This window comes from Streptomyces sp. NPDC047014 (assembly GCF_040644195.1).
Classification (GTDB): domain Bacteria; phylum Actinomycetota; class Actinomycetes; order Streptomycetales; family Streptomycetaceae; genus Streptomyces.
The window spans coordinates 1-40,793 of sequence record NZ_JBEYVX010000053.1 but is presented as its reverse complement, the minus strand read 5'-3'; the positions used below and the strand labels follow the sequence as shown (position 1 = coordinate 40,793).

Here is a 40,793-nt window from a genome sequence, read left to right as displayed (position 1 = left end):
CGAGCCGTGTCGTACGGTCCCCCAGCGAGCGGCAGAGCCGGGTGACGGCGTGGGGTCCGCCCAGCTCGCGCAGGAGCAGCCCGCGCGCCCGCGCGGGAAGCCGGGGCCTGCCTCGGGGCTAGTTCAGGGACGGTCGCGGTGCCGTCCGCGCGGATGCGAGTCGCCGGTCGCCAGCAGCACGAGGGCGAGCCCCAGAGGCAGGAGGAACAACAGCGTCAGTGTCATGGCTGCCGGATGCCCCGCTTCCGGCAGCCGACACGTATGCGGCGGCCACGGGGCACCGGGCCCGCCGAATTTTGTCCGCTGGTGACAGAACTGAACCGGCCTCGCACGGGCGCCCGTATGCACGCTGACGGGGGACAGCGTCCAGTGGATCGAGGAGTGCCGGTGTCCAGGAAACGAACGATGAGTGTGAAGAAGAAGCTCGTGCTGTCCGTCCTCTCGGGAGCCCTGGTGGCCGGCGGGGTCGTCGCCACCATGGCGACCGGCAACGCCGCCGCCCCCGACGTCGTGTGCCCGGGCTCGACGGTGACCCTGTCGGGCGAGGCGGGCCCGCCCGCGGCGACCAGCGGCACGTTCCCGGTGGGCACCCGGCTGAAAGTGACCAACCTGGACAACGGCCAGGCCACAACCGTCACGGTGAACGGCCCCTCGGGCAGTTGCGTCCTGCTCAACAACGCGGCCTTCGAGAAGGTCCGTGAGCCGGGCAAGAACCTGATCCGCCGGGCCCGCATCGAACGCGTGGGCGGTGCGGGTGCCGCCCAGGGCGCCGCGCCCGCACCGCCCACGGCCGTACAGGCGCCGCCCGCCACGGGGGAGGTGGTGTGCCCGGGCTCGACGGTGACCCTGTCGGGCGAGGCGGGCGCCCCGGCGGCGACCAGCGGCACGTTCCCGGTCGGGACCAAGCTCAAGGTGACGAACCTGGACAACGGCCAGGCGACGACGGTCACGGTGAACGGTCCCTCGGGCAGTTGCGTCCTGCTGAACAACGCGGCGTTCGAGAAGGTCCGTGAGCCGGGCAAGAACCTGATCCGCCGGGCCCGCATCGAACGCGTGAACTGACCCGAGCCGTCCGGCGCCACGGGCCGTTTGCCCCCGTGGCGCCGGACGGCCGCCCCCGCTACTCGTCGTCACCCTCACCGTCGTCGTCCTGGAGCCGCCGCCAGATCCCCGTGCGGTGCAGCACGTACAGCGCGACCGCCAGGAAGGCCACCTGGAGGCCGACGGCGAGCAGCCAGAAGACCGCCCCGCTCTCCAACTCATTGGTCAGATAGGCAAAGTTCATCCCGAAGAACCCGGTCAGGAAGGTCAGCGGCAGAAAGATCGTCGAGACGATGGCAAGCCGGTTGATCACACCGTTCTGGTCGCCGGACACCAGCGAGGAGTACGTGCCGAAGGCCCGCCGGGTCGCCTCCTGCAAGGACTCGATGTCCGCGAGCACCAGCCGCGCGGTGCGCTCGTACTCGCGCACCAGCCGCTGCCGCTCCTCCGGGAAGCTGCCGCTCATCATCCGCCGCGTCACCGTCTCCTCCGTCACCCGGTGGTACGGCAGGAGCGTGTGATGCAGCCGGGCCGCCGTACGGCGCAGCCGGGCCAGGCGGTAGACCTGCTCGGGCTGCCTGCGGCGGAACATCTCGTCCTCCAGGTCCTCCACGTCCAGCAGCGCCTGCACGGCGGCCCCGCGATACGTCTCCAGCGCCTCGTCCAGCAGCAGGAACAGCATGGCCACGGAATCGGCCGGGCGTTCGCTCGGAAAGCGCTCGACGAGGCTCCGCACCAGCCGCGCCGCGCCCCGGTGCACGGTGACCAGGTAGGTCTCGGTCACGACCAGGTGCACGTGCACGACCTCCCCGCCGTCGATCGCGGGCACCACGAACGTGGCGCTGTCCCCGCGGAACTCGGCCCGTACGGACTCCCCCTCGCGGCCCAGCCACGCCAGATCGGCGGCCTCCAGACCCAGCTGGTGCGCGAGCGGCTGCCCGCCGGACCGGTCCGCCTCCCGCTCGGGGAGCCCGACGCCGAGCTGCCCGACGTCGGGCAGCTCGACGTCGACGAGGAGGAAGGAGGAGCTCGCGAGGCGTGCGCGCGCCTCGGAGACGGGCGTGCGGGTCAGGGCGCCGTCCGGCATGGACATCACCGATACGATCATTGACCCTCGCCCTGTGCGACCGGATGCCTGCCTGGCCTCCCAGCCTGTACGCCCGTGCGCGGGACGCAATCCGGGGAAGCCTTTGGCGTGGTGACGCACCCCGAACAGGTGAGGCCCCGCCCGCGCGGCGGTCAGTACGATGAACCGTCCCGGCACGGGCGGGGGAGTGACGGCGGGAGGCCGACGGGATGACGGACGGGCACAGAGGCGGTTCCGGGCAGCAGGACGCGCGCCGGCGCGGCCAGGGCGAGCTGGAGGCCGCCGTGCTGGGCGCGCTGGGCGAGGCCCCGGGCCCCGTCCCGGTGGCCTGGGTGCAGGAGCGCCTGGGCGGTGAGCTCGCCTACACCACGGTGATCACGATCCTGACCCGGCTGCACGCCAAGGGCGCCGTGGAGCGGGAGCGGGTCGGCCGCTCCTTCCAGTGGACGCCCGTGGCCGACGGCGCGGGCCTCGCGGCGCTGCGGATGCGCAAGGTGCTGGACGGCGAGGAGAACCGCCACGCGGTCCTCGCCAGCTTCGTCACGGCCCTGCCCCCGGGCGACGAGCGGATGCTGCGGGATCTGCTGGCCCAGGCGGCCGAGGAGGAGGAAGACTGACGCCATGGGGGTCTTCGTCTTCCTGCCGCTCGTCCTTCCGCTCACCGCCTGGCCGATCGCCCGCCTCGCCGAACAGCACTTGCATCCGCGTACCGCCACCCGTCTGCTGACGGTCATCGCGGCGGTCCTGGCCGCGTGCAGCACCCTGTGCCTCGCCCTCGTCATGGTCGTCGGCACCGCGCAGCTCCCCGGCAACCCGCTGCCGGACAGCTGGTCGGACCCGGAGGTCCGCGAGGCCGTCCCGTACGACGAGGTGGCCGGGCGGCTGGCCATCCCCGCGCTGATCACCGTACTGGCCTCCTGCTCGACCGCCGCCTGGCGGCACCGGCGGTTCCGCCGGGGGGTCGAGGACGCGGTGCGCACGGCCCGGCCCGGTCCGGTGGCGGTGCTGCCGGACGAGGCCCCGTACGCCTACGCCCTGCCGGGCCGGCGGCAGGACCGGGTGGTGGTCAGTACGGGCATGCTCGCCGCGCTCACCTCCCGCGAGCGGCGGGCCCTGTTCGCGCACGAGCGGGCTCACCTGCGCGGCGGCCACCACCGCTACCTGCTGACCGTACGGCTGGCAGCGCGGGCCAATCCCTTCCTGCGGCCGCTGTGCACGGCCGTGTCCTACACCTCGGAGCGCTGGGCCGACGAAGAGGCCGCCGCCCGGGTCGGCAGCCGGCGGACCGTGGCCCGGGCCATCGGCAAGGCCGCGCTGATCTCGCGGGGCGGACCGGCGGCCCTGGCCCACTTCGCGGTGGCCGGGCCGGTGCCGCGCCGGGTGGCCGCTCTGCTGGGGCCCGCGCCCGTGGGCCGGGCCTGGCCGCCGGTGTTCACCATGGTCGGGCTGGCCGTGTGGGCGGCGGCGGGCGGGGCCACCGTCTCCGCCCTGTCCTCCGCGAACGCGGCCGTCACCCTCTACTTCATCCTGCACGCGGCGACGTTCTCCGCGTGAGCGTCGGCCGGGCGTCGGCCGCCCGGCTGCCCGGCCGCCGCTCAGGACTCCTCGTCTGCGTCCTCGTCCTCGTCCTCGAAGAAGTCCCCGACCTCGTCCACGACTTCGGCGGCGACCATGCCGCCGACCACGCCGACGGCGACCCCGGCCGCACCCGCGGCGACGACCGTGCCCATGCCGGGGCCGGACCGGCCGTGCCCGCCGTGGGCGTGGACGTCGTGACCGTGGGCGTCGTGGGCGTCGTGCCCGTACGAGCCGTGCCCCTTGCGGGCGTCGTGCGCCTCGACCAGGGCCCGGATCCAGCCGTCCACCTCGGTGTTCCAGTCGGTGCGCTCCGCCTGGTCGTGCTCGATGACGTGCCGGGCCAGGACATCGCCCCCGCCGGTGAAGAGGCCGCCGCGCTTGTCGGCCTCCAGGACCACCTCCAGGCCCGCCGGGGAGGCCAGGAAGGTCAGCTCGACCTCCTGCACGCTCGCCGCGTAGCGCGGCGCGGGGCTCAGCTCGATCTCCTGGTAGAAGGGCAGCTGCTGGCCGGTGCCGCCGATCCGCCCGTACTCCAGGTCGGCGGAGCGGAAGCCGAAGCCCAGGTGGCCGAAGGCTTCGAGGACGGCCTCCTGCGCGGGGAGGGGGCGTACGGCGAAGGAGTCGAGGTCGCCCTTGTCCTTGGCGCCGGCCACGCCGAGCTCGGTGCGGACGCCGAGGACGATGCCCAGTGACTGCCCGTGCAGCTCGGTGACCGGGGTCTCCCACGGGAGGGTGACCGCGAAGGGCACGGTGCGCCGCTCGCCCTCGTGGAGGCGGAAGCCGCCGGCCACGGTGAACCGCTCGAAGACGACGGTTCCCTCGTGCTCGCCGTGCTCGGTCTCGGCCTCCACGCGGGCGACGAGTTCGAGCGTGACGTGCTCGATGTCGAAGTCGGCGCGCCCGCCGGTGAGCCGGACCTCGCCGGACAGGTTCCCGCCGGGTACGGCGCTCATGGGGTCGAGGACCGTGTCGACGGCGGGACCGCCGACGCCCATCGAACCGAGCAGTCTCTTGAACACCATCGTGGCGTTCTCTCCTTCCATCGCGATCAGGGAAGATCGGCGCTGGAAAAATCTACACGCATGTAGAAGCATAGGAGCGGGCCGTGACCGGCTTTACTTGCCCTTTGCCAACCGGTCGCGGATACTGTCCGTAACCGAACAGGCTTCCGGACCTCAAGCGGTCCGCCCGAGAAATGAACGGAGCAGCAGACCCGCAATGGGTGAACCTCCCAGTCCCTGCCGTGCCACGACCTGCCCGCGAAGCGACGAGCCCGGAGCGGGGGTGGCACGGTGACCGAGATCCTGCTGCTGCTCCTCGCCCTCGCGCTGACGCTGGCCTGCGCGGTGTTCGTCGCCGCCGAGTTCTCCCTGACCACCGTCGAGCGCGGCGAGCTCGAACGCGCCGCGGCCGCCGGTGAGCGCGGCGCCGAGAGCGCGCTCAAGGCCGCCAAGCGGCTCACGTTCCAGCTGTCCGGCGCCCAGCTGGGCATCACCGTGACCTCGCTGGTCATCGGCATGCTCGCGGAGCCCTCCGTATCGGCCCTGCTGCGCGGTCCGCTGACCGCCGCCGGCCTGCCCGAGGGCGCCGTCGCCACCACCGCCACCCTGCTCGGCGTGGTCCTGTCCACCATCGTCCTGATGGTGATCGGCGAGCTCGTCCCGAAGAACTGGGCGATCTCCCACCCCCTCGGCGTGGCCAAGGTCGTGGCCGGCCCGCAGCGTGCCTTCACCGCCGTGTTCGCCCCGCTGATCCGGCACCTGAACAACACCGCCAACCGCCTGGTACGCCGCTTCGGGCTGGAGCCCGCCGAGGAGCTGGCCTCCGCCCGCACCCCCGAGGAGCTGGTCGCGCTCGCCCGGCACTCCGCCCGCGAGGGCGCGATCGAGGCCGACGCCGCGGAGCTGTTCGTCCGCACCCTGCACCTCGGTGAGCTGACCGCGGAGAACGTGATGACCCCGCGCGTGGACGTCCAGGCCCTGGAGGCCCACACCACCGCGCAGGACGCCGCGAACCTGGCCCTGGCCACCGGCGTCTCCCGCTTCCCCGTCTACCGGGACAGCCTCGACGAGGTCATCGGCACCGTCCACGTGCGCGACGTACTCGCCGTGGAGGAGGACAAGCGGCACCTCACCCCGCTCACCGAGCTCATGACCGAGCCGCTGCTCGTCCCGCACTCCCTCCCCGTGGACACCCTGCTGGGCCGGCTCCGCAGGTCCCGCACCATGGCCGTGGTGATCGACGAGTACGGCGGCACCGCCGGCGTGGCCACCGTCGAGGACATCGTCGAAGAGGTCGTCGGCGAGGTCCGCGACGAGCACGACCCGCTGGAGGTCCCCGACCTCATCGAAGCCCCCGAGGACAACGGCCGCCGCGTCTGGGAGGCCGACGGAGGCATCCGCCTCGACGAGCTGGAGGAGATCGGCTTCGCCGCGCCCGAGGGCCCGTACGAGACCCTGGCCGGCCTGATCGCCACCCGCCTGGCCCGCATCCCCGTCGAGCGCGACACGCTCGACGTCGACGGCTGGGAACTGACCGTGCTCGACGTCGAGCACCACCGCGCCGACCGGGTGACCGTCACGGCGCCCGCCGCCGCGCTCGCGGACGGGACCGAGCGGGAGGACGCCCGATGACCACGATCCAGCTGCTGATCGGCGCCCTGACCCTGATCACGAACGCCTTCTTCGTCGGCGCCGAGTTCGCCATGATCTCCGTACGCCGCAGCCAGATCGAGCCGGCCGCCGTCAAGGGCAACCGGCGCGCCAGGACCACCCTGTGGGGCCTGGAGCACCTGTCCGCGATGATGGCCACCGCCCAGCTCGGCATCACCGTGTCCTCGCTGGTCCTGGGCGCCGTCGCGGAACCGGCGATCGCCCATCTGCTGGAACCGCCGTTCGCCGCGATCGGCGTGCCGGACGCGCTCATCCACCCGATCGCCTTCGTGATCGCCCTGACGCTGGCGACGTACCTGCACATGCTGATCGGCGAGATGGTCCCGAAGAACATCGCGCTGGCCGCCCCGGCGCCGACGGCGCTGCTGCTCGGCCCGCCGCTGGTCGCCCTGACCCGGGCGCTGCGGCCGCTGATCTTCGGTATCAACGCCTTCGCCAACGCCCTGCTGCGCCTGCTCAAGGTGGAGCCGAAGGACGAGGTCGGCGCGGTCTTCACCGACGACGAGCTGGCGCGGCTGGTCAAGGACTCCCAGGACGCGGGCCTGCTCGCCCCGGGGGACAGCGAACGCCTCCAGGACGCCCTGGAGCTCGGCACGCGCAAGGTCGGCGAGATCATGATCCCGCGGACGGAGTTCGTCACCGTCGACCAGGACATCACCCCGCGCGGCCTGGAGCGCACCGCTGCCCGGCACGGCTTCTCCCGGCTGGTGGTCACCGGCACGGACGGCGCGATCCTGGGCTTCCTGCACATCAAGGACGCCCTCGCCGCCGCCGACCGGGCCGCGCCCTTCCCCCGTACGGCCCTGCACACGGTCACCCGGGTGCCGGTCGAGACCCCGCTCGACGACACCATGACGGCCATGCGCTCGGCGGGCACGCACCTGGCCGCCGTCACGGACGCCGACGGCACGGTCGTGGGCTACGTGACCATGGAGGACGTCCTGGAGGAACTGGTCGGCGAGGCCGCGACCCCCGGCCCGCGCTAGCCGCTACCCGGCCGGACGGGGAGGGCGTACGCCCCACCCGTTCGGCCGGGGTGTGCCGGGCGGGCCCGCCCGGCCGCTCCTATCGTGGGGTGGTCACCTACCGGGACCGAGCTGCGGGCGGACTGTCATGGCGGAGGCGGGGATCGACTACGCGGCGGTGTTCCGGGCGATCCCCGGCATGGTCGCCGTGCTCACCCCCGAGCTGCGCTTCGTGGACGCCAGCGAGGAGTTCCTGCGCTCGTCGGGCCGTACGCGCGAAAGCCTCGTCGGCCGCCGGCTGTTCGAGGTGTTCCCCGACAACCCCGGCGACCCCGCCCCCACCGGCACCCGGAACCTCGGCGCGTCCCTGGAACGGGTCCTGGCCACGGGGGAGCGCGACACCATGGCCCTCCAGCGCTACGACGTGGAGTCGGCGGAGCGGCCGGGGGAGTGGGAGGAGCGCTACTGGAGCCCCGTCAACGCGCCCGTGCTCGGCCCGGACGGGCAGGTCGTGCTGCTGCTCCACCGGGTCGAGGAGGTCACCGCCCTGATCAAGGCCCGCTCGGGCCCCCAGGACAGCCACGCCCGGGTACTGGAGGCCGAGCTGTACACCCGCGCCCGGGAACTCCAGCAGGTCAACGAGCGGCTGCGCGAGGCCCACGCCCGCGAACGCGAGGTCGCGCTCGCCCTCCAGGACGTGATGCTCCCGGCCCCCGGACCGGTGGGCCACCACCGGGCCGCCGTCCGCTACCGGCCCGCCGTCGGCTCGCTCAACGTCTGCGGCGACTGGTACGACCTCGTGGATCTGCCGGGCGACCGGATCGGGGTCGCCGTCGGGGACGTCGTCGGTCACGGGCTGCACGCCGCCGGGGTCATGGGCCTGCTGCGCAGCGCCCTCAGCGCCGCCTCCCGCGTCGCCGACGGCCCCGCGCAGGCCCTGGAGGTCCTCGGGCTGTACGCCCGCTCCGTCGAGGGCGCGGAGAACACCACCGCCGTACAGACCTGCGTCGACTGGGACACCCACACCCTCACCTACAGCAGCGCGGGCCACCTCCCGCCCGCCCTGCTGCACGCCGACGGCACCGTGGAGTTCCTGGACCGGGCCACCGACCCGCCGCTCGGCGCCCGCCCCGAGCACGTGGCCCGGCCCCAGGCCACCACCGCCTTTGGCGAGGGGGACACCCTGGTCCTCTACACCGACGGCCTCATCGAACGCCGCCGGGAGGACATCGACGCCGGTCTCGCCCGCCTCGCCGCCTCCCTCGGCCGCCACCGCACGGCCGACCCCGAGGACCTGGCCGACGCCCTCCTCCTCGAACTCCTCCCGGCCGGGGGCACCAGCGACGACACGGCGCTGGTCATCGTCCGCCTCTGAGCCCTCACTCTCCTCCGCTGCCCGGCGCGCACGGACCAGCGGCGCACGCCCCCCGGGGATTCGAGCGCCCCTCCGACGCACCTGTCCGCTCCCCCCGGGCGCGTGGCAACGTCGGGCGCCCCGGTGGGAGCCGGGAGGAACAAGGGGAGGAAACACATGAACCGCAGGCTCCGGACGCGCGCGCTCCTGTCGGCCACCGCACTGGCCGCCACGGCGCTCCTGCCGCTGACCGCGACACCCGCCCAGGCATGGCCGAACAGCGGAAGCGTCCTGCTGAACGGCAAGATCGGCTGCAACTACGCGAGCTCCAACACGGTGACGTGGGCCTGGGTGCAGTCCAGCCACGGCGAGAGCGGCTGGGCCTCCCTGGGATCCGGGGGCATGACCAGGCCGTACAGCTTCCAGTTCAACCGGGTCCCGACCTCCACCACCACGGTCACCGTGAAATGGGGCTGCGCCACCGACGGCGAGCACGCCACCAGCTTCGGCCTGAACCGCCCGTCCACCGGCGGCACGGCCACCCGCAACATCTGCTACTGGTCCCCCTGCTGGCTCTGACCTCCCCGGCCGTCCGGTTCACCCCGGACGGCCACGGCCCGCGCGCCCGCGTCACAGGCGGCGGGAAAATCGAACAAAATGTCTGCACCGGCAATGAAGTGCGCCCGCGTACGCCCCCCTTCGGGGAATCCTGGGCCCTCTGGTGGCCGGATGGCGGTCCGTGCTGTTCAGTGGGCTGACGGGGAGCCCGTGAAGTGCCACGATGACTGTGCTTCAACAGTCAACTTGCGGACGCCGCCGCTTGGTTCGGCCGCGTTCCCGCGAGACGGGCTACCTCACGAGAGGGCGGACATCCATGCGCGCCATACCCTTCGTATCGTCATTAGGAACCGGCCCCGGATCGGCCGCGGACGATCCCGTACGGCTCTACTACAGCCGCAAGACACAGGAGATCCTGCAGAAGTACGGCCCGGGCCCACGCGTCCACTTCCATGTGGGGCTCTATCCGGACGGTTTCCCGGACACGACCGTCCCCCAGAGCGCCCTCAAGCGGAACCTGTTCGACGCCCAGGAACGGATCGTCGACCACGCCGCCCGCACCTGGGGCGCCTACGACACACCGCCCCGCCGCCTGCTGGACATCGGCTGCGGCCTCGGCGGCACCTCCCTCTACTGGGCCCAGCAGCACGGCACCACGGTCACCGGTCTCACCATCGCCCCCGAACACCTCCCCCTCGTACGGGACTTCGCCCGCCAGGCCGGGGTCGAAGGGAGAGTGCGGCCCCTACTGGGCGATGTGCACGAGCTCGACGAGAGAGCGGCCTACGACGCCGTCTACGCCAACGAGAGCAGCGGCTACCTCGACCGCGAACGCCTCTTCGCGGTGGTCGCCCGCGCCCTCGAACCCGGCGGCTGGTTCGGCATCCAGGAGCACTTCGCCGCCCGCACGGAGTGGCGCGACTTCATGGACGACTACTACCGCACCCGCCTCGGCCGGCGCGAGGAATACCTGGCGGCGGCCGAAGCGGCCGGCCTGGAGCCGGTCCGGGACGAGGACGTGACACAGTCCGTCGCCGAGTTCTGGATGCAGTCCATGGCCTGGAACACCGCCGAACTGGACCGGATCCGCTCCACCGGCACCGCCCCCGGCCCGGGGTCCGCGCCCGGCGCCTGGACCGCCGAACGGCTGGAGCAGTCGACCGTCGCGCACAGCAGATTCTTCCGGCTCTGGCGCGACCACGCCGTCGAGACCCGGCTGCTGTGCTTCCGGAAGCGGGGCTCCGTATGACCGCGACCCCGCGCCCCTCGCTCCTCGGCCCCTCCCTGCCCGCCTTCTACTGCCCGCTGGAACGCGACCGCCTCCACCCCGAGGCCAAGCGGGTGGAGGCCCGGGCGGTCGACTGGCTGGACGCCTTCGGCCTCTACCCCGATGCCCTCGAACGCGCCTGGGGCCTCGCCACCCACAGCGCCGACTTCTCCTGCCGCATCATCCCCGAGGGCGATGTGGAGGCGGTGCTGCTCTTCACCCAGTGGAACTACTGGGCCAACGCCGTCGACGACTGGCAGGACTCCGGCTCCCCCGAGGTCGGGACCGGCGCCGTCGTCGAGCACGGCGTACGGCTCCTGCGCACCCTGGAGGACCCCGGGGCGGCCGTACTGCCCGAGGGCCCGGTGACCCGGGCCCTGCTGGACCTCGTCCACCGTACGCACGCCATGCTCGGCCCCTACGAGCTGCGCCGCTTCGTGGAGGGCACACGGGACTGGCTGCTCGGCGCGGCCTGGCGGGCCGCGCGGGCGGAGAACGGCGGTATGCCGGGCCTCAACGACTTCGTCGCGATGGGGCCGATGGCCAACGGCACCCGCTTTTCGCTGACCTGGTCCGACGTGGCCCGCGGCAACCGGCTGCCGGCGGACGTGCTCTGCTCACCCGCCGTCACGGCCCTGACGGACGCGGCGGGCTTCGTCGTCAGCGCGGACAACGACCTCTTCTCCTACGACAAGGACGACCACCTGGAGCGGCCCGAGATCAACCTCGTCAACGTCCTCGCCCACCAGGAGGGCCGTACCCCGGCCGAGGCGGTCCCGCTCGCGGTGGCGCTCCGCGACCGGGTGATGGTCCTCTTCCTCCGGCTGCGCGAGCGGCTGGAGGACGGCGCCGACCCGCAACTCCGCTCGTACATGGAGGCGTTGGGCCACTACATGGCCGGTTCCCTCGCCTGGCAGACCCGGGCTCCGCGGTACGCCAGCCCGCGCAATCGGTACGAACTGCCGCATGAGGGATCCCGTTTCACCCTCCGGTACGCCGACGGCCCCGCCGCCGCGGGGACCGAGCCGCCGGACCTGCCCGCCCTCGCCGCCTGGTGGCGCCACCTCGACGGCTGAACACGGCCGGGCCCCGTCCGCATGCGTCGCGGACGGGGCCTCGGGGCGGCGCGGCCGGGCCGCTCAGTCGTGGCCCAGCAGTCGGCGCCACCAGCTGACCTTGCGGCGCCGCGAACCCCCCGCGGGCGGCCTGGCCGGCCGCGGCGGCACCACCGGGGCGGCCGCGGGAACCGGAACCGGAGCCGGGACCGCGGCCGGAACCGGAACCGGAGCGGCGGCCTGCTGCGGGACCGGCGTGTGCACGGGATGCTCCGACGGCTGGTCGTAGCCGGCCTCCCCGTACGCCACCGGGCGCGGGGCGAACCGTACCGGCAGGGACAGCAGGTGACGGGACATCAGCGTGCCGCGCCAGCGGAGCTCGCTCGCGTCGATCGCCAGCTGGAGATCGGGCAGCCGGTCCATCAGCACCTCGATGCCCGTGTCCGCGATCGCCCGGCCGATGTCCTGCCCCGGGCACTCGTGCGGGCCGCTGCTGAACGCCAGGTGGGAGCGGTTGCCGTGGACGGAGGCGTCGGGATCGGGCCGGATCTGCGGATCCACGTTCCCGGCGGCCAGCCCGAGCAGGAGCATGTCACCGGCCTTGATCTGCCGGCCTCCGAGGAGGGTGTCCCCGGTGGCCCACCGGCCGATGATCGTATTGATCGGCGGATCGTCCCAGAGGACCTGCTCCAGCGCGTCCGGCAGGGTCATGTGACCGCCCGAGAGGCTGGCGCGGAACCGCGGATCGGTCAGCACGGTCCGCAGCGTGTTCGCGATCAGGTTCGCGGTGGTCTCGTAGGCGGCGATCAGCACCACGCGCAGGTGCATCAGCACCTCCGTGTCGGTGAGGTTCGCCGGGTGCTCCAGCAGCCAGGAGGCCAGGTCCCGGGCGGGTTCCGTCTTGCGGTCCGCGAGAAGCTGCTCCAGCGTGGCCGTGACGTACCGGTCGCTCTGCAGGGCCGTCTCGGTGCCCTGGAGCATGTCGCGCGCCGCGTTCACCAGCCGCGGCCCGTGCTCGTCCGGGGCGCCGATCAGCTGGGTCATCACCAGCATGGGCAGCTGGTCGGAGAAGGCCGGCACCAGGTCGGCGTACCCCTCGCCCGCGATCCGGTCCACGAGCTGGTTGGCGAAGCGCGTCACGTACCGGCGGATACCGCGCTTGTCGAAGCGGTCCAGGGACTCCACCACGGCCGCCCGCAGCCGCTCGTGGACGGGCCCGTCGGTGAAGTTGCACACCGGCACCCAGGACACCATCGGCCCGAGGGGGGTGTCGGCCGGCACCCGGCCCTCCCGCATCTCGCGCCAGCCGCGCGGGTCGCGGGTGAACCGGGAGGAGGTACGGGCCACGTCCAGGTTCTCCCGGTGGCCCAGCACCAGCCACGCGGGCAGGTCCCCGCTGACCAGCACCGGCGCCACCGGACCGTGTTCGGCGCGCAGCTTCTCGTACAGCGCGAGGGGATCGGCCTGGGCCTCGGCGCCGTGCAGGCGGCGCAGCCCGTCCGCCGTCGCCGCCGCGTGGGCGGGACACTGCGGGGGCGGGGTGGGGGGCGTACTCACAGTGCCTCCTGGGTGGCTGCCTGGGAGTGCAGGTAGCGCATGAGGGTCAGCAGGACATCGCGGGACGACTCCCGCCTGCGGGCGTCGCAGACGAGGATCGGCACGGTCGGGGGCAGGTCGAGGGCCTGGCGCAGCTCCTCCAGGGGGTGCTCGGGTGCGTTGGGGAAGGAGTTCACGGCCACCACGAAGGGGACGCCGCGCTCCTCCAGCCGCCCGATGACGTCGAAGCTGATCTCCAGCCGCCGCGTGTCCAGGAGGACCACCGCGCCCAGCGCCCCCTCGAACAGGCCGCGCCACAGGAACCAGAAGCGCTCCTGGCCGGGCGTGCCGAACAGGTACAGCACCAGTTCCTCGTTGACGCTGATGCGGCCGAAGTCCATGGCCACGGTCGTGGTGATCTTGCGGTCGACCCCCCGGGTGTCGTCGACGCCGACGCCGGCCCGGGTCATGGTCTCCTCGGTCGTGAGCGGCTTGATCTCGCTGACCGCCCCCACCATCGTCGTCTTGCCCACGCCGAAACCACCGACGACGACGATCTTCACAGCGGCCTTGGCCGTCTGCGGGAGGATGTCGGCGTCACGCGGTCCGGCGAGCGTGTCAGAGCTTCTGAAGTCCATCTATCACTGCCTCGATCAGAGCAAGGTCGGGTAGCTGCGCGGCCGGGATCGGCGGACGGACGTGGACGTGCTGCCCTGCCATCAGGTCCCCGACCACCACGGTGACGACGCTCACCGGCAGGCCCGCGTACGCGGAGAGCTCCGCCACCGACAGGGGCGACCCGCACAGCCGCAGGACGGCCGCCTGCTCGGGCGGCATCTCCGGCAGCGCGGCCGCCTTGGCCACGACCAGGGTCACCAGGTCCAGCTGGACGGAGGTGGAGGGCCCGCTGCGTCCGCCGGTGATGACGTACAGCCGTTCGGGAGTGTTCTCCTCCCAGCTGTTGGGCGGTTCCTTCACGCGTGCTGCCCGTCATGTCGTGGCGGAGTGCTCAGGTGCTCTCCCATCCGGGTGACCAGATTGCGCATCTGCGAGCCCATCAGCCCGGCGTCGACTCCCTCGTCGGCGAGCACCGCCAGGTAGGAGCCGTCACCGGCGGCCATCAGGTAGAAGAACCCGCCGTCCATCTCGATCACGACGAGCCGCATCCGGCCCTCCGAGCGGGGGAGTTCGGCCGCCACCGCCCCGGCCAGGCTCTGCAGCCCCGCGCAGGCGGCGGCCAGCCGGTCCGCCGTATCGGTCTCGGCCCCGTACTGCGCCACGCAGAGGCCGTCCGCCGAGAGCACGATCACATGCCGCGTCTGCGGCACGCCCGCGGCCAGGTCCTTGAGCATCCAGTCCATGTTGCTGATTCGCTGAGTCATCATTGCCTACGCCCCTTTGGTCGCTGAGTCCGGTGCGTCCTGGCCGCCCTGGGCCTCGTGGCCGCTCTCGCCGGACAGTCCGCTGTGGAACGCCTCCAGCCACATGCCGGGGCCGCTGTCCTGCGTGGGCCGCGGCTCCGCCGCGGGCCGGACGTCGAAGGTGGTGACACGGTCCTTGCGGCGCCGCTGCGGCAGGCCGTTCGCGGTGCGTTCGGTCACGGTCTCGCCGGGCGCCGCCGCCGGCCGGCTCGCCGCGGCCGGGCTCGGCCGCGTCCGCGGCGCGGGCATCGCGGCCGCAGGCCGGTCGACGGGGTGCTCACGCGGTACGGCGGCCACGGCCCGGGGACCCGAGGAGGAGCCGATGCCGTGCGCGAGACCGGTCGCCGCGGCGGCCGTGGTGACCAGGTGCTGCGGCACGATGACGACGGCCCTTACGCCGCCGTACGCCGAGGAGCGCAGCGACACCTGGAAGCCGTACGCCTGCGCCAGCCGGCCCACCACCGCCAGGCCGAGCCGGGGCGTCTCGCCCAGGTCGTTGAGGTCGATGCCCGACTGCGCCTGCGCGAGCATCCGCTCGGCCCGCATCCGGGCCTCGTCGCTCATGCTCAGGCCGCCGTCCTCGATCTCCACGGCGATGCCCGACTGCACCTCGGTGGCCGTGAGATGGACGCGGGTGTGCGGCGGGGAGTAGCGGGTGGCGTTGTCCAGCAGCTCGGCCAGGGTGTGGATCAGCGGCTCCACGACGGGGCCGAGGATCGCGACCTCCGACACCGAATGCAGTTCCACGCGCTGGTAGTCGATGATGCGCGACATCCCGCCGCGCAGCACGCTGTACAGGGTGACGGCGCGGCTCCACTGGCGCCCGGGGCGCGCGCCGCCGAGCACCGAGATGGAGTCGGCGAGCCGGCCGATCAGCGCGGTGCCGTGGTCCAGCCGCAGCAGGTCGCCGAAGACGTCGGGGTTGGCGCCGTGCCGGTCCTCCATCTCGCGCATCTCGTGGGCCTGCTGATGGACGATCGCCTGCACGCGGCGCGAGATGTTGACGAAGGCCCGCTGCGCGGAGTCGCGCAGGCTCTCCTCGTTGTCCACCGCGTCGACGGCGTGGGCCAGTACGCCCTGGAGGGCCGATCTGAACCGGGGGGTCAGCTCGTTGTCCGTGCCCCACCGGTCGCCCTGGCCGCGCCGCCCGCCGAGGGCCCGCAGTACCTCCTCGGGCAGCTCGCCCCGGTGCAGGCGCTCCATGGCCTCGGGCAGCACCACCGAGGACAGCCGGACGGCCTCCTCCTCCTGCCGGGCCACGGTGTGCCGCAGGGCGGCGACCCGCGCGGTCTGCGCGCCGAGCGCGCGACCGCGGCGTAGCGCCTCGGCGAACACGGCGGCGGTGCAGGCGGCGGAGAGGACGATCAGCGTGGTGTCCAGCGGCACCGAGGAGGAGACGAGCGTCCCGGCCAGGCAGCCGAGGGCCACGGCCCCGAGCGCGGACATCGTCCGGAGGGATCCCACGGGGAGGTGGGCGGTTTCGGGGGGAATGTCTTTTTGCTCCATCGGCGTCCTCGAACTATCGAAAAGGGAGACCTTCTGACCGGTGGGCCGGAGCGTAGCTGCGCTCAACTGCCGCCATGGGCGGTTTCGTTGGAGTTCATCGGACCGGGCGATCGGATATGCGCCATGGTGGGCGGTCCGGGTGGCCGGGTGAGGGGGTCCGAGAGGTGCCGTCGCCGGGGGAGCGCGTGAGGTGAGGGGCCTGGAGCCGCCTCCGGGCAGACGTGGGCTGCCCGGGTGGCGCGGCCGGAACCGGCCGCACTGCCGGGGTGGGTGAGTGGCGGGGGGGTGGGGGAATGCGGTATGGGGGCTCTGTGGGGAGGGAGCCCGGTGGGGGAGGGGGCTCTACGGCTGGGCGATGACCTTGCGGGCGTAGGCGGTCAGTTGGGCGCGCAGGCGGTCGCGGCCGACGTCCTCCTGTCCGGCCAGGCGTTCGACGAGATCGGCGCGGGTGGCGGCGAGCAGGGCGTGCGCGGTGAACTCGGCGTCGGCCAGGCCCGGGATCCGCTCCAGCGCGGAGCGCAGCAGGCCGTGCCACTGCTCGTAGTGCCCGGCCTGGTACAGGCCGCCGCCGCCCCCGCTCTCCTCCAGGGCCAGCGCCAGGGGCCGGTTGTCGAGCTTGAAGCAGAGGATCGCGTCGAGCAGGGCCGGTACGCGCTCCTGCGGCGGGGCGCCCGGACCGAGTGGCGGGGGACCCGCTTCGACCGCCTGTCGCACCGGTTCGAGCCGGGCCTCGTAGAGGGCGCGCAGCAGGCCGGTGCGGTCGCCGAAGGCGCGGAAGAGGGTGCCTTTGCCGACGCCGGCTTCGGCGGCGATGGCGGCCATGGTCAGGTCCTCGGGACTGCCCGAGCGGGAGAAGAGGGCGTCGGCGGCGGCCAGGACGGCCTGCCGGTTGCGCTCGGCGTCCTTGCGGGACCGACGCTCGGGCTGGACGGGCACGCGGCACCTCCGATTGAAAAACGGACCCGGGGTCCGTATCGTGGAAAGCGGACCGAGGGTCCGCATTGCTGAGAGGGAGGATACCCATGCCCGAGCGTGTTTCCGCGCCTTCGCCTGCTCCTTTGCCTGATCGGTCGGCCTCCCCGCAGGAGCTGTTCCGTCACGGCCTGCGGCTGCTGCTCGCCAAGGACATCCCCGGCTGGGTCGGGCTGTGGGCCGAGGACGGGGTGATGGAGTTCCCGTTCGCGCCGCCCGGTTGGCCCCGGCGGCTGGAGGGGCGCCCGGCGATCGCCGCGTACATGGCTCCGTATCCCGACCGCATCGACCTGCACGCCTTCCCGGAGGAGGACCTGCGGATCCACCGGACCGACGACCCGCGCACGATCGTGGCCGAGATGCGGGGCGTCGGCCGGCTGGTGGGGACCGGTGCCCCCTTCGACATGACGTACATCGCCGTGGTGACCGTGGAACACGGGCGGATCACCTCCTACCGCGACTACTGGAACCCCCTCGCCGTCCAGGAAACGGGCGTCACCCTCGCCGGGAGCAACCGATGACCACGACTCCGCCCGCTACGGGCACCACCCTTGTCATCGGCGCCACCGGAACCACCGGCAGCCGCGTCCTCGCCGGGCTCGTGGCCGAGAGGTACGCGGTCCGCGCGGCCAGCCGCAAGGCCACCCCGGTGGCCGGCGCCCAGCCCGTCGCCTTCGACTGGTACGACCCCGCGGGCCACGCCGACGCCCTCGCCGGGGCCGACCGCGTCTACGTGATCCCGCCCGTGGGCGATCCCGACCCGGCGGCCGTGGTCCTGCCCTTCCTGCGGCGGGCCCGGGATGCCGGGATGCGGCGCGCGGTCCTGCTCAGCGCCTCCTCCATCCCGGAGGGCGGACCGGCCGCGGGGCAGGTGCACCGGGCGCTGCCGGGGATCTTCGAGGAGTGGGCGGTGCTGCGGCCGTCCTGGTTCATGCAGAACTTCACCGGCGGCCACCCGCACGCCGAGAGCATCCGCCGCGACGGCGAACTGCTGACCGCGACCGGAACCGGCCGGGTCGGGTTCGTGGACGCCGAGGACATCGCCGCCGTGGCGGTCCGCGCCCTCACCGATGTCCGCGCCCCGAACACCGACCTGGTGCTGACGGGCCCGGAGGCGCTGAGCTACGACGAGGTCGCCGCCGTGTTCTCCCAGGTCACCGGCCGCCCCGTCGCCCACCGCCACCTCTCCCATGCCGATCTGCGCGACCGGCTGGCCGCGGCCATGCCGGCGGAGTTCGCGGGGCTGCTGGCCGACATGGACCTGGCCATCGCCGGGGGCGCGGAGGACCGCGTCACCGATGCCGTGCACCGCCTCACGGGGCGCCCGGCGACGAGCCTGCGGGCGGTGGTGGAGCGGGAGCGGAAGAACGGGACGCCGGTGTCGCGATGAGTCCGGCCCCTCCCGCCGGTCTACCCTTCAAGGCCCTCAGGACCTTGAGGACCACGGCTGTGGGAGGAGCGGCAGATGTCCGACGCGACGACTTTCGAGCTCGCGGAGCAGGCGCGGATCGTGGCCCGGCTGGCCGCCGGGGTGCCGGACGCCCGTCTCGACGCCCCGACGCCCTGTCCGGCGTACACGGTCGGTGACCTGCTGGACCACATCAGGGGCCTCGCCATCGCCTTCCGCCACGCGGGCCGCAAGGACCTCGGCCCGATCACGGACTCGGCCCCGGAGCCCGCCGCGTCCTCCCTGCCGGCCGACTGGCGCGAGTCGCTGCCCCGCCTGCTGGACGAGATGGCCGAGGCATGGCGCGACCCGGCCTCCCGGACCGGGATGACCCGCGCGGGGGGAGTGGACCTGCCCGGGGATGTCGCGGCAGCGGTGGCGGTGGACGAGCTGGTGATCCACGGCTGGGACCTGGCGAGGGCCACGGGCCAGGAGTACGCCCCGGACGGCCCCGCCCTGGACGCCGCGTACGGCTTCCTCCTCGCGGCCGCCGAGGAGGACGACCGGGGCGGAGGCATCTTCGGCCCGGTGGTACCCGTCCCGGAGGGAGCCCCACTGCTGGACCGCGCGGTGGCGCTGAGCGGGCGCGCGCCGGACTGGAAGCCGTAGCTGAACAGACGGTGGCCGCGCTTGGCATCCGGGGGGAAGGGAAGCCAAGCGCGGCCATCGAATTCGGCCGCCACCACACCGCTCAAAGGGGCGACGGGCCGACATTGCGCGTTTGTCCGGCCTCGGCGTCCGTAAACCCCCGAATGTGCGGCGGGCTGTTTCCGCGCTGCTGGGGCTGGCGCGGCGGAGGGGGGCGGGCCTGGGCACGGCCGGTCTGACCAGCGGCTTCGCCGTTGGCAGGCGCCCCTGGGTGCCATGGGGGTCCGGCTGGCGGGGGGTGGATCGCGTGGCGTGGCGCTGGGGGGCCGGGTGGGCGCCGGCCCGGCGGGACGAAGCTGCCGCGACCGCGCCGCACGAGCTGGGCTATCGCCGGTGCACACGGACCAGGTGTGTCGGACCGCTGCTCGTCCCGCTCGGGTGGGAGTACCTGGGGACGTTCCGGCCCCGCCCGGTGCGGCCTTCCCCGGCGTGCATCGCCCCGGTGCCCGGCCCCGCTGCTCGCCCTGCCCGGCGGGACGGCCCCGTGTCGGCGTTCCCGGGCAGGGTGGCACTTCGTGCTGGGCGGCCACGCGCGGCTGCCAGAGCAGCGCCGGGTCAGCCTGTGGCCCCGCCGGGGTGCGGGCCTCGGCCCCTGTCGGCGCGGGCCCGGGGGTCAGTCCTGCCAGTAGAACAGGAGCGTGTGGACGTCCAGGGGTTCGCGTGCCCCGAAGTAGTAGACGCCGAGGCCGGTGACGCGTACCGAGCCCGTGGCCGCGTCGATCCAGCGGAAGCCCGCCGCCTCCAGGGCCGCGCGAGCCGCCGGGGCGTCCTCGTGGTCCCCCGCGAACCGGCCCAGCGTGCTGATGTACAGCTCGCTGCGGCCCCCGTCCCCGTACCGGATGACGTGGTACGTCCCACCGCCCTGCCGATGGTCGTCCCCGCACGAGACCGGCGTACGCGGAGCCAGCCCCGCCGAGTTCAACGCAGCCGTCGCCAAGGCCAGTTGGCCCTCCTCATCCACCGGCTCCACCAGAGCCCCCGGCTCCGCCGCCCCGGCGCACAGGCCCTCGATCCGCCAGCGCGGATCGCTCTGCTTCTCGCACTCGAGCGCGTACTCCCGCACGATCGCCCGCCGGACCTCCTCGTCCAGCCCCTCCACCTCCACACGCGGCCTGCCCAGGGCCTCGTACACCTCCCGCGTGCGCGCGGCGTCACCGGTCAGCCGGTGCAGGGCGTACGCGGCCCACAGCGCGGCATCGACCGTCGGCGCGGCGGCGAGGTACGCGGCGAGGCGGTCCGGATCGGCCAGGAGGGACTGCGCGCGGTGGGCCACCGCCGGGTCGGGGTCGGCGAGGGCGTCGATGACGTCCTCGCCGGCCGCGTACCGCAGCAGCACGCTCGCGGCCCGGTCCTCCGGCCGCCCGCCGCCCGCGAGTTCCCCGAGCACCGCCGCCCTGCCGTGCCGCTCCACGAGCAGGTCCAGCCCGGTCTCCCCGATCTCGCGCCGGTGCCGCCAGTGGCTGAACGCGAGCGTCGCCAGCTCGGCCGTCGCCGTGAGATCCCCGAGGCGGCCCCGGGCCGCGAGAACCGCTTCCGGCATCCCGTACGCCTGCTCCGCGCTCCGCGCCTCGTCACGCAGCCAGGGCAGCAGCTCGGGCCGGTCGGAGAGCAGGCCGAGCAGGGCCTTGCGTACCGTGCCCGAGTCGGCGGTGTCCCGTACGCACGCGAACAACTCCCCGAGTCCCGCCTCGGGCACCCGCCCGGCCAGCGCCTCCACGCAGGCGGTACGCCGCCACCAGGGCTCCGCCGGGTCGACCGCACACCGCACGAGCGGGCTGGGGTCGAGCCGCCGCAGCCCGTCGAGATCCACCCGCCCGACCTCGGGCGCCAGCTCCTTGATCCTCAACATCGCCCGAGGGTACTGCGCCTCGGGACTCGGCCCGAAGGGGTTTTCCTCGCGGTTCGCGGATGGCACCCAGCCCTTCGATCAACGGCGCGTGGGACGGGGACAGTCCGTGCCCGGTTGCGGCCTGCGCCTGGTCCGCGAGGACGGGTGGGGCGTCGAACAGGTCCTCGCGCTGCACCTCCAGGTGAACGGCGAGCCGCTGTCGAGCGCGTTGAAGGGGGTTCCGGAGGCGCACCCGCTCTGCGAGCCCGCATTCCCGACGGCCGCTGATGACCGTGTAGAGGAAGGTCCGCCGGGTGTCCTCGTACTGGGCAACGGCTTCTGTACGCGGTACGCGGATGTGCCCGCGGCCGCCCCGGCTGCGCAGCCGGTTGGCGTCGACCCATTCCGAGCTGCGGGCCCTGCCGACGTCGAGCCGCGGTACGTTCCGCACGGGAGAACGCCAGGTCCTGCGTATCGCTGCCGAGTAGTGCGGGGGTACGCCCTGCAACGACGCCTCCTCCACGTCTGGGACACGGCGAGGCAGCAGCCCGGCAACAGCTCCGTGATCGCGAGTCCCCGCAGCCGCGGCAGCTGGTTCAGGGCCGCCGCCGATGTGAGCGTGCCCATGTCTCCCGACAGCGAGAGCCAGGTCAGGTCCGGGAAGGCGGCGACGAGAACGGCGCAGTCGAGCCGGGTGATCCCCCGGACCGTGAGATGCGTGATGCCCGCACGCGCACCGCCGATGAGTGCGGCGGCCAGCTCATCCGCTGAGCAAGACAGCGCGTAGGCGGCGGTCCACTCCCGGCGATCGCCGCTGTCCCAGAGCCGCTGCCGGGCCAGCTGCTCGCCGCGCTCCCACACCGGGCTGTCGGTGGGTGAGGGCACTTCGGCAGGATCCAACGCTGGGTGCAGTGGGTGAGCCGGCCGGCCCGGCTGCGGTATGTGAGCCGGAGGGGCCGTACGAACGCCGCCCAGGTCGGCCACCGTCGCGGGCTCGGGCTCGGGCCGGGACCAGTCGGGTTCGGGGCCGGAGCGTCCGTGCCGGTGACCTGGGAGGTGGTCCAGGCACCGAACGCTTCGGAATACTCCCCGTGACGACATCGCGTCCGGCAAACGCCCGCGGCGGCGCGGGAGAGGGGCGAGCTCAGCCTCGTCGGTCGGCGGCCGGTTCGGCGCTGGCGCTGCGGCCGGATCGGTCTGCGGTGGCTCGGTCCGGGGCGGAAGCCGGTTCGGCCTGGTCGGGCCGCGGGCGTCGGAGGGCGGGTACGGCAATCAGGGCGAAGCCGAGCACGGCCGCCGTGAGGTGGCCGACGGTGGTGAAGTCCGGCAGCGGACCCTGCCATTCGGCTCCGCCGAGGGGCCAGGCGAGTACGAACGCCGCCCAGGGCAGCCGGCCCCAGCGGGGGAGTGCGAGGGTGCCGAGGGCGAGTACGGTCTGCGCGCCGTAGCTGATGCCGAAGTCCAAGGACTGCCGTACGTCGTCCGGGTACCAGCCCTGCCGGAGGGCGACGGCGATGACGGCGGCGGTGAGCAGGGTGGCCGCGAGGTGCCCGCCGAGGAACACCGCTACGGCGCGCACCCGCCCCCACCGGTACTCCGCCCAGGCCAGGAACCCGCAGACACCGAGGCCCAGGGTGATGAGGGTGCCTATGAAGTCGGGCGAGGCGACGTCGGTCAGCGTGCCGTCGAAGAACAGCGCGCTGCCGAGGAGGGAGGTCAGGGGGTGGTCCTGGAGGTTGTCCAGGTTGGTGCTGACGTACCCCAGCACGTCGGCCGCCTGCTCGGCCGACAGGCCGTAGACGATCCAGGCGTGGCCGGCCAGCAGCAGGCAGACGTAGGCGAGGGTCAGCGGCGCCCGGCGCGGATACGACCGCACGGCCCGGCGCGGTGCGGCCAGCGGGCCCCGCGGTGACTGAGAGTTCATACCGCACCATTCTCCAGATCGGCGTGGAGCGACGACCGGGCGGGGCCCCAACTCCACACCTGCGGGCCACGTTTAGCCGATGTCGGCGCCGCCGTGGGTGAGTGAGGTTGGGCGCGTGGGCCGTGTTACGGCACTGGCAAAGGGGACTGGGGCGGCCCCTGGACCTTCCCCGAGGCGGGCCCACTCACAAGTCCACCTGCCGGTGCGATCACGGTCGAGCACGCGCCCGTTGGGCCGGGAGACCAGCGGACGAGCTGACAGCGCCGATACGCTCGCACGACGGTCCACCGAGGCTGCGCCGAGGCCGCGCGGACCGTCAACCGCCTCAAGTACCGCCAAGAGCACACCCTCACGCGCCGCGCCAAGAGCGCGTACGTCGCGCAGGCGCGGCCACCACGGCCCCACTCCCCTTCTGGCTTCGCCCAGCGTGACTCAACGAGGCCCGTCGCCTCTGGATAGCGGCTGCGAAGCGACGGGTGCCGGAGCCGGCTCGCCCCGAGCCCCGCACGCAACGACGCAGGCGTCAGCGTGGCACCTCTGGCGTCCGGCGCCCCAGCCCCGCGACATGCGTCCTAGCGATGGGCGTCCTGGCCAGCGCGCCCCCGGGCCTTGCACGTTCCGCCTCAGGCGTGGGCGTATCGCCTGTGACGTCCGGCGGCCCCGCCTCGCGGCGGGCGTCGCAGCCCGTGTGCCCCCGAGCCTCGCATGCTCCACCGCAGACCTCGGCGCGGCACCTGTGGTGTCCAACGGCCCGCCCCGGGAAGGGCGTCGTGGCCGACGCGCCCCGAGCCTCGCATGCTCCACCGCACGACTCGGCGTGACGCCTGTGGCGTCTGACGGCCCCGAGGTGTTGACCGGACTACCGCACGACACGCCGGACGTGAGCGCATCCCCCGCGTGGCCTAGTCAGCAGACGTTGCGCATCCGAACGACGAAGGAGCGCAACGAGGTTGGACGCAGCTTCTCGTGACATCCAGTTGATTCGCCTGCCGTGATGGGGGCCGGTAGCCGTGGGGAACCGGGGCGGTGCTCTGGCTGGTCTTCGGCGAGGAGGGAGGACGTGGTCCTGAACACTCCGGGGGCCCACGAACTGATCGACAACCTGGTGTCCTACGCGATGCTCCCCGTAGGTCCTCGCAGCATCGCCATGGTTGCGCCGGCGGCCGCCACGGGGCCTGCTCTCACAGAAATTGCTGGTCACAGGCTCAAGTAACTCGGACGCGAAGTCACGATGGAGCACATGCACGCCCACCCTGCCCCGCGTGCTGAACAAGACGTCCTCGTGACCGGTCACTGGAGTCGTAGGACGCCAGGGGCGCGATCGTCGAAGATCTCGACCAGCCAATCAAAGACCGTGGATCCGTGTCCATCCCGTGCGGCGGCAAGGTCGGCGCCTACAGAGGGGCGGCTCGTGGGATGACAGCGCGACAACCGGATCTCAAGCTGGCGAGCTGTCTCCGGATATCCGAGATGCTGGCGAGACACCTGGTGGTCGCGCCACTCAACCACGTAGTCATCGTCGTCGGGCGCTCCGAAGCCACCGCTGAGGCAGTCAGCGAAGGCGTCGAGGTTTCGACCGAAGTAGCCCTCCGGCCCGTTGATCGCTTCGCCGATGACTCGCCAGAAGTCCTCCAGCGTTCTGATCTGCCTGCCGTCCAGCATGTATGTCGGTGTCACGGTCCGGAGGATACGTGCGGTTCCGCGGCTGCGTCCTCTCGGTTCTGGGCGCCTCCGCTTAGTCGGGAAAAGCGCCACGACGTGCGGCGAAGCGACGGGTGCCGGGCTGGCTCGACCCGAGCGCCGCATGCTGCCGCTGTTGTGGGCGTCTGCGTGGCGCCTGTGGCGTCGGGCGGTCCCGCGCGGCGACGGGTGTCGTGGTCGGCGCGCCCCCGAGGCTCGTACGCTCCGCCGCAGGCGTCGGCGTGACGTCTAAGGCGTCCGATGCCTCGCCGTGCGACGTGCGGCGAAGCCACGGGTGTCGTGGCCAGCGCCTCCGAGCCCCGCATGCTCCACCTCAGGCGTCCGGCGCCCAGCCCCCCGACGGGCCCCGCAGCCCCCGAGCCCCCGATGGCCGCCGCCCCGTAGGCGGCAACGCGGCGAACGCCTACGGGTTCACCGGCAGTCCGCCCTCCGCGTCCGTGCTCAGCCTGGCGTGGAGGTGTTCGTCGTGGTAGGTGCCGTCGCCGAAGCGGTGGGAGGCGCGGAGGGTGCCCTCGGGGAGGTAGCCGCAACGGTGGGCCACGCGGCAGGAGGCTTCGTTGCCGACGGCGTGGGCGATCTCGATGCGGCGGGCGGCCGATGTCCGGAAGGCCCACGCCGTGACCGCGTTTGTCGCCCGCGCCGCCAGGCCCCGCCCCCGCGCGGCCGGGAGCAGCCAGTAGCCGATCATCGCCAGGCCGTCCGCGCGGTCGACCCACCGCAGGCTCAGGCCGCCGAGCAGGACCCCGTCCGCGGGATCCAGTACGGCGAACGAGGCGTTCGCACCGCTGTCCCACCCCGCGTGCCGGGACTCCAGCCAGGCCAGGGCGGCGGGGCGGTCGTTCGTCGGGAGCGGGTTCCAGAGGGCTATCAGCGGGTCCGCCGCAGCCGCGACGAGCTCGGCCAGCATCGCATCCGACACCGCGTCCTCCCGCCCCCACGGGCGCAACACCGCATCACCCAGATCGAACGTCGTACGGACGAAGGCCCGCGGCTCGGACGGGTCCTGAGGGTGGTCGGTGGAGGATGCGGCGATATTCATGGCGCCTTCCTACCCGGGCGACCGATCGCCCGCAAACCCCTTCCGCGCCGCCGGGCGCCGCCGTCAGGCCACCGGATCGGCGGCGGCCGGGGCGTGGACCCGGTCCGTCCCCCGGGCCTCGGCCAGGGCCGCGCGGAGGATCGCGATCTCGCCGTCGAGGTCGTAGTCCTTGTCCTCCAGGTACCGCAGCAGCCTGCGCCGGCCGTCCCGCGGCTGGACGTACACGAACCTGCGCGCCATGGCGCCCCCCTCGGACCCCCATGAGCCATCCACCGTGAACTCCTCGACATCCGCCCAGGGCATCCGCCGCGTACGCAGCACCCCGCGCGTGCGGATGCCGGAGGCGTCGACCTGGGTCGCGACCCGGGGCGCGCGAAGGAGAAGGAGGACGACCAGCGGCACCGTGACGACGGTCAGGCCGAGTTGGAACCAGAAAGGCGGGAGGTCCTCGGTCCACACCGTGAACAGCATCAGAACCGCCTCGACGACGAGGGCGATCATCATGCCGTTCCTCCGGTTCCTTCCCATTCGGTACTCGCGCGGAAGGCCGCCGGAATCGGAACCCGCCGGACGGTCCGGCGAAGCCGAAGGAAGTACCGGCGGCTCGGTGGTGAGGGCGGAGGCCGCGGCGGTGTCCGCCCCGCTCTCGCGCAGCGCCCGGACGGCCGTCATCGTCATCGTCGTGAGGAGGACCACCGCGAGCGGGCCCCAGAGCACCCAGATCGACCACAGCGGCCAGCCGTTGGCCAGCTGCGCCCAGGTCGCCAGGAGCGCGCCGCCGCCCAGGGCAAGACCGTGCCAGCGCACCCACGCCGACGCACGCTCGTGCCGCCGCTCCCGTCCCCCGACGATCGCCCACACCGAGCCGACGAGGGCCAGCAGGCCGAAGGAGCCGCCGGTCAGCGCGGCCCCGAGCTCTGTCTCCGCCATGTCCACCGGCCCGTACATGGTCTCCTGCCGCCGTCCCTCCGCGTCCCTGACCTCCACGACGTCCCCGTGCCAGACCAGGCCGACCACCGCGTCGCCCGGCCGCATCCGGGAGAGCACCGGATCGCTGTCGAAGAAGGTCACGTTCCGCGGTGCGCCGTCCGGCAGGAGCAGTGTCGCCGCCGGTTCCTTCTGCCGCTCGCCGCCGTGCGGCATGCTCTCGCGGACGGTGTACGCCTGCTCCCACAGGCAGCGCGACGCCGTCAGCGGCACGGAGGCGCAGACCGGCGAGGCCCGGAACTCTTGCTCCCGCTCCCACGCCTCGCCAGCCTTCGGGCCCGCCACCACGGCCACCATCAGCCCCAGGAGTGCCGTCGCCAGCCAGATGGCGAGCATTCCCGCTCTCTTCATGTCCCCTGCCCCCTTGTTCCGCGGCTTCCCCCTGTACCGCCGCGCTCCGGACAGTGGACCACGAAGAACGATCAAGGCCAACGCCGGTCCCCCTCAATGCCGCTGACGAGCCACCAAAACACCAGCTCAGCCCCGGTTTCCCAGGCGTTTCCCGTTTCCCGTTGCGGTGGGCGACCCGTGTCTCCTCGACACCGGGGGGTGTCGGGCCACAGGCTCGGAGTGCCCGGTGGACGGGCCGGGCCGTGCTCCGAACGACGGCGGCGATCCGGTACGTCCACCATCCCGGGCAGCACACAACGAGCCACGGCAGCAAACAGCAACGGGGGAACGGACATGGCGAAGCGCAGAAGCTCGACGGGAACAGTGACAGCGACATCGGTGGCCACAGTGGTGGCGGTGCTCACCTTGATGCTCACATGGGGAGGTACGGCCGCCGCCGCCACCGCCGCGGCGCCGGCGCGGGCGGTCGCCTCCTGCGGGGTGCTCGCCCCCGGGGCCTCCGCCGCGGCCGAGGCGGCCGTGCGGGCCGCGTGTGAACAGATCGGCGTCTGGTACACCTGGGGCGGCGGCCACGGCCCGCAGCCGGGGCCGACGTACGGTCAGGTCGACCCCACCGACCCGGACAGCGCCCACGACCCGGAGCGGCTCGGCTTCGACTGCTCCGGCCTCGTCCGCCACGCCTACGCCCGCGCGCTCGGCGGCGACCCGCTGCCCGGGAACGCGTACCACCAGTTCCACGCACCGCAGGTGAGCCAGCGCTTCACCGCCGCCCAGGGCACCGGACCGCTGCTGCCGGGCGACCTGCTGGCCTGGGGCTCCGGGGGCTCGATCCACCACATCGCGATCTACCTGGGCGCGGGCAAGATGGTCGAGGCCCGGGAATCCGGCACCCGGATCATGGTCAGCGACGTCCGGCTGAACGGGGACTACGCGGGCGCGGTCCGCCTCGCCCCCGCCGCCACCCCCGGCACGTTCAGTACGTGGGGCACCGATGTGTGGACCCACGAGGAGCCGTCCGTGGGCAGCCCCCGGGTGCACCGCTTCCCCGGCCCGACCACCGTACGGATCGACTGCCAGAAGCACGCCGAGAAGGTCACGGCGGAGGGCTACACCAACGACGCCTGGTCCTACCTGCCGGAGTACGGCTCCTGGATCACCAACATCTACATCAAGGGTCCGGCCTGGCTGGACGGCGTACGCACCTGCTCCTGAGCCCCCACCCGTCCACTCAGCTCCCCCACCCACACAGACCGACCACCAGCACCAGAATCCGCACCCTTGGAGGAAGCATGAACGCAGGCAGGAAGATCGCCCTCGGACTCGCCGCCGCCACGCTCGCCGGCGGTATGGCCGCCGTGACCGGCCCCGCCGTCGCGACCCCCGCCACCGGACAGAGCGCGTCAGCCGCCGCCGAATGCGGCGTACGCGCCGACGGCAAGCTCTGGTGCGGCAACCGGGTCGGGGCCAAGGGCTACGAGCACCGCCGCTACAACTCCGCCGTACGCGGGCCGCTGAACACCAGCCCCAGCTGGTTCCAGTGCTGGGGCCGCGGGGACCAGCACGCGGGCGGCAACAACGTCTGGTACTGGACCAAGCTGGACAACGGCCAGTGGGGCAATGTCGCCGCCGTCGACGTCCACACCTCCGTCGACCCCGCCCCGGGGCTGCGTGAGTGCTGACGCCCTCACGGCGCCCGACGCGGTGAGCAGCCCCCATCGGCCACACCAGGCCGGTGGGGGCCTCCGCATGTCCCGCCACATCTCCCGCCCCCCAGCAGGCAACCTCAGGCACTCGCAAGCACCCCCAGGCACCCGCAAGCGCCCCCAGACACCCGTTCGGCCCAGCACCCCGCAGCGCGTGCCCGCCGTAAGCCTGTTGATACCGGGGCGGCCCGGCGCGTCGTGGTACGGCATACCAGTAGGTATCGGGCCATGATTCGCGAAAGGTGCCGCCCGTGTCTCAGGAGCAACGCAAACGGGGGCAGGCACTCCGGCTGCCCGTGAAGGCGGCCCTGCCCGGCCGCCATCCCCACGAGGACCGGGATCCGGTCACCGACCGGATCGTCTTCGGTGTCACAGCGGTACTGACACTCGGCTTCGTGATCTGGGGCGTCACCGCCACCAGTTCGCTGGAGAGCGTGTCGGACACCCTGCTCAACGGCCTCATGCACAACGCCGGCTGGGCCTTCGTCCTGGCCGCCTCCGGCTTCGTCGTCTTCGCGCTCTGGCTCGCCATCAGCCGCTACGGACGGATCGAGCTGGGCCAGGAGCACGAGAAGCCGGAGTTCAGCACCGTCTCCTGGGTCGCCATGATGTTCAGCGCCGGCATGGGCATCGGCCTGATGTTCTACGGCGTCAGCGAACCCCTCGCCCACTACACGAACCCGCCGCCCGGCACCGATCCCGCCGACGCGGCGGCCGCCATGCAGACGGCGCTCGCCACCACCCTCTTCCACTGGACCCTGCACCCCTGGGCCATCTACGCCGTCGTCGGACTGGCCATCGCGTACAGCACCTTCCGGCGCCGCCGCCGGCAGACGATCAGCTCCGTCTTCGTCCCGCTGCTCGGCAAGGAGCGCGCCGAGGGCGCCCCCGGGCGCGTGATCGACATCCTGGCGATCTTCGCCACCCTCTTCGGCTCCGCTACCTCCCTGGGCCTCGGCGCGCTCCAGATCGGCAGCGGCATGCACGAGGTGGGCTGGCTGGACAAGGCCGGGACGGGACTGCTCGTCACCATCATCTGCGTACTGACCGTCTGCTTCGTCTTCTCCGCCGTCTCCGGTGTGGAGAAGGGCATCCAGTGGCTGTCCAACATCAACATGGTGCTGGCGGTCGTCCTCGCGATCTTCGTGTTCATCGTCGGCCCCACCATCCTGGTGCTCGACCTGATCCCCACCTCCCTCGCCGCCTACTTCGAGGAACTGCCCCAGCTGGTCGGCCGTACGGAGGCGTCCACCGGCGGCGGCGAGGTCGCGGAGTGGCTGAGCAGCTGGACGGTCTTCTACTGGGCCTGGTGGATCTCCTGGACCCCCTTCGTCGGCATGTTCATCGCGCGCATCAGCCGGGGGCGTACGATCCGTCAGTTCGTCGGCGGTGTCATCCTCGTGCCCAGCACCGTCAGCCTGGTCTGGTTCGCCATCTTCGGCGGCACGGCCATGCGGCTCAAGGAGCAGGGGCACCTCGGGGACGCGACCACGCCCGAGGCACAGCTCTTCGGTGTGCTCCAGGAGTTCCCGATCGCGGGCGTGATGAGCCTGCTGGTGATGGTCCTGGTCGGCATCTTCTTCGTCTCCGGCGCCGACGCCGCGTCGATCGTGATGGGCACCCTCTCGCAGAAGGGCTCCTTCGAACCGGCCCGGTTCATCGTCGTGTTCTGGGGCGTCGTGACCGGGGGAGTGGCGGCCGTGATGCTGCTCGTCGGCCAGGGCAAGGGCGACGCCCTGGCGGGATTGCAACACCTGACGATCCTCGTCGCGGCGCCGTTCGTGCTGGTGATGATCGGCATGTGCTGGGCGCTGCTGCGGGACCTCCGCGAGGACCCGCTGATCGTCCGCGTCGAACTGGCGGAGGAGGCCGTGGAGGACGCCGTGGTGGCGGGCCACGAGAAGTACGCGGGCGACTTCGAGATCCGCATCGGCCCGGCGAAGGACGAGCCGCCCCGGGCCCCGGCGGAAGAGCGCGACCGCGAGGACCCGGGAGCGGGAGGAACCGGGGGTTAGGCAGGCGGTACGTGGATCAGGCCGAAGGCGGTCTCAGAAGCTCCTGAGGCCGTCTTCGGCCCTGCTCAGCAGGTGCAGGGCCCGGTGCTCGGCCCCGACCTGGTACGCGCCCGCCCCGAGCAGCCCCTGCTCCTGCGCCCGGCGCAGCGTGGCGGCGAGCTCGGCGCAGCGGTCGCAGCCGGCGTCCCAGGCGGGGATCAGGTGCGGGTGCCGGTTGGCCAGATGCCGGGCGAGCACGAGGTCCGGCCGGGGGCCGCCGCCCGGGTCGACGGGGTAGTCCGACTGCGGCGCACCCCGCTGTGTCCGGAGCAGGCGCGAGCACTCCGGGCAGGAATCCAGTACGACGTTCATGTCCCGCACGGTAACCGCAACAGGGGCCGGAAACCCGCAGAGCGGGGCGGATGCCGTACAGGCTTCGGCCATGGGAGCGACGCCCGCCCCGACCGACTGCCGCGCCCGCCCGTCCCGCCCCGCCCGGAGTGTGCGGGAGTCCTACGCGTACACCAGCAGGTGGTCGCAGGTGTTCGTGCCGTCGTGGAGGGAGGAGTCGCTGTTGAGCACGTAGAAGGTCCGGGTCGGCCCGGTCGCCGGGAGCTTCGGGACGACGATGAGGGTCTGGCCCGCCATGTCGAGGCCGAAGCGCCGCACCACGTGCACGTTCAGCAGCTCGAAGAGGTTCTGCGTGAGCGTGTCGAGCCGGAGGATCCGGTACGTCCGGTCGCCCGAGCCGTCCGCCCCCGTCACCGCCGCCTGGTAGTGGGCGTCGCCCCACAGCGCGGGCTGCGGGGCGACGCGCCCGTTCGCCTCCAGGTCCTGCAGCCGCCGCTGGGTGCTGTCCCGTACGCCCGCCATGTGGATGTGCAGCTGGTTGAGGCGACGGGCGGACTGCGAGTTGATGCCCAGCCCGATGTTCGGGTACTGCACGGGCACGTCACCGCCGCTGCGCGCGTTCTCCCACGCCTCGTGCCAGTAGTTCGCGACGTTCGACGTCACGAGGAAGGGGCACTCGATGCCCGTGATCCGGCAGCTCGGCACGAGCAGGTAGTTGTGCGTGGTCTCGGGCCGGCCGTGCAGCACCACGTAGTTCGCGGTCGTCTTGAGGCAGTTCGGCCGCTGCCCGCTCGGCGGGACGATGCCCTGCGTGCAGTACTGGACGTCCTGCCACAGCGGGTCGGTGTCGGTGGGGCTCCCGCAGAGCCCCTGCATGTGGGAGGGCGGGCAGGCGTTCTGCCCGCCGCCCGGAGGGTTCGGCTCCGTGGGGCAGGGACAGGGCGCGGCTCCCCCGCCGGGGGGCGGACAGGCCGCCGCGGAGGCGCTGCCGGCCGCGCCGGCCAGCAGCGCTCCCGCGCCGAGGGCGCCGGAGAGCGCCACGAACTGACGCCGGGGCATGTCGTTCGCCTTGCCGATGGCATTCATGAGTGAGCTCCGATGGTCGACGGCCGCCGATGTCGATGGGGGTGGGGAAGAAGTTGGGGACGGGGACGCGAGGCGCTACTGACCCGCTGGGCCGGGCGGACGGCGGCGGTCCCGCCCGGACGCGCACCCGCTGATCCGCTCACAAGCTAGGCGGTGGGCCGCGCCGATTCCGGCAAGGCGATGGGGGAGCGCCATGTATTACGCCGGAAGGCCGTCATTCCCGCACGCCTCCACCGGCCCACCACTCCCACGGGCCCACTGAAATCCGCGCTCCGGCTCCCGGCCCGCCCGCACGCCCCCGAGAGCGCCCTCCCCGCGCCGGGCGATGCCCTGCCGGCGGGCGACCGGGCGGGCCCGGAACTCCGTAGCGCATTGCGCCGGACTCCCGTGACCCGAACTCCCCGGCCCCGCCCGGCGAAAGAGGCACCGCTTACCCCAGTCGTATCGGCGACCCCACGGGTCGTGAATTCCCCCACCGGCCCGCCGAGAACTGCGCTCATCGTTTTCGGCCAAATACTGGACAGGTGCGGGCCATTCGTTGACTGTTAAATTTTCATGATGCACGCAGCTCACGCCGACGGCGCGCGCCTTTCCGCTCCACTGCGCCGCCTTGTCGCGCTGGTCGCTCCCACGGCGGAATAAGGCTCTTTACGGCAGGCCGAGGAGCGGCAAAGCTTTAGGGCGGAAGCGCAGCCCGAAAATCTCGGCCGTGACCGCAGCCCGTACCCGAAGTGCACCTCCCGATGAATTCCGGGCGAAGTCCGGCCGTAATTCCGGCGACAGTTCTGCCAGCTCCTCATTTACGAGAACCATGGAATTCCCGGGCCCGTAAAGGGGTCGGCCGGGTAGCTCCCGCTCCCCGGACAAGCCCCTCCGGAAACGCCCACCGAGCAGGCAGGCAAAGCCCTTTCCGTCCGGCGCACTCCTGAGTGCTTCCTTTCTGCGCCGGTTGACACCATCCGGCGGCGCAATGACACCGTGCGCTGTCCACCACCCAGTGCCGTACGCCCGGAACGGCCGATACGTTTCTCATTACCGAAGGCATATTCCAACCAGCGGTCCTCGCCGTTGAGAGGGACAGGCATGACGAGCCACGCAACCGAAGTCGACCTCGAAGAGCTGCTCCGCCGGGCGCTGGAAGCCTCCGGTACGGGCCCGCGCTGGACCACCGACGCGGACGAGATGTGGTGCCGCCTCACCCCCGTGACCGCCGTACGGCGCGAACAGGGATGGAAGCTGCATGTGTCGGCGACCTCCGCCTCCGCGGCCGCCGTGCTCGGCAGATCCCTGGAGGTACTGCTGCGCGAGGAGTCCGCGTTCAAGTTCGCCCGCTCCCTGGAGCAGGTCGGCGCGCTCAACTCCCGCGCCACGCCTCGGGGAAGCTCCGGCAAGTTTCTCACCGTGTACCCGAGATCCGACGCCGACGCGGCCCGCATAGCCCTGGCACTGCACCAGGCCACGACCGGCCTCGCCGGCCCCCGGATCCTCTCCGACCAGCCCTACGCCGTGAAGAGCCTGGTGCACTACCGCTACGGCGCCTTCGTCGGCCGGCGGCGGCTCTCGGCCGACGGCCTGCTGATCTGGTTCATCGAGGACCCCGACGGCAATCCGGTCGAGGACAAGCGCACCGGCCAGTACACCCAGCCCTCCTGGGCGGTCAGTCCCTTCCCCGCCCCCGCCCCCGCCGCCGCCCCGCCGCCCGACAGAAAGGCGCCGAGCGGGCCCGTGCTGCTCGGCGGCCGGTTCTCCGTCCGCGAGGCCATCCGCCACACCAACAAGGGCGGCGTCTACCGGGGGACGGACGTCACCACCGGTGCCCCCGTCGTCATCAAGGAGACCCGGCCGCACGTGGAGGCGGATGCCTCGGGCTGCGACGTACGCGACTGGCTGCGGGCCGAGGCCCGGACCCTGGAAAAGCTGCGCGGCACCGGCCTGGCACCGGAGCCCCTGGCGATGTTCGAGCACGCCGGACACCTCTTCCTGGCGCAGGAGGAGATACCGGGCATCCCCTTGCGCAACTGGGTCGCCGAGCACTTCCGTGACGCCGGCAGCGAGCAGTACCGTAAGGACGCCCTGGCGCAGGCCGGCCGGCTGGTCGACCTCATGGCCGCCGCCCACGCCCACGGCTGTGTCCTACGGGACTTCACCCCCGGCAACATCATGGTCCGGCCGGACGGCGAACTCCGCCTCATCGACCTGGAACTCGCCGTCCTCAAGGACGACACCGCCCTCCCGACCACGGTCGGAACCCCCGGTTTCAGCGCCCCCGAACGGCTGCGGGACGCCCCCGTCTCACCGACGGCCGACTACTACAGCCTCGGCGCCACCGTCTGCTTCGTCCTCGCGGGCAAGGTCCCCAACCTGCTGCCCGAGGAGCCCGCCACCACCCCCGCCGAGCAGCGCCTCGCGGAGTGGCTGGCCGCCTGCGACGCCACCCTCGGCCTGCCCGGCGGAGTACGCGAGACGATCCTCGGGCTGATGCGGGACGAGCCCGGCGCGCGCTGGGATCCGGCGATGGCGGCCGTGGCACTGCGCCGGCCGCCCGAGGAGCCCCCGCAGAGCCGCACCGTCCCCACGCCGCGCACCGGCTCCGGGTCCGGCTCCGGCCCCGCGATGACGGACACCACCGTGGCGGGCATCGTCGACCACCTCGTCGACACGATGACCCCGGACGACGACAAGCGGCTGTGGCCCGTCTCCACCATGGCGGGGGAGACCGATCCCTGTACCGTCCAGCAGGGCGCGGCCGGTGTCCTGGCCGTCCTGACCCAGTACTTCGAGCTCACCGGCGACCCGCGGCTGCCCGAGCGGATAGCCGGCGCGGGCCACTGGATCGCGGCCCGCACCGACCTCGAATCCGTACGCCCCGGCCTGCACTTCGGCGGCCGCGGCACCGCCTGGGCCCTGTACGACGCCGGACGTGCCGTCGGGGACCGCGCCCTGACCGACCACGCGCTGGCCCTGGCCCTCGCCCCGCAGCAGCGGACACCGAACCACGACATCACGCACGGCTCCGCGGGCAGCGGCCTCGCCGCCGCCCACCTGTGGCACCGTACGAAGGATCCGCGCCTGGCCGAGCGCGTCGCGGACGCCGCCGACCGGCTGGCCGAGGCCGCGCGACGCGAACCGCCGGGTGTGAGCTGGCCGGTGCCCGCCGAGGCCGTCTCCGAGGAGGCGGGCAAACGTTACCTGGGCTTCGCCCACGGCACCGCCGGCATCGCCTGCTTCCTCCTCGCCGCCGCGACCGTCACCGACCGGCCTGAGTACACCGCGCTCGCGGTGGAGGCCGGCGAGCAACTGGTGGCGCACGCCGTGGCCGTCGGAGAGGCGGCCCACTGGCCGGCCCAGGCGACGGACCCGCCGACCGCCCCGTACTGGTGCCACGGCTCGGCCGGCATCGGCACCTTCCTCGTCCGGCTCTGGCAGGCCACCGGCGACGACCGCTTCGGCGACCTCGCCCGCCGCGCCACCCACGCCGTGGCCGAACGCGCCTCCCGCGCGGCCCTGACCCAGTGCCACGGGCTCGCGGGGAACGGCGACTTCCTGCTCGACATGGCCGACGCCACGGGGGATCCGTCCTACCGCGCCATGGCCGAAGACCTGGCCCGTCTCCTCGTCGCAGAACGGGCCCACCGCTCCGCCCACGTCGTCTTCCCCAACGAGTACGGGGACGTCTCGACGAGCTGGAGCGACGGATCCGCGGGAATCCTGGCGTTCCTCCTGCGGATCCGCCACACAGGACCCCGGCGCTGGATGATCTGATCCGGCAGCCGGTTTGAGCGGCAGGGACCCTGCCGCCCGTCACAGAGAAGGAGAAAGTCATGGAGAACCGCGACCTCGAACTGCTGGCTCACCTGCACGCCCTTCCGGAGACCGACCCGGTCGGCGTCGACGCCCCGTTCGCGGCCACCTGTGAGTGCGTCGGCCTGCTGACGCTCCTCAACACCGTCTGTGTGGGCATCAGCTGCGCCTGACCCAGACGCTGAGCCCTCCCGGTCCGGGTCCGGGCCGGCCGACCGGCCGGCGGGAATCCCGCCGACCGGCCGCCGGGCACCGGACGCCGTAGCCGGGGAACGCCCCGTGCTCCCCTCCGGCACCCGGCCGGACCCGGCACCGGGAGGGCCCTACGACCTCCGGCCGGTGGCTGCCCCGCAGCAGCCACCGGCCGGAGCACCATTTCGGCCTCCGGTTCCGCCTCCACCCCACCCCGCCTCCAACCCACCCGCCCCGCCCCGAGTCCGCAGACCACATCCCGCAGACGAGGACCGCCCATGCAGCCACCCGCCGGTGACGACGCCTCCGCCCAGGCCCTGCTCCTGACCGCCGCCCCCGAGCCCGCGCCCGCGGACGCCACCCCGGCCGCGCCCGGACCGGCGTACGCCATCAGCACCCGCGGCCTGGTCAAGAGCTACCCCGGCCCGGACGGCAGCACCGTCCACGCCGTGCGCGGCCTGGACCTGGACGTCCAGCAGGGCGAGACCTTCGCCTTCCTCGGGCCGAACGGCGCCGGCAAGTCCACCACCATCGCCATGCTGTGCGCCCTGGCCCGCCCCACCGCGGGCCGGGCCGTCGTCGCGGGCGCCGAGGTGGTGGAGGAGCCGGACCGGGTGCGCGGGCAGGTCGGCATGCTCTTCCAGCACAGCGCCCTGGACCCGGACCTGACGGCCGAGCAGAACCTGTACATCCACACCCGCCTGTACGGGATGGGCCGCCGCCACGCCCGCCGCCGCGTCACCGAGACCCTCGAAGCCGTGGACCTCGCGGACCGGCGGCGCTCCCCGGTCCGCACCCTGTCGGGCGGTATGCGGCGGCGCCTGGAACTGGCCCGCGGACTGCTCCACGAGCCCCGGATCCTCTTCCTCGACGAGCCCACCACCGGGCTCGACCCGCACGCCCGCGCCCAGGTCTGGGACCATCTGCGCGCCCTGCGCGACCGGCACGGCACCACCCTCTTCGTCACCACCCACTACCTGGAGGAGGCGGAGCACTGCGACCGCCTCGCCATCATCGACGCCGGCCGGCTGGTCGCCCAGGGCACGCCGCACGCCCTCAAGGCCGCGATCGGCGACGACCGGGTGGTGCTGCGCACCGGTGACGACACCCGGGCTCGTGACGTCGTACGCGCCACCGCCCCGCCGGAGTCCACCCTCACCGAGGACCCCGACGGGCTCTGCCTGCGCGTTCCCGACGGCAGCTCCTGGATCCCGCGGCTGTGCGCCGCGCTGGAGGCCCACGGCATTCCCGTACGGGCCGCGTCCGCGACCCCGCCCACCCTCGACGACGTCTTCTTCCACCACACCGGCCGCAGCATCACCACCGCCCGGCCCGCGGCGGACACCGGGAGGGGAGCGTGACCGCCCCCGCGATCCGGGTCGCGGACACCCCGGCGGACGCGGACACCGCCGGGCGCGCGCCCAGCCGTACGCGCCGTGAACTGCGCGCCGTGCACGCCCTGGTCCACCGCGACCTGCTGCGGCTGTCCTCGCAGCCCGCCCACACGGCGCTGATGCTGCTCCAGCCGGTGCTGTACCTGTTCATCCTCGGCGGCGGTCTGGCCGCGCTGATCCCGACCTCCACCCTGGGCGTCGGCTACCAGACCTATCTGTTCCCCGGCATGCTGATGATGACGGTCCAGACCCCGGCCATCATGGTCGGCATCCGCCTGATCACCGACCGGCAGAGCGGCTACCTGCGCGAACTGCTGATGGCCCCGGTCAGCCGCACCACCCTGCTGCTCGGCAGCTGCGCCGGAGGCACGACCGTCGCCGCGGTGCAGGGCGCCGTCCTGCTCGCCCTGGCCGGCACGGTCGGCCTGCCCTACGACCCGCTGCTGCTGGCGCTGCTCCTGGGCGGCATGATCCTCGCCTCCTTCACCATCACCGCCCTGTCCCTGGCCCTCGCGGTGACCCTCCAGCGGCCGGAGGTCTTCCACATCCTGCTGGGCGTGGTGATGATGCCGCTGCTGTTCCTCTCCGGCGGCTTCTTCCCGCTGGAGAGCCTGCCGGGCTGGGCCCGTTCACTGGCCGCCGTGAACCCGATCGCCTACGGCGTGGACCTGCTCCGCCGCTCCATCACCCTCCGCCTGCCCGACCAGGCGACGGCGGCCGGCATCGAATGGTTCGGCACCCGCCCCCCACTGGCCCTGGAAGCCGCCGCCCTCCTGACCATCGGCACCCTGGCCCTCCTCTGGTCGGCCCACCGCTTCAAGCGCCCCGAATAGCGGGGCGTCGTACGATCGGGCCATGACCGAGCGCACCGGAAACGCCTGCGGGAAATCCGCGCTGTCCCTGTGGTCCCAGGACTCCGTGCTGTCCATCGGGTCGGTGGGTTCCGTGTTGTCGGTCGGGTCCGTGGGGTCGGTGCTGTCCGTGGGGTCCGTGGGGAGCGCGTTGTCCGTGGCGTCGATCGGGTCCTCGCTCTCCGCGCTCTCGGCCGGGTCCTGGCTGAGTCTCGGCTCCGCGCTGTCCGCCCGGTCGCGGTGGTCCGTGCTGTCCTGGGACTCCCGGGGCGGGTTCCTCGCGGCCGGGGTCGCCGCCGGAGCGCTTGTCGCGCTCGCGGCGGCGCCCGGGCGGCGGGGCTGAGGGCTCAGAGGAAGCGGCGCAGCGGGCGGACCGAGAGCTCGCGGGCGCGCTGGAGGGCCGAGCGGCGGCGCCAGCGGGCCGGGGCGATCCGGGCGCTCTTCCCGAGGTCCTCGTCGTAGTGCGCGTCCAGGGTGCGGGTGACGGCCGGGTCCATCACGGCGAGCATGACCTCCTCGTCGTGGTCCAGGGAGCGGCGGTTGAAGTTCGAGGAGCCGATGAGGGAGACCACCCCGTCCATCGTCATGATCTTGGCGTGCATCATCGTCGGCTGGTACTCGTGGATGCGCACCCCGGCCTCGGTGAGCGCTTCGTAGTGGTGCTGCCCGGCCAGCTGGCACACCCGCTTGTCGGTGTGCGGGCCGGGCAGCAGGATCTCCACGGTGACGCCCCGGCGGGCGGTGGCCGACAGCAGCTCGACGAAGTAGTCGTCGGGGGCGAAGTAGGCGGTCGCCAGACGGACCCGCTCCTCCGCCGACTCCAGGACCACCCGCATCAGCGTCTGCATGTCCTGCCAGCCGAAGGCGGCCGAGCCGCGCACCACCTGGACGACGGCGGAGCCGGCCGGCTCGTGGCTGATGAAGCGGTCCCGGTCGTCGAAGAGCTCGGGGTGGCACTCCGCCCAGTTCTGCGCGAAGGCCGCGGCGATCCCGTCGACGGCCGGCCCGCGCACCTCGGCGTGGGTGTCGCGCCACTCGTGCGGATTGCGGGCGTCGCCGCACCACTCCTCGGCTATGCCGACGCCGCCGGTGAAGGCGGTCCGCTCGTCGATCACGAGGACCTTGCGGTGGCAGCGGTGGTTCTGCTTGAGCGGGGAGACCAGGACCGGCTTGCGGAACCAGGCCACCTCCACCCCCGCCTCGCTCATCCGGTCCAGCAGGTCCTGCTCGATGAGCCGGCTGCCGAAGCCGTCCAGCAGCAGCCGCACCCGCACCCCGTTGAGGGCCCGCTCGGCCAGCGCCTCCGCGAACTTCCGGGCGATCTCGCCCTTCCAGTAGACGAAGGTCATCATGTCGACGGTGTGCTGGGCCGAGGAGACCGCGTCGAGCATCGCGGCGAAGATCTCGTCGCCGTTGCGCAGCGGGCGTACGGAGTTCCCCTCGGTCGCGGCGATGCCGATGAGGCGTTCCAGGCGGCGCCGGATGCGCCGGATGCGCTCCTCGGCCCGGTCGGCCGTGAGCGCGGCGATGCCGGTCCCGGTCTCGGCGGGGCCGGTACCGGTCTCGGTGTCGATGTCGGTGGTGGTCATGACAATTCTCCTCGGGCGGACAGGGAAGCGGAAGCCGACGGGGCGGACGCGGACACGCCGCCCCCCGACTCCCACGGGGCGGGCGCCTGCTGCTCGGTCCACGCGGCCAGGGCCTCGCCGTCGACGCAGATGATCCCGCAGGTCTCGGCGTACTCCGCGGCGGGCTGGGTGAACGAGCTGGTCGTGACGACCACGGCGACATCGGCCTCGTGGACCACGAAGCAGGTCCCGCCGAAGCGCTGGAGGTCCTGCGAGCCGACCCGGTTGTCCTCGGCGTAGTGCTTGCACTGGATCACCACGCGCCGCCCGTCCGCCGTCGTCGCGAGGACGTCCGCGCCCAGGTCGCCGGCGCCGCCGACCACCTCCACCGCGCCACAGCCGTCCCGCGCGCACAGCGCCGCCACCGTGTGCTCGAACCCGTCCGCGTCCACCGCGGCGTGGTCGAGGGCCTCGCTGCCGACCTCGGGCAGCTCCGCGGGCGGTGCCGCGTACCGGGCGGGCCGCGGGATACGGACCCGGCGCCGTACGGGGGCGAAGCCCCACTTGGCCAGGAGGATCCCCAGCAGCAGGACGGCCAGGGCGGCGACCGGGGCCACCGGGAGCTGGAGCCCGCCCTCCGGGACCGCCTTCAGGAAGGCGGCCACGCCGCCTATGCCGGTGCCGATCAGCCCGATCGCGAGCACCGCGTCCCGGCCGAGGGAGCCGGGACGTCCCATGGGTCCGGCGCCCCGCAGGGACGCGGGCGCGTCCTCCTCGGGTGTGGTCATACGAGTTCCCCCTCTCGCCCCGGCGCACCGCGGCATCGGCGCGCAGCCGCCGGCCGCCTTGAGGAAGGAGCGGTACGCCTCCGGCAGGCGATAGCCCAGGTCCTCCTCGACGCCCTGCACCTGCGCCT

The 40,793-nt window shown here is 73.0% G+C and carries 36 protein-coding genes and 1 pseudogene; 20 read left to right on the top strand and 17 right to left on the bottom strand.

Annotated elements, in window-relative coordinates; genetic code table 11:
• The first annotated feature begins 405 nt into the window (after positions 1–405).
• Positions 406–1,062, top strand: a complete 657-nt coding sequence (locus tag ABZ873_RS24095; protein WP_360875593.1) for a hypothetical protein — start codon at positions 406–408, stop codon at positions 1,060–1,062.
• A gap of 58 nt (positions 1,063–1,120) precedes the next feature.
• On the opposite strand, the gene ABZ873_RS24090 is transcribed toward ABZ873_RS24095, so the two are convergent.
• Positions 1,121–2,134 carry a CorA family divalent cation transporter gene (locus ABZ873_RS24090; RefSeq protein ID WP_360875591.1) on the bottom strand — a complete coding sequence of 338 codons (1,014 nt, stop codon included), beginning with the start codon at positions 2,132–2,134 and terminating at the stop codon, positions 1,121–1,123.
• Between the two features lie 203 nt (positions 2,135–2,337).
• Between ABZ873_RS24090 and ABZ873_RS24085 the strand changes: the two genes are divergently transcribed.
• Positions 2,338–2,745: a BlaI/MecI/CopY family transcriptional regulator gene (locus ABZ873_RS24085; protein WP_360875589.1), complete on the top strand. Its 408-nt coding sequence runs from the start codon at positions 2,338–2,340 to the stop codon at positions 2,743–2,745.
• A 4-nt stretch (positions 2,746–2,749) separates the two neighbouring features.
• Complete coding sequence (locus ABZ873_RS24080) at positions 2,750–3,682, top strand: M56 family metallopeptidase (RefSeq protein WP_360875587.1); 933 nt, start codon at positions 2,750–2,752, stop codon at positions 3,680–3,682.
• A gap of 41 nt (positions 3,683–3,723) precedes the next feature.
• On the opposite strand, the gene ABZ873_RS24075 is transcribed toward ABZ873_RS24080, so the two are convergent.
• The gene (locus ABZ873_RS24075; RefSeq protein ID WP_360875585.1) at positions 3,724–4,728 is read right to left on the bottom strand and encodes a sporulation protein; all 1,005 of its coding nucleotides are present in this window, start codon (positions 4,726–4,728) and stop codon (positions 3,724–3,726) included.
• Positions 4,729–4,998: 270 nt separating this feature from the next.
• Here ABZ873_RS24075 and ABZ873_RS24070 point away from each other — a divergent pair, with 270 nt between their 5' ends.
• The 6 genes from ABZ873_RS24070 to ABZ873_RS24045 all read left to right on the top strand — a co-directional run bounded on the left by ABZ873_RS24070 (position 4,999) and on the right by ABZ873_RS24045 (position 11,598).
• Positions 4,999–6,339 (top strand): hemolysin family protein, encoded by a 1,341-nt coding sequence (locus ABZ873_RS24070; RefSeq protein ID WP_360875584.1) that lies wholly within the window; start codon positions 4,999–5,001, stop codon positions 6,337–6,339.
• Positions 6,336–7,364, top strand: coding sequence for a hemolysin family protein (locus ABZ873_RS24065; protein ID WP_360875582.1), 1,029 nt, complete (start codon positions 6,336–6,338; stop codon positions 7,362–7,364). Before ABZ873_RS24070 ends, ABZ873_RS24065 begins: the two co-directional genes overlap by 4 nt.
• A 127-nt stretch (positions 7,365–7,491) precedes the next feature.
• On the top strand, positions 7,492–8,718 hold the full coding sequence (locus ABZ873_RS24060; protein WP_360875580.1) for a SpoIIE family protein phosphatase: 1,227 nt from the start codon (positions 7,492–7,494) through the stop codon (positions 8,716–8,718).
• Between the two features lie 156 nt (positions 8,719–8,874).
• Positions 8,875–9,276 carry a hypothetical protein gene (locus ABZ873_RS24055; RefSeq protein WP_360875578.1) on the top strand — a complete coding sequence of 134 codons (402 nt, stop codon included), beginning with the start codon at positions 8,875–8,877 and terminating at the stop codon, positions 9,274–9,276.
• 295 nt (positions 9,277–9,571) lie between these two features.
• On the top strand, positions 9,572–10,504 hold the full coding sequence (locus ABZ873_RS24050) for a class I SAM-dependent methyltransferase (protein WP_360875576.1): 933 nt from the start codon (positions 9,572–9,574) through the stop codon (positions 10,502–10,504).
• Positions 10,501–11,598, top strand: coding sequence for a hypothetical protein (locus tag ABZ873_RS24045; RefSeq protein ID WP_360875574.1), 1,098 nt, complete (start codon positions 10,501–10,503; stop codon positions 11,596–11,598). The genes ABZ873_RS24050 and ABZ873_RS24045 overlap by 4 nt, the downstream gene beginning before the upstream one ends.
• Before the next feature lie 63 nt (positions 11,599–11,661).
• On the opposite strand, the gene ABZ873_RS24040 is transcribed toward ABZ873_RS24045, so the two are convergent.
• The 6 genes from ABZ873_RS24040 to ABZ873_RS24015 form a co-directional block, all read right to left on the bottom strand.
• On the bottom strand, positions 11,662–13,134 hold the full coding sequence (locus ABZ873_RS24040) for a cytochrome P450 (protein WP_360875572.1): 1,473 nt from the start codon (positions 13,132–13,134) through the stop codon (positions 11,662–11,664).
• Complete coding sequence (locus tag ABZ873_RS24035; protein WP_360875570.1) at positions 13,131–13,751, bottom strand: ATP/GTP-binding protein; 621 nt, start codon at positions 13,749–13,751, stop codon at positions 13,131–13,133. The genes ABZ873_RS24040 and ABZ873_RS24035 overlap by 4 nt, the downstream gene beginning before the upstream one ends.
• Positions 13,732–14,091, bottom strand: a complete 360-nt coding sequence (locus ABZ873_RS24030; RefSeq protein WP_360875568.1) for a DUF742 domain-containing protein — start codon at positions 14,089–14,091, stop codon at positions 13,732–13,734. The genes ABZ873_RS24035 and ABZ873_RS24030 overlap by 20 nt, the downstream gene beginning before the upstream one ends.
• Positions 14,088–14,495, bottom strand: coding sequence for a roadblock/LC7 domain-containing protein (locus ABZ873_RS24025; RefSeq protein ID WP_360875601.1), 408 nt, complete (start codon positions 14,493–14,495; stop codon positions 14,088–14,090). Before ABZ873_RS24025 ends, ABZ873_RS24030 begins: the two co-directional genes overlap by 4 nt.
• Positions 14,496–14,501: 6 nt before the next feature.
• The gene (locus ABZ873_RS24020; protein ID WP_360875567.1) at positions 14,502–15,980 is read right to left on the bottom strand and encodes an ATP-binding protein; all 1,479 of its coding nucleotides are present in this window, start codon (positions 15,978–15,980) and stop codon (positions 14,502–14,504) included.
• Positions 15,981–16,382: 402 nt separating this feature from the next.
• Complete coding sequence (locus ABZ873_RS24015; protein WP_360875565.1) at positions 16,383–16,976, bottom strand: helix-turn-helix domain-containing protein; 594 nt, start codon at positions 16,974–16,976, stop codon at positions 16,383–16,385.
• Between the two features lie 86 nt (positions 16,977–17,062).
• Here ABZ873_RS24015 and ABZ873_RS24010 point away from each other — a divergent pair, with 86 nt between their 5' ends.
• The 3 genes from ABZ873_RS24010 (at position 17,063) to ABZ873_RS24000 (ending at position 19,068) form a co-directional block, all read left to right on the top strand.
• Entirely contained in the window at positions 17,063–17,533 is a 471-nt protein-coding gene (locus ABZ873_RS24010; protein WP_360875563.1) for a nuclear transport factor 2 family protein, read from the top strand.
• The gene (locus ABZ873_RS24005) at positions 17,530–18,402 is read left to right on the top strand and encodes an NmrA family NAD(P)-binding protein (protein WP_360875561.1); all 873 of its coding nucleotides are present in this window, start codon (positions 17,530–17,532) and stop codon (positions 18,400–18,402) included. Before ABZ873_RS24010 ends, ABZ873_RS24005 begins: the two co-directional genes overlap by 4 nt.
• A gap of 75 nt (positions 18,403–18,477) precedes the next feature.
• A complete protein-coding gene (locus tag ABZ873_RS24000; RefSeq protein WP_360875559.1) occupies positions 18,478–19,068 on the top strand; it encodes a TIGR03086 family metal-binding protein in 591 nt (196 codons plus the stop codon).
• Between the two features lie 652 nt (positions 19,069–19,720).
• On the opposite strand, the gene ABZ873_RS23995 is transcribed toward ABZ873_RS24000, so the two are convergent.
• From ABZ873_RS23995 to ABZ873_RS23975, 5 genes are all read right to left on the bottom strand, one after another.
• Positions 19,721–20,956, bottom strand: coding sequence for a hypothetical protein (locus ABZ873_RS23995; RefSeq protein WP_360875558.1), 1,236 nt, complete (start codon positions 20,954–20,956; stop codon positions 19,721–19,723).
• Positions 20,957–22,079: 1,123 nt separating this feature from the next.
• The gene (locus ABZ873_RS23990) at positions 22,080–22,859 is read right to left on the bottom strand and encodes a rhomboid-like protein (RefSeq protein ID WP_360875556.1); all 780 of its coding nucleotides are present in this window, start codon (positions 22,857–22,859) and stop codon (positions 22,080–22,082) included.
• A 1,290-nt stretch (positions 22,860–24,149) separates the two neighbouring features.
• The gene (locus ABZ873_RS23985; RefSeq protein ID WP_360875554.1) at positions 24,150–24,536 is read right to left on the bottom strand and encodes a barstar family protein; all 387 of its coding nucleotides are present in this window, start codon (positions 24,534–24,536) and stop codon (positions 24,150–24,152) included.
• A 427-nt stretch (positions 24,537–24,963) separates the two neighbouring features.
• Positions 24,964–25,599, bottom strand: a complete 636-nt coding sequence (locus tag ABZ873_RS23980; protein ID WP_360875552.1) for a GNAT family protein — start codon at positions 25,597–25,599, stop codon at positions 24,964–24,966.
• Positions 25,600–25,662: 63 nt separating this feature from the next.
• A complete protein-coding gene (locus ABZ873_RS23975) occupies positions 25,663–26,937 on the bottom strand; it encodes a PH domain-containing protein (protein WP_360875550.1) in 1,275 nt (424 codons plus the stop codon).
• 378 nt (positions 26,938–27,315) lie between these two features.
• Here ABZ873_RS23975 and ABZ873_RS23970 point away from each other — a divergent pair, with 378 nt between their 5' ends.
• From ABZ873_RS23970 to ABZ873_RS23960, 3 genes are all read left to right on the top strand, one after another.
• Positions 27,316–28,149 carry an NlpC/P60 family protein gene (locus ABZ873_RS23970; protein WP_360875548.1) on the top strand — a complete coding sequence of 278 codons (834 nt, stop codon included), beginning with the start codon at positions 27,316–27,318 and terminating at the stop codon, positions 28,147–28,149.
• Between the two features lie 77 nt (positions 28,150–28,226).
• Positions 28,227–28,616: a hypothetical protein gene (locus ABZ873_RS23965; protein WP_360875546.1), complete on the top strand. Its 390-nt coding sequence runs from the start codon at positions 28,227–28,229 to the stop codon at positions 28,614–28,616.
• Between the two features lie 314 nt (positions 28,617–28,930).
• Positions 28,931–30,655: a BCCT family transporter gene (locus ABZ873_RS23960; protein WP_360875599.1), complete on the top strand. Its 1,725-nt coding sequence runs from the start codon at positions 28,931–28,933 to the stop codon at positions 30,653–30,655.
• A gap of 33 nt (positions 30,656–30,688) precedes the next feature.
• On the opposite strand, the gene ABZ873_RS23955 is transcribed toward ABZ873_RS23960, so the two are convergent.
• Positions 30,689–31,006, bottom strand: a complete 318-nt coding sequence (locus ABZ873_RS23955) for a hypothetical protein (protein WP_360875544.1) — start codon at positions 31,004–31,006, stop codon at positions 30,689–30,691.
• Between the two features lie 141 nt (positions 31,007–31,147).
• A complete protein-coding gene (locus tag ABZ873_RS23950; RefSeq protein WP_360875542.1) occupies positions 31,148–32,071 on the bottom strand; it encodes a CDP-diacylglycerol diphosphatase in 924 nt (307 codons plus the stop codon).
• Between the two features lie 1,083 nt (positions 32,072–33,154).
• Between ABZ873_RS23950 and lanL the strand changes: the two are divergent.
• From lanL to ABZ873_RS23925, 5 genes and pseudogenes are all read left to right on the top strand, one after another.
• Positions 33,155–35,850 (top strand): annotated as a pseudogene (lanL, locus tag ABZ873_RS23945) (class IV lanthionine synthetase LanL).
• Between the two features lie 42 nt (positions 35,851–35,892).
• The gene (locus ABZ873_RS23940) at positions 35,893–36,045 is read left to right on the top strand and encodes a VenA family class IV lanthipeptide (RefSeq protein WP_360875540.1); all 153 of its coding nucleotides are present in this window, start codon (positions 35,893–35,895) and stop codon (positions 36,043–36,045) included.
• 297 nt (positions 36,046–36,342) lie between these two features.
• Complete coding sequence (locus tag ABZ873_RS23935; protein WP_360875538.1) at positions 36,343–37,425, top strand: ATP-binding cassette domain-containing protein; 1,083 nt, start codon at positions 36,343–36,345, stop codon at positions 37,423–37,425.
• Positions 37,426–37,436: 11 nt separating this feature from the next.
• Positions 37,437–38,291, top strand: a complete 855-nt coding sequence (locus ABZ873_RS23930; RefSeq protein ID WP_360875597.1) for an ABC transporter permease — start codon at positions 37,437–37,439, stop codon at positions 38,289–38,291.
• Positions 38,292–38,313: 22 nt separating this feature from the next.
• On the top strand, positions 38,314–38,652 hold the full coding sequence (locus ABZ873_RS23925) for a hypothetical protein (RefSeq protein WP_360875536.1): 339 nt from the start codon (positions 38,314–38,316) through the stop codon (positions 38,650–38,652).
• A gap of 4 nt (positions 38,653–38,656) precedes the next feature.
• Here the strand turns inward: ABZ873_RS23925 and ABZ873_RS23920 are convergent, their stop codons facing one another.
• On the bottom strand, positions 38,657–39,898 hold the full coding sequence (locus ABZ873_RS23920) for a phospholipase D-like domain-containing protein (protein ID WP_360875534.1): 1,242 nt from the start codon (positions 39,896–39,898) through the stop codon (positions 38,657–38,659).
• Positions 39,895–40,614 carry a restriction endonuclease gene (locus ABZ873_RS23915; protein ID WP_360875595.1) on the bottom strand — a complete coding sequence of 240 codons (720 nt, stop codon included), beginning with the start codon at positions 40,612–40,614 and terminating at the stop codon, positions 39,895–39,897. Before ABZ873_RS23915 ends, ABZ873_RS23920 begins: the two co-directional genes overlap by 4 nt.
• Between the last annotated feature and the right edge of the window lie 179 nt (positions 40,615–40,793).

Coding starts and splice junctions, on each gene's coding strand:
- ABZ873_RS24095 (WP_360875593.1), top strand. CDS start 406: ATGAGTGTGAAGAAGAAGCTCGTGCTGTCCGTCCTCTCGGGAGCCCTG.
- ABZ873_RS24090 (WP_360875591.1), bottom strand. CDS start 2,134: ATGTCCATGCCGGACGGCGCCCTGACCCGCACGCCCGTCTCCGAGGCG.
- ABZ873_RS24085 (WP_360875589.1), top strand. CDS start 2,338: ATGACGGACGGGCACAGAGGCGGTTCCGGGCAGCAGGACGCGCGCCGG.
- ABZ873_RS24080 (WP_360875587.1), top strand. CDS start 2,750: ATGGGGGTCTTCGTCTTCCTGCCGCTCGTCCTTCCGCTCACCGCCTGG.
- ABZ873_RS24075 (WP_360875585.1), bottom strand. CDS start 4,728: ATGGTGTTCAAGAGACTGCTCGGTTCGATGGGCGTCGGCGGTCCCGCC.
- ABZ873_RS24065 (WP_360875582.1), top strand. CDS start 6,336: ATGACCACGATCCAGCTGCTGATCGGCGCCCTGACCCTGATCACGAAC.
- ABZ873_RS24060 (WP_360875580.1), top strand. CDS start 7,492: ATGGCGGAGGCGGGGATCGACTACGCGGCGGTGTTCCGGGCGATCCCC.
- ABZ873_RS24055 (WP_360875578.1), top strand. CDS start 8,875: ATGAACCGCAGGCTCCGGACGCGCGCGCTCCTGTCGGCCACCGCACTG.
- ABZ873_RS24050 (WP_360875576.1), top strand. CDS start 9,572: ATGCGCGCCATACCCTTCGTATCGTCATTAGGAACCGGCCCCGGATCG.
- ABZ873_RS24045 (WP_360875574.1), top strand. CDS start 10,501: ATGACCGCGACCCCGCGCCCCTCGCTCCTCGGCCCCTCCCTGCCCGCC.
- ABZ873_RS24035 (WP_360875570.1), bottom strand. CDS start 13,751: ATGGACTTCAGAAGCTCTGACACGCTCGCCGGACCGCGTGACGCCGAC.
- ABZ873_RS24025 (WP_360875601.1), bottom strand. CDS start 14,495: ATGACTCAGCGAATCAGCAACATGGACTGGATGCTCAAGGACCTGGCC.
- ABZ873_RS24020 (WP_360875567.1), bottom strand. CDS start 15,980: ATGTCCGCGCTCGGGGCCGTGGCCCTCGGCTGCCTGGCCGGGACGCTC.
- ABZ873_RS24010 (WP_360875563.1), top strand. CDS start 17,063: ATGCCCGAGCGTGTTTCCGCGCCTTCGCCTGCTCCTTTGCCTGATCGG.
- ABZ873_RS24005 (WP_360875561.1), top strand. CDS start 17,530: ATGACCACGACTCCGCCCGCTACGGGCACCACCCTTGTCATCGGCGCC.
- ABZ873_RS24000 (WP_360875559.1), top strand. CDS start 18,478: ATGTCCGACGCGACGACTTTCGAGCTCGCGGAGCAGGCGCGGATCGTG.
- ABZ873_RS23995 (WP_360875558.1), bottom strand. CDS start 20,956: ATGTTGAGGATCAAGGAGCTGGCGCCCGAGGTCGGGCGGGTGGATCTC.
- ABZ873_RS23990 (WP_360875556.1), bottom strand. CDS start 22,859: ATGAACTCTCAGTCACCGCGGGGCCCGCTGGCCGCACCGCGCCGGGCC.
- ABZ873_RS23980 (WP_360875552.1), bottom strand. CDS start 25,599: ATGAATATCGCCGCATCCTCCACCGACCACCCTCAGGACCCGTCCGAG.
- ABZ873_RS23975 (WP_360875550.1), bottom strand. CDS start 26,937: ATGAAGAGAGCGGGAATGCTCGCCATCTGGCTGGCGACGGCACTCCTG.
- ABZ873_RS23965 (WP_360875546.1), top strand. CDS start 28,227: ATGAACGCAGGCAGGAAGATCGCCCTCGGACTCGCCGCCGCCACGCTC.
- ABZ873_RS23955 (WP_360875544.1), bottom strand. CDS start 31,006: ATGAACGTCGTACTGGATTCCTGCCCGGAGTGCTCGCGCCTGCTCCGG.
- ABZ873_RS23950 (WP_360875542.1), bottom strand. CDS start 32,071: ATGAATGCCATCGGCAAGGCGAACGACATGCCCCGGCGTCAGTTCGTG.
- ABZ873_RS23940 (WP_360875540.1), top strand. CDS start 35,893: ATGGAGAACCGCGACCTCGAACTGCTGGCTCACCTGCACGCCCTTCCG.
- ABZ873_RS23935 (WP_360875538.1), top strand. CDS start 36,343: ATGCAGCCACCCGCCGGTGACGACGCCTCCGCCCAGGCCCTGCTCCTG.
- ABZ873_RS23925 (WP_360875536.1), top strand. CDS start 38,314: ATGACCGAGCGCACCGGAAACGCCTGCGGGAAATCCGCGCTGTCCCTG.
- ABZ873_RS23920 (WP_360875534.1), bottom strand. CDS start 39,898: ATGACCACCACCGACATCGACACCGAGACCGGTACCGGCCCCGCCGAG.
- ABZ873_RS23915 (WP_360875595.1), bottom strand. CDS start 40,614: ATGGGACGTCCCGGCTCCCTCGGCCGGGACGCGGTGCTCGCGATCGGG.